Annotated in this window: 42 protein-coding genes, 1 tRNA gene and 1 rRNA gene (1 of these 44 running past the window's edge); 19 read left to right on the plus strand and 25 right to left on the minus strand. The window is 37.7% G+C overall.

Annotation, left to right across the window (positions count from 1 at the left end):
- Both B3D94_RS12280 and B3D94_RS12285 read right to left on the minus strand, forming a co-directional pair.
- Positions 1 to 1,671, minus strand: partial view of a YcdB/YcdC domain-containing protein gene (locus B3D94_RS12280; RefSeq protein ID WP_291757432.1) — the 5' portion only. 543 nt of this gene lie to the left of the window's left edge; 1,671 of the gene's 2,214 nt are visible here — the first part of the coding sequence; its start codon is at positions 1,669 to 1,671; its stop codon lies beyond the left edge, outside the window.
- A 126-nt stretch (positions 1,672 to 1,797) separates the two neighbouring features.
- Complete coding sequence (locus B3D94_RS12285) at positions 1,798 to 2,970, minus strand: glycosyl hydrolase family 18 protein (RefSeq protein ID WP_414673988.1); 1,173 nt, start codon at positions 2,968 to 2,970, stop codon at positions 1,798 to 1,800.
- 652 nt (positions 2,971 to 3,622) lie between these two features.
- Between B3D94_RS12285 and B3D94_RS12290 the strand changes: the two genes are divergently transcribed.
- A complete protein-coding gene (locus B3D94_RS12290; protein WP_291757434.1) occupies positions 3,623 to 4,042 on the plus strand; it encodes a hypothetical protein in 420 nt (139 codons plus the stop codon).
- Positions 4,043 to 4,055: 13 nt separating this feature from the next.
- Complete coding sequence (locus B3D94_RS12295; RefSeq protein WP_069482786.1) at positions 4,056 to 9,140, plus strand: DUF4132 domain-containing protein; 5,085 nt, start codon at positions 4,056 to 4,058, stop codon at positions 9,138 to 9,140.
- A gap of 47 nt (positions 9,141 to 9,187) precedes the next feature.
- On the opposite strand, the gene B3D94_RS12300 is transcribed toward B3D94_RS12295, so the two are convergent.
- Positions 9,188 to 9,919 carry a hypothetical protein gene (locus tag B3D94_RS12300; RefSeq protein WP_291757436.1) on the minus strand — a complete coding sequence of 244 codons (732 nt, stop codon included), beginning with the start codon at positions 9,917 to 9,919 and terminating at the stop codon, positions 9,188 to 9,190.
- Positions 9,912 to 11,249, minus strand: a complete 1,338-nt coding sequence (locus B3D94_RS12305) for an AAA family ATPase (protein WP_069482788.1) — start codon at positions 11,247 to 11,249, stop codon at positions 9,912 to 9,914. Before B3D94_RS12305 ends, B3D94_RS12300 begins: the two co-directional genes overlap by 8 nt.
- Positions 11,250 to 11,368: 119 nt before the next feature.
- Between B3D94_RS12305 and B3D94_RS12310 the strand changes: the two genes are divergently transcribed.
- The 4 genes from B3D94_RS12310 to B3D94_RS12325 all read left to right on the plus strand — a co-directional run bounded on the left by B3D94_RS12310 (position 11,369) and on the right by B3D94_RS12325 (position 18,137).
- Positions 11,369 to 11,881 (plus strand): hypothetical protein, encoded by a 513-nt coding sequence (locus B3D94_RS12310; protein ID WP_291757439.1) that lies wholly within the window; start codon positions 11,369 to 11,371, stop codon positions 11,879 to 11,881.
- 555 nt (positions 11,882 to 12,436) lie between these two features.
- Complete coding sequence (locus B3D94_RS12315) at positions 12,437 to 14,185, plus strand: methyl-accepting chemotaxis protein (RefSeq protein WP_069482790.1); 1,749 nt, start codon at positions 12,437 to 12,439, stop codon at positions 14,183 to 14,185.
- Positions 14,186 to 14,316: 131 nt separating this feature from the next.
- Positions 14,317 to 17,484, plus strand: a complete 3,168-nt coding sequence (locus B3D94_RS12320) for a non-ribosomal peptide synthetase (protein ID WP_291757441.1) — start codon at positions 14,317 to 14,319, stop codon at positions 17,482 to 17,484.
- A 77-nt stretch (positions 17,485 to 17,561) separates the two neighbouring features.
- Positions 17,562 to 18,137 (plus strand): 4'-phosphopantetheinyl transferase family protein, encoded by a 576-nt coding sequence (locus B3D94_RS12325; protein WP_414673989.1) that lies wholly within the window; start codon positions 17,562 to 17,564, stop codon positions 18,135 to 18,137.
- A 99-nt stretch (positions 18,138 to 18,236) separates the two neighbouring features.
- Here the strand turns inward: B3D94_RS12325 and B3D94_RS12330 are convergent, their stop codons facing one another.
- The 5 genes from B3D94_RS12330 to groES form a co-directional block, all read right to left on the minus strand.
- Entirely contained in the window at positions 18,237 to 19,247 is a 1,011-nt protein-coding gene (locus B3D94_RS12330) for an ABC transporter substrate-binding protein (protein WP_291757445.1), read from the minus strand.
- 13 nt (positions 19,248 to 19,260) lie between these two features.
- The gene (locus B3D94_RS12335) at positions 19,261 to 20,022 is read right to left on the minus strand and encodes an ABC transporter ATP-binding protein (RefSeq protein WP_069482794.1); all 762 of its coding nucleotides are present in this window, start codon (positions 20,020 to 20,022) and stop codon (positions 19,261 to 19,263) included.
- Between the two features lie 4 nt (positions 20,023 to 20,026).
- Positions 20,027 to 21,106, minus strand: coding sequence for a FecCD family ABC transporter permease (locus B3D94_RS12340; protein WP_414673990.1), 1,080 nt, complete (start codon positions 21,104 to 21,106; stop codon positions 20,027 to 20,029).
- A gap of 207 nt (positions 21,107 to 21,313) precedes the next feature.
- Positions 21,314 to 22,948 (minus strand): chaperonin GroEL, encoded by a 1,635-nt coding sequence (gene groL / locus B3D94_RS12345; RefSeq protein WP_008176984.1) that lies wholly within the window; start codon positions 22,946 to 22,948, stop codon positions 21,314 to 21,316.
- 128 nt (positions 22,949 to 23,076) lie between these two features.
- Positions 23,077 to 23,361, minus strand: a complete 285-nt coding sequence (gene groES / locus B3D94_RS12350; RefSeq protein ID WP_069482796.1) for a co-chaperone GroES — start codon at positions 23,359 to 23,361, stop codon at positions 23,077 to 23,079.
- A 168-nt stretch (positions 23,362 to 23,529) separates the two neighbouring features.
- Between groES and B3D94_RS12355 the strand changes: the two genes are divergently transcribed.
- Positions 23,530 to 24,294, plus strand: a complete 765-nt coding sequence (locus B3D94_RS12355) for a CPBP family intramembrane glutamic endopeptidase (RefSeq protein WP_069482797.1) — start codon at positions 23,530 to 23,532, stop codon at positions 24,292 to 24,294.
- Between the two features lie 75 nt (positions 24,295 to 24,369).
- Here B3D94_RS12355 and tatC read toward each other — a convergent pair whose 3' ends face one another.
- The 3 genes from tatC to B3D94_RS12370 all read right to left on the minus strand — a co-directional run bounded on the left by tatC (position 24,370) and on the right by B3D94_RS12370 (position 26,196).
- Positions 24,370 to 25,194: a twin-arginine translocase subunit TatC gene (gene tatC / locus B3D94_RS12360; protein WP_069482798.1), complete on the minus strand. Its 825-nt coding sequence runs from the start codon at positions 25,192 to 25,194 to the stop codon at positions 24,370 to 24,372.
- 16 nt (positions 25,195 to 25,210) lie between these two features.
- Positions 25,211 to 25,396 carry a twin-arginine translocase TatA/TatE family subunit gene (locus B3D94_RS12365; protein WP_008176991.1) on the minus strand — a complete coding sequence of 62 codons (186 nt, stop codon included), beginning with the start codon at positions 25,394 to 25,396 and terminating at the stop codon, positions 25,211 to 25,213.
- 164 nt (positions 25,397 to 25,560) lie between these two features.
- Positions 25,561 to 26,196, minus strand: a complete 636-nt coding sequence (locus B3D94_RS12370) for a redox-sensing transcriptional repressor Rex (protein WP_012291935.1) — start codon at positions 26,194 to 26,196, stop codon at positions 25,561 to 25,563.
- A gap of 244 nt (positions 26,197 to 26,440) precedes the next feature.
- On the opposite strand from B3D94_RS12370, the gene B3D94_RS12375 reads away from it, so the two are divergent.
- Positions 26,441 to 28,384, plus strand: coding sequence for an ABC-F family ATP-binding cassette domain-containing protein (locus tag B3D94_RS12375; protein WP_291757450.1), 1,944 nt, complete (start codon positions 26,441 to 26,443; stop codon positions 28,382 to 28,384).
- A 436-nt stretch (positions 28,385 to 28,820) separates the two neighbouring features.
- On the opposite strand, the gene tsaD is transcribed toward B3D94_RS12375, so the two are convergent.
- The 6 genes from tsaD to B3D94_RS12405 all read right to left on the minus strand — a co-directional run bounded on the left by tsaD (position 28,821) and on the right by B3D94_RS12405 (position 32,639).
- A complete protein-coding gene (gene tsaD, locus B3D94_RS12380) occupies positions 28,821 to 29,837 on the minus strand; it encodes a tRNA (adenosine(37)-N6)-threonylcarbamoyltransferase complex transferase subunit TsaD (RefSeq protein ID WP_069483431.1) in 1,017 nt (338 codons plus the stop codon).
- Entirely contained in the window at positions 29,837 to 30,289 is a 453-nt protein-coding gene (gene rimI, locus B3D94_RS12385) for a ribosomal protein S18-alanine N-acetyltransferase (protein ID WP_069482800.1), read from the minus strand. The genes tsaD and rimI overlap by 1 nt, the downstream gene beginning before the upstream one ends.
- Positions 30,282 to 30,989 (minus strand): tRNA (adenosine(37)-N6)-threonylcarbamoyltransferase complex dimerization subunit type 1 TsaB, encoded by a 708-nt coding sequence (gene tsaB / locus B3D94_RS12390; protein WP_291757454.1) that lies wholly within the window; start codon positions 30,987 to 30,989, stop codon positions 30,282 to 30,284. The genes rimI and tsaB overlap by 8 nt, the downstream gene beginning before the upstream one ends.
- Positions 30,986 to 31,435 (minus strand): tRNA (adenosine(37)-N6)-threonylcarbamoyltransferase complex ATPase subunit type 1 TsaE, encoded by a 450-nt coding sequence (gene tsaE, locus B3D94_RS12395; protein WP_291757456.1) that lies wholly within the window; start codon positions 31,433 to 31,435, stop codon positions 30,986 to 30,988. The genes tsaB and tsaE overlap by 4 nt, the downstream gene beginning before the upstream one ends.
- Positions 31,436 to 31,766: 331 nt before the next feature.
- Positions 31,767 to 32,105: a hypothetical protein gene (locus B3D94_RS12400; RefSeq protein WP_025117515.1), complete on the minus strand. Its 339-nt coding sequence runs from the start codon at positions 32,103 to 32,105 to the stop codon at positions 31,767 to 31,769.
- A gap of 458 nt (positions 32,106 to 32,563) precedes the next feature.
- Positions 32,564 to 32,639 (minus strand) — tRNA-Asp (locus B3D94_RS12405).
- A 150-nt stretch (positions 32,640 to 32,789) separates the two neighbouring features.
- On the opposite strand from B3D94_RS12405, the gene opp3b reads away from it, so the two are divergent.
- The 4 genes from opp3b to B3D94_RS12425 are packed head-to-tail and all read left to right on the plus strand — an operon-like array spanning position 32,790 to position 37,114.
- Complete coding sequence (opp3b, locus tag B3D94_RS12410; protein WP_069482802.1) at positions 32,790 to 33,719, plus strand: oligopeptide ABC transporter permease; 930 nt, start codon at positions 32,790 to 32,792, stop codon at positions 33,717 to 33,719.
- Positions 33,716 to 34,747, plus strand: coding sequence for an oligopeptide ABC transporter permease (gene opp3C / locus B3D94_RS12415; protein ID WP_291757460.1), 1,032 nt, complete (start codon positions 33,716 to 33,718; stop codon positions 34,745 to 34,747). The genes opp3b and opp3C overlap by 4 nt, the downstream gene beginning before the upstream one ends.
- Before the next feature lie 13 nt (positions 34,748 to 34,760).
- Positions 34,761 to 36,752 carry an ABC transporter ATP-binding protein gene (locus B3D94_RS12420; RefSeq protein WP_069482804.1) on the plus strand — a complete coding sequence of 664 codons (1,992 nt, stop codon included), beginning with the start codon at positions 34,761 to 34,763 and terminating at the stop codon, positions 36,750 to 36,752.
- On the plus strand, positions 36,749 to 37,114 hold the full coding sequence (locus B3D94_RS12425; RefSeq protein ID WP_254664333.1) for a DUF3899 domain-containing protein: 366 nt from the start codon (positions 36,749 to 36,751) through the stop codon (positions 37,112 to 37,114). The genes B3D94_RS12420 and B3D94_RS12425 overlap by 4 nt, the downstream gene beginning before the upstream one ends.
- Before the next feature lie 41 nt (positions 37,115 to 37,155).
- Here B3D94_RS12425 and B3D94_RS12430 read toward each other — a convergent pair whose 3' ends face one another.
- Positions 37,156 to 38,838 carry a peptide ABC transporter substrate-binding protein gene (locus tag B3D94_RS12430; RefSeq protein ID WP_193833212.1) on the minus strand — a complete coding sequence of 561 codons (1,683 nt, stop codon included), beginning with the start codon at positions 38,836 to 38,838 and terminating at the stop codon, positions 37,156 to 37,158.
- 136 nt (positions 38,839 to 38,974) lie between these two features.
- Here B3D94_RS12430 and B3D94_RS12435 point away from each other — a divergent pair, with 136 nt between their 5' ends.
- Both B3D94_RS12435 and rpoN read left to right on the plus strand, forming a co-directional pair.
- Positions 38,975 to 40,039: a M24 family metallopeptidase gene (locus tag B3D94_RS12435; RefSeq protein ID WP_069482806.1), complete on the plus strand. Its 1,065-nt coding sequence runs from the start codon at positions 38,975 to 38,977 to the stop codon at positions 40,037 to 40,039.
- A 179-nt stretch (positions 40,040 to 40,218) separates the two neighbouring features.
- Complete coding sequence (rpoN, locus tag B3D94_RS12440; RefSeq protein ID WP_291757464.1) at positions 40,219 to 41,505, plus strand: RNA polymerase factor sigma-54; 1,287 nt, start codon at positions 40,219 to 40,221, stop codon at positions 41,503 to 41,505.
- 60 nt (positions 41,506 to 41,565) lie between these two features.
- On the opposite strand, the gene B3D94_RS12445 is transcribed toward rpoN, so the two are convergent.
- Genes B3D94_RS12445 through B3D94_RS12465 form a run of 5 tightly spaced genes read right to left on the minus strand, consistent with a single transcriptional unit; the run spans position 41,566 to position 47,074 of the window.
- Complete coding sequence (locus B3D94_RS12445) at positions 41,566 to 43,047, minus strand: aldehyde dehydrogenase family protein (RefSeq protein WP_069482808.1); 1,482 nt, start codon at positions 43,045 to 43,047, stop codon at positions 41,566 to 41,568.
- Between the two features lie 15 nt (positions 43,048 to 43,062).
- The gene (gene dapA / locus B3D94_RS12450) at positions 43,063 to 43,965 is read right to left on the minus strand and encodes a 4-hydroxy-tetrahydrodipicolinate synthase (protein ID WP_069482809.1); all 903 of its coding nucleotides are present in this window, start codon (positions 43,963 to 43,965) and stop codon (positions 43,063 to 43,065) included.
- Between the two features lie 26 nt (positions 43,966 to 43,991).
- Positions 43,992 to 44,864 (minus strand): proline racemase family protein, encoded by an 873-nt coding sequence (locus B3D94_RS12455; protein WP_291757468.1) that lies wholly within the window; start codon positions 44,862 to 44,864, stop codon positions 43,992 to 43,994.
- Positions 44,865 to 44,876: 12 nt separating this feature from the next.
- Complete coding sequence (locus tag B3D94_RS12460; protein ID WP_069482811.1) at positions 44,877 to 45,896, minus strand: proline racemase family protein; 1,020 nt, start codon at positions 45,894 to 45,896, stop codon at positions 44,877 to 44,879.
- A complete protein-coding gene (locus tag B3D94_RS12465; RefSeq protein WP_258270384.1) occupies positions 45,893 to 47,074 on the minus strand; it encodes an NAD(P)/FAD-dependent oxidoreductase in 1,182 nt (393 codons plus the stop codon). The genes B3D94_RS12460 and B3D94_RS12465 overlap by 4 nt, the downstream gene beginning before the upstream one ends.
- Positions 47,075 to 47,227: 153 nt before the next feature.
- Between B3D94_RS12465 and B3D94_RS12470 the strand changes: the two genes are divergently transcribed.
- From B3D94_RS12470 to B3D94_RS12490, 5 genes are all read left to right on the plus strand, one after another.
- Positions 47,228 to 48,934 (plus strand): sigma-54 interaction domain-containing protein, encoded by a 1,707-nt coding sequence (locus B3D94_RS12470; protein WP_291757474.1) that lies wholly within the window; start codon positions 47,228 to 47,230, stop codon positions 48,932 to 48,934.
- Between the two features lie 139 nt (positions 48,935 to 49,073).
- Positions 49,074 to 49,340 (plus strand): (2Fe-2S)-binding protein, encoded by a 267-nt coding sequence (locus tag B3D94_RS12475; protein WP_069482813.1) that lies wholly within the window; start codon positions 49,074 to 49,076, stop codon positions 49,338 to 49,340.
- Positions 49,340 to 49,681 carry a (2Fe-2S)-binding protein gene (locus B3D94_RS12480; protein ID WP_069482814.1) on the plus strand — a complete coding sequence of 114 codons (342 nt, stop codon included), beginning with the start codon at positions 49,340 to 49,342 and terminating at the stop codon, positions 49,679 to 49,681. Before B3D94_RS12475 ends, B3D94_RS12480 begins: the two co-directional genes overlap by 1 nt.
- Positions 49,671 to 50,891 carry an NAD(P)/FAD-dependent oxidoreductase gene (locus B3D94_RS12485; protein WP_069482815.1) on the plus strand — a complete coding sequence of 407 codons (1,221 nt, stop codon included), beginning with the start codon at positions 49,671 to 49,673 and terminating at the stop codon, positions 50,889 to 50,891. The genes B3D94_RS12480 and B3D94_RS12485 overlap by 11 nt, the downstream gene beginning before the upstream one ends.
- Before the next feature lie 269 nt (positions 50,892 to 51,160).
- Positions 51,161 to 52,615 (plus strand): alanine/glycine:cation symporter family protein, encoded by a 1,455-nt coding sequence (locus B3D94_RS12490; RefSeq protein ID WP_069482816.1) that lies wholly within the window; start codon positions 51,161 to 51,163, stop codon positions 52,613 to 52,615.
- A 41-nt stretch (positions 52,616 to 52,656) separates the two neighbouring features.
- Here the strand turns inward: B3D94_RS12490 and rrf are convergent.
- A 5S ribosomal RNA gene (rrf, locus tag B3D94_RS12495) occupies positions 52,657 to 52,744 on the minus strand; the annotation flags it as partial.

The raw sequence follows: 52,744 nt of genomic DNA on the forward strand, positions 1-52,744 counted from the left end.
GGCAGCTGTTGGATGAGAAATAACTGGTTTCTCCTTGGATTCATCTGCGTTATATAACCATTCACCAGAAATAGCATCGATCTGGTTATATAAACTACCACTGTAAGTAGGTGCGTATACTAAATCGTAATGTAGTTTACTCTCCGTATCTTGTTTTGAATATTGGAGTTGCAATGTAAGTGCTTTGCTATAAGCTTCTTTTGCTTTGTCCGCTGATATGACATTATTAATTGGCTGCCAGTTATCTATCTTTTGCTTATATACACTTAGTGAGCGTAAAGATCCATCAGAGCCAATCCCTACATATAATCCATCTCCTACAACTGCAATTCCATTCATAATGCGTGGGAAGGTGAAGTAATATTCCTTACTATATTGATCATATACAGCTTCCTCAATTGGCATTGAATATTCATGTAAATACGATGGGGCCCATTCCTTCAAGTAATTAGTTGCCCTCTTCAATGCAGCATCCTTAGAAATAGCGTTTACTTGGTTATCTGTTAAAAAATCTCTCGATAGGTCATGATACTGAACTAGTTCACCTGTCGCCTTATTAATTTCTAAAGAGCTACCAGATCCATTATTGCCAAACATATACGTATAGTTTACAAAGTATATCGTCTCACCATTGTCATTTTCTCTTTCATCTACTAAATCGATAGTAAGCTTTGCTTTACTCTCATCAACTTTTAAGAAATCTTTCGCGAATTCTTCAGCTTCAGTTACCGTCATACTGTTCTTTCTTGGTGGTAACGGTTGTGCTGAAATTTTTTCAACACTCTTTGTCTTCGGTAATTGTTCAGTGAAACCATTTGCTGTCTGCCATTGCCCATTTAGAGCATGTACACCGTTGAACCCTATGGCAGGCGCATAAACCAGTTTCACATTACGTTGATCAGATCTGTAATCGTAATCAATATAATAACGAAGTTCGACAGCTAGATTATCACGAACTTGAGCCAGCATATCATCTTCTTTCTTTTTTTGATCTAAACGATCAAAAGAAGCTTTACTAATAGACTCTGCATTGTTAGACATTCCCGTAATTTCACCATTTGCCAGAACATTAATAGTAATACTTTGATCACCTATCAGAACCCCATTATAAATTGGTGAATAGACAAAGTAGTAAGTAATTGGTTCTGATAATGGCCTAGTAATATTAAAACCATATTCGTTATGATCATCACGAAGTTTGTAATTATCTGAATTCACAAATTTACCCATGAACTTTCGTGCAATTTCTTGGGCTTCACTCTCTGTATATTTTGCTGGATAAATTGCTTCTTCCATATTTGCAGGTTGATAATAAAAGTTTTCTAATTCTAAATTGTCGCCCTTAAATACAAAACTACCATGTACATCTTTATCTTTAATTGTTTTATAGAAATTTAATTCATATCGAACCGTTTTATCATCTCTATAGAAATGTATAGGTCCAGAATTGAAGTCTTGATCCGCTACAAATTTGAACTCTTCCGGGAATAGGGAACGTAGCTTTTTTATCAGTATATCTTTTGTAATTTTTGTCTCAGTTGAAGCAACCTGAATTTCAATACGCTCCGTTGCTTCTTTTACATTTGCTGATGCCTGCGATATGGGTGCAAAAATACCAACAGAAAATGCCGTTGATGTTAATATGATTCCTAACTTTTTAAATTTATACAAAATATACCTCCTATAATATATTTCACTATAATCATAATGTATTTTCCAATACTTAGAAGCCACTTGACAGATAATTACCAAATTAGAAGAAAATACATTGGATAAACCCTATTCTTTTGCCTTGTGTCATTTCTTCACCACATCAAAATTAGCACCAATTAATACCCAATTTTGAGGGAACGGTAATCCTAATTTCCAATAGCCAATGCCACGAAGATTATATTGTTTGACTAGATTAAATTTAGCTTGAATGGATCTTGCATCTTCAAACCATACAATATGCGCTCTACCCTGTTCATCATAGTATTCAAAAAAAGGAGCTTGTGCTCTCCAATCATATTGAATTGCCGCATTATAACGTTTGGCAATCTCAATAGCTCGTTGAGGACTCAATGCTTCAGCAAATGGACCCCCTTGTACAAATGGTAATGTCCAATCATAACCATATAAATTTTGTCCTAGCATAATTTTGCTGGCAGGTATTTCACTCACCGCATACTTGACAACGGCCTCCACTTCAGGAAGTGGGGAAACGGCCATTGGTGGTCCCGCAGAATAACCCCATTCATAGGTCATTAATAAAACAAAGTCCACTATCTCACCATGTGCCCTATAATCATGCCCCGCAGTCCAGGGACCTCGATCACTTGCACTTGTTTTTGGAGCCAAAGCAGTAGATACCGTGTATCCTTGAGCATGGAATTTCTCCACCGCTCTTCTTAAAAAATTGTTATAGGCTTCTCGTTGATCACCTGGTAAATTTTCGAAATCAAAATGGATATCCTTAACGTCCTCTAGCTTTCTAGCCTCCGCAAGAATATTATCAAAGAGCAAGTCCTGAACAGCTGTACTTTGAAAAATATCTCTCGCCAGATCTCCACTAAAACTGAAATTCTCCAGATTCGTAACGACCATTGCCAAAGAAGCCCCAGTATCATCCGCAATTTGAGTTACACCTTGACTAGGCGGTATCCGTAAGGTGCCATCCCGTCTGGCTTCATAACTAAATAAAGCTAAATATGTTAAATAGGGACCCGCTTCCCTAGCTTGATTTAAAAGTACCTCACTAACCGAAGTACCTCTTGGCTCTAAGTATGCTAATGTTTCTGCTCTTGTTCTTGGTGGTTGCGGAATATATAATCTCATCCCAACAGCTAATGGTTGATTTGGGTTAATACCGTTGACTTGCGCAAGTGTTACATAGTTAATACCGAAGCGTTGTCCAATTGACCATAAACTATCTCCTGGCTGTACATAATAAAAGCTACCAACAATAGGGATCACAAGAGCTTGCCCCACAACTAAACGATTTGGGTCTGGAATTTGATTGGCATCTACAATACTTTGAACCGTAGTCCCATACGCCTGCGCAATACCCCATAAAGACTCGCCAGCCCGTACAACATGTATTTGAATGATCTTGCCTCCTTCTAGCTTGATAAATCATACCTATAAAGTCTATGAGATAAGAAAAGAAATAATGTCTTTCTAGAAACCACATAAAAATCCATTCATCAAAGTAGCAAAGGATGTTACCGTGGTTTATTTTCTAATCTTCTAGCTTTATAGATTTGGCGAATAAAAGATCCTTTATAATAGTTTTAGCATCATCATTTCGTTATATTTTCCACACAAGCGTTCACTTTCTATTACTCTCTAATAGTAGAAGTAGCCTGAAAAATTTTCTTGTGTAATATCCTCTGCTTTCCATAGTATTTATATTATAGAGCGCAAATTGATACATACCCCTATAAAAATAATCGTACAAACGTTCTATTTTCAACAGATCTTTAAGCAAGCCTACCCCCTCTTTCTACCTTACTAATAATCCGTAACATGCTATTTTTTGTTACACATTTCCCAAAAATAATTATGCAACTAGCGTCGGATGCCTTATTCTTTTCATAGTTATCACTCTTGTATAATGAAATTATTGTAAGGAGGTGTTAGATTGCGTTTATTTTACCAACAAAAAGTAATCGGTAAGAAATCACGTAAGCTTCAACAGATTCCATTTTTCATCGAAGAACCTGTCATAAATTTACAAGATATACTTATTAAACTTGTCTCACAACAGGTACAACAATATAACGAGAAAATGGTTGATACGCCACTCCATCTCTATTTAACCGATCAGCAATTAGCTGATGCGGCTCAGCATGGCAAAATCCATTTTGGAGAGAAAAAAAGTGATTCATTCCAGCCAGTAGACCAAGCTGTCTCTACAATGCTTCAGGCTTTTCAAGATGAGCTTTTCTTAGTACTTCACAATGAGGAGTCTCTAGATTCGCTTAACTCGCCACTAACTGTACAGGAAGACGATGTTTTTACATTTATTAGATTAACCATGCTTGCAGGACGAATTTGGTAAGGAGGAATGTCTCATGACACTATCACATAAACAAAAAACACATTTTCAAAGTATAGTTGACACCGCACCGTCAACAATACAGCCATTAGCAGCCGCATTATTAAAGTATATGGACAATCGTGATTACGATATTGAAAAGCTTATTACAGAACAGCAGGTTCAATCACTAGAGGAGCTATTTAGCGGACCATTATTAGAAGTGCTTATATTATTTTCTTCACAGGAACGCGCGCTCCACATTAAAAAACTAGCTTTACGTTTTGATGCTACGATGTTCCAAACTAATATGTTACGTCGATCATTTCGTTCAGCACAGCCCGTACAAGACCATCTTTTTCAATGTCTACAATTAATAGAAGAAATGCTGACATTTGAGGAAATAAGTCTGGAGGATTTACTAGCTCACCATAGCCAATATGAGCATGGTACCTACCCGAACTATAGCTCCTATGTATTGAAAAACGAAAATGAAAAAGTAATGGGCTTTCATGTATTTGAGCAATTGCTTGCTGAAGAATTATCCATAGAAAATCCACTCATTGAAGATAAAGTAGAGAGTATTTTATTTGATGAGCACCGCAGTAGCTTTTTCGGTCATCCACTCATTCGTGGCATTTTTAAATCAAGCAATAGTCGGATGCACGAAGCGCTTGGAAAATTATTAGTAGCGGCTGCACGTCAAGAAGGGCTTCGACAAGCAATTGTAGAAAATATTGACCACGGGAATCTAGATGCACAGCTTTTCATGATGAAACTTATTCAGGAGCACCAACTAACAAGGTTCTCCTCTGTTATACGAGCGGTCGATACATGGATGGGGCTTGGCTATAGTAGCTTCGAAAACCAAAAAATAACGGAGGAAGTTTTGTCCTTAGCCATCCAAGCGATGGAAGATGACCATTTCACCGAACAACTGCTAAAAAGTGAACGTACCATTGATATTTATGTCGCATTATGGGCGACTTCGACAAAAGATTATACGAAGCTAGATGTACTGTTGGATGATCTCTTACAGCGAGACAAGCATATTCAGCTTACAACACTAGCTTTTTTGAAAAACCTATCAAAAATACCTTTTACAGCACCTTTTGTAAAAGAATTAATTTTAACAACGAAGGATATCGAAATATTTGCATTTGCATGGGATAATTTCCTTCATGCCAACCACTATATCAATAGTGAATATGCCAGAGATAACGAATGGGATAAAACACTTCAAAGCTTCATGAAAGAAAATTCACAGCTGCAGGGCATAGAATATCCTTTATTTGAACAGCTTGAATGGGCAAAAAATGAAATGACCAAAGATGGGCTATCCATTACAGGCAAGCCTCTATCCTTTGTCTTTGTACACTTGTCATTCGAAGACTTAATTTCAACACAAATTATTCTTGCGCATCATCTACAGGATGAAGAGTTATTCCAACGAATCATCGCGCATGCAGATGCTTATCCACCATCAAGTAGGATCGGCCTATTGAATATTTATTGTCTTGATCCAATCACTCAAGGACAGCGTGAGTTTCTATTCAATTCATTACGCGATCGAAGCTCCATCAATCGTTCCCTTGCATTAAAGAAAATACATGCATTGACACCAACCAAAGAAGAAATAGCAAAAATCGAGGATCTTTTAGCCAATAAATCTGGGGCTCTCCGGAAAGAAGCTATTTCACTCTTGAAAATTCAACCACAAGATCATGTATTGCAAAGTGCTGAACGATTAATAAAAGACAGTAAGCAGCTAAAGAGGCTTGGTGGTCTTGAATTATTGTTAGAAGCCTCTAAGGACTACAATTTAGCGAGCGAGCAAATTACGACATTGTGCTCCCTATTACCAAAGATAACAAAAAATGAACAAGTACTATTAGAACAATTAGTAGCAAGAGATGTACCCGAATATAACGAAAACAATGGCTTTGGTTTATATACACCACATGCTCCTATTCCATACGATCGCATTGCCAATAGCGCGATTAAAATGAATGGTGAAGAACCTTGGCAACAGCTTGTACCTTTATATGTACAAACGCCTACACCTATTGAAAAATTCTTTCAATATGATTTAGATAAGCTTCTCTCCAAGATAGAACAACTTATTCAAATACTTGATGAATATGCTAATTTTGAATATGAAACTTATCAATGGAATGACACTAAAATGACTACTACTTTAGGGCAAAAATACAGTATCTTGGCCTCTAAAACAGACAGTCAGCGAAATGCCAGTCTAGATGTTTATCCTATTCCAGAAGCCATTGTTCAGTGGATTAAATCATCATCCTTTAGCGGTGAAGACTTAGCTTATTTCAACTTTTATAATCAACTATCAGAATACCCTGCTGCTCATGACCTTTCTGAAGCAGCCCATATTCTTATAAAACCATTCTTTCAGTATGAAGGAATGAAAAAATATGTTGCCCAATTTAACTCCTTGAAATATCACTATACGCTTCAGCAAATCTTTTCCGTTTTGTCGCAAGATATCAAAAATATTTCAGGAGAGACACTATTGCATAAAGAAGCAGTTTCATTACTAGAACGACATGCACCAGCATTTAATAGCTTTGAACAGGCAACCGGTATTGTGCTTCAGCTATTACATCAAATCCCAGCTGATCAGTGGCGAGTGGAAGTAAGAGATAAAGGCTATTACTACTATCAATCTACCTCTACAATTGTCGACTTAGATATTATTGATGCATTTGTCGATCGACTATCTAATTATGCAACTTATGAAGGCTATGTTAAAATGCTTGCCATCAATGAAGAACTAACAAAGCGTATGCAAAAAGAAAATTATAGCCCAAGTCTCTACGATCTATCATTATTCCAATATTTAGATGCATTTAAAGTGGGCTTATTGACGCAAGACCATTTATATGAAGCTATTTTTACGAATACTCTTGCCTCAGAAATATTTACTGAACCAAGTAAACTGTTGGATCGCTATCAATCATTTGAAGACTTAGCTGATTTCCTTGCCATTCGTAATCAAGCGATCGATCGCATCTTAGCTATCGAGCTAAAGCGTGGTGATACTCCTACAGCTGTTACCAAGCTTGCTAGTAGCATTTCTTACTTTGAAGGAATCGATTATTTCCTGCAAATTTTACAGGCACTTGATGGTGAAAAGCTTTCACGAGGCTATATATGGCAGGCAGAAACGAAGAAAGATGTCTTCTCTCGCCTTTTAACTAGCTGCTATCCTCAAAAAGAAGAAACCGCACAGCAGTTAAAAGAAGCATGGCAAAAAACAGAGATTTCTAAAGAGCGTTTAATTGAAGCTATGATGTATAACCAGCATTGGATTGATCTTGTCAGCGAGGTGATTGGCTGGGAAGGACTAAAGGAATCTGCTTGGTATTTTATCGCCCACACTACAGATTCTTTATCAGACTTTGCCAAAGATCAAATTGCCCTCTTCTCCAGCATAACGGCAGAAGATTTTCGGGATGGCGCCTTTGATCTAGCATGGTTCCAAAGTGCTTATCAAACACTAGGCTCGAAGAAGTTTAAACTTGTATATGATGCAGCCAAATACGCTTCAGAAGGAGCCAACCACCGCCGTGCTCAGCTTTATGCAGATACAGCCATTGGCACACTTAGTTCAAAGCCATTAATGAAAGAAATTCAGGAAAAGCGCAATAAAGATAAACTGCGAGCACTTGGACTTATTCCATTAAAAACAACAGATGACAAAGATGCTCTGCATCGTTACCAATTTATTCAACAGTTTTTAAAGGAAAGTAAACAATTTGGGGCTCAACGTAGGGCAAGTGAGTCACGAGCAGCTAGTATTGCACTAGAAAATTTAGCCCGCAACGCTGGGGACGGAGAAGCTACTCGCTTCATATGGAGAATGGAACTATCAGCCTTTAACGATATTCAGCATTTATTTAAAGCACAGTCTATCGAACAAATAACAGCGCATTTACAAATTGAAGAGGATGCTGCTATTACAATAATCGTTGAAAAAGATGGTAAACGTTTAAAAAACATACCTGCTGCTTTAAAAAAGCATGCTGATGTTGTTACTCTTCAAGAAGCTCGTAAAGATTTACAAGAACAATATAAACGTGCACGTCCAGCACTAGAGCAGGCAATGGCATTAGAGACCATATTTTCAGCGGAAGAGCTAATTAACTTGTTAGCTCACCCGATTCTTGCTCCTCTTTTACAAAAGCTTGTCTTTATTAGCGGCGAGCATGTTGGGATGATGACACCAGAGGGCTTACAGGTACTATCAGGTAATGTCGTGAAGCTTGCTCCGACAACACCCTTAATGATTGCACACCCTTACCATCTTCTTGAAAGTGGTCAATGGAGACAATGGCAAGCCTATATGTTTGAACACAAAATACAACAGCCATTTAAACAAGTGTTCCGTGAGCTATATCTTATAAATGCAGACGAAAAGGGTTTAAAACAATCATTGCGTTATGCGGGGCATCAAGTTAATCCATCTCAAACAGTAGCCTTGCTAAAAACACGAGGCTGGCAAATTAGTTATGAAACTGGACCTCGTAAGGTGTATTACAAAGAAAATATAGTGGCATCCTTGTATGCGCAGGCAGACTGGTTTACTCCAGCAGAAATTGAAGCACCTGCAGTCGAAGGTGTTTATTTCTACGATCGTTTAACAGGAAAAGATATCGTCTTAGATGATATTCCAGTTGCAATCTTCTCTGAGGTTATGCGGGATATGGACCTCGTGGTCAGCGTTGCCCATGTTGGTGGTGTCGACCCTGAGGCCAGTCATTCTACCGTTGAAATGCGGACTATTATCGTTGAAGAATTGGCAAAATTACTAAAACTTCTCAACGTAGAAGTGAAGAAACACCATGTCCTTATTGAAGGTAAATTAGCAAACTATTCCTTGCATTTAGGCAGTGGTGTGGTCCATCAAGTCGGTGGTTCAATGATACCGATTGTCGCTGTCCCATCTCAGCATCGTGGACGCATATTCTTACCTATGGTGGATGATGATCCACGAACAGCTGAAATTATGTCAAAGCTATTAATGCTAAGTGAAGATACTAAAATTAAGGACCCAGCCATTTTAGCTCATATTCGTAGTTATGAACAAACGCATTAAGAGGTACAAAACAAAAACAGGTGACGAAACTACATACGTCACCTGTTTTATTGTACATCTGTTTTTATCATTTCAAATAAAAGAGGTACATTCGTTCCTCGCTGTAATGAATGGCCTCCTTCCATTAAAAACGACCAGCTTTTTTTCATTTTTTCCCTATAGGGTAGTTCAGCATCGACTGGCAAATAAGCTTTTAAATATTCTTCGATCGTACCAGACAAGTTTTCTATAAACTTATCCGCCTTGTGGATTTTCTCCGTTGGGATTTCATTGCGCTCATCCCATAGTACATGTTCTAAGTTTGTAGAGAAATAAAATAATTGATAAGGCACTTTCAAGCGATTAATATTAAAATAGTCATTCGCAATTAAAATTCGGGCGTTCCTAGCCTTCATCTCATTGCGCTGTTCAATTTGCTCTTTACGCTTATCGGACTTCACTAAAATGGCATCCTCTGTATAAAATAATTTTTGCTCGATATTCTCATCGACCCTGACGCATTCTGGTGCGATAAAACAACCGTCTGCATCTGTTATATGAACAACAGCAGTTAAATCCTTCGCTAAAAATTTATATTTATCTAAATAACTCTGGATTACTCGTATAACACTGTTTTTAATATTCGGGATGCGTTTATGGGCATCCCATTTTGTCAATACATCCTCACGCTGGACATCAAAACGTATAGTTGTATCCGCGAAGTGAGCATCCAAATAATCCTCTAAAATAATTTGCTCCGTCTGTCCCTCAACAATGATTAAAAGTACCTTTTTAGTCATGTTGCACACCTGCTTTACGAAAAGCACGCTTAATTTTAAATGTTTTGGTCTCCTTATAAACCTCTTCATCCTGTCCACCAAGCTGAATAGCTCGCAAGTAGACATCTCTAGCATTATTTATTTCTTTAATGCCCTTTAACTGCATATAACGTTTATTTTCATTTGTTGTCGTGAACCATAAACTTTTAATAGCTAGCACCTCTAACACTCGTAGATTATGGGATGTGAAAACAAGCTGTCCTTTTCCATCCTCATCTATCACTGTTAACAACTCACCTAGCAAATATTCAAAAACGCCTGAATCTAATTCATCAATAACGACACAAGCATTTGGATTGTTATATACGGCAATCAATACACTAAGAATCGAAATAATCTTTAATATCCCTTCTGACTCTGTTCGCAAAGGTAATTCCTGCTCTCCACGCTGCGATAAAAATTCAAAACGGATGCCTTGTCCCCCATCATCCATTGTCTGCTTTGTAATGATATTAATCTTAATAGTCAGACCTGGAATAATAGCAGCTAGCACTCGGTTACTCTGTTCAATCACTTCACATAAAGCATAGAATTCATCCTCTGGCAATAAGGCAGGACCCTTTAAATCATATGGAATTTGCCCTCTTGTTTTCTCTAAATGGATACTAAATGGCATGATCCGTTCTTCAAATAACGGGGCAATATTTTGGTTATTCACTACATGTAAATCTCGATTAAAATCAACAGCTATGTTTTTGATTAACTGAATCTCTTGTTCGGTCAACCGTTCCTGTAATAATGGCTTCAAATCCTTATGGAAAAGAAAAGATCTATATTCCTTTCTTGCTAATTGCTGAATAACAAGCAATTGAATACGTGCTTGTTCACTCAGATCAGGCAAATTTAAGTTACGTATTTGGATACCTTTCTCTGTCATAGCCATTAACACCTTTGACCGTTTTCCTTTGTCATTTTCTCTATACGTCAGTCGTTCCAGTGTTGTATAGAGCCGATGTTGATCCTCCTGCAGCTCCACATAATAATGGACAAAGAATGTGCCAAATTGATTCTCAACTAAAAATTCAAAATCGAGACTGGCTGTATCCTCACCCGCTAAAATTAACCGCTTTTCTTGCGGGGGTAGCTTCACTTCAGCAAGCCAACCTGAAATAAGGGTCTTCAATAAACCAAATGCATCGACAATGGTTGTCTTCCCAGAGCCATTTTGTCCGTAAAGTCCAACAACATTTGCTTGTAAAAAGCTCTCGAAGCTAACTGCTAAAGTTACCTCACCATGTCGTACATTCCGTAAATTTTTTAGTTTGATTTTTTTTATTTTTATGATTGCCATCTGCTAAACATCCTTTAGCTCTTTTCCCCTATTATAATGAAAATTGTTATATTTTATAACAAAATCACATTTAATTATTAATTAGCCTATTGCCTACAACACTCACAGTAGGTAGGCATATGTTAAAGAAAAGTGAAGAAAGGTGTGTTTCATTGGTTTATCCTAGATTGGCTCCTGAAGATTTTAACAGTCAATTCCGTCCAGGTATGAAAATATGGGTGACACTTCCTACAGGGACTTATTCAGGTACATTGATTCGAACATTTGGCACAGGAGGCAGAACAGCCGAAATCCAATTAGATAACGGTCAGTTGGTGACTGTTGATGTTAGCCAAATAACAGCTGCTGGTACAGGAATACCTCCTGGTAACTCCTATCCACCACCTTATCCGCCACCTTATCCGCCACCTTATCCGCCGCAGCCTTACCCACCACAACCACCAAGACCATATCCACCACAGCCTTATCCACCACAACCACCAAGACCATATCCACCGCAGCCTTATCCACCACAACCACCAAGGCCATATCCGCCGTTTCCAGGAGGACAATTCCCCGGCTTCCCACCTCCATTATTGCCGGGACTCCCAAACATATTGCCAGGTATCATCGGCAATCCCAGACAGCCATAAAAATAAAAGGCTTTCTCTTTGTTCTTTTACGAATAAAGAAAAGCCTTTTTTTACATATTTATATTTTATTTCCATAATAAAAACTAAGTAAGACAATAATATTTTCTAGAAGAAATGACATTCCTTAATAGGCAAAAAGACTTAAAGAGAAATAAAAAAATAAGATTTTAGCCAAATTTTAATTAAACTAAAATTGACTCAGTTTTGAGCATACTTGTTTTTTATATTATTTCCCCTTTGAATTTTCATAAAAATATCGTCTAAACTTCAAAATACATAGACTATAACACTAAATATCTTCGTTTACCTATTAAAATCTACACTGCAAATAGTAAGTTTTCTGGGTTGTGAATCATTTTTTTTGGCAGTATAGTAGTTTATTGTTAGGGATAATTAGATTATTTTTAACTGGTACATATTTATTGAGAATGCATCTGGAATTCTATGAATGGCATCTAGACTTTACATTGAATTAGCTTTTATTTCATCGATAACAATACCCATTTCTCATCCTTAACATGAAATAATCGGTATATTATAATTAGGAGGAAAAGCATGAAAAAACGTAAGAAGCAGCATATGTCCATTAGTAAAAAAATAACCGCTATAATGGTAAGTATTTTATTACTGTTTGGGTTAGTTACTTTAGGTCTTTCTTATTATATAGTAAGAAATAGTAATTTAACAGATATGAATCAATCGCTTGATGACAAAGGTATGATCTTAGCCAAAACAATTGATGTGAACACATTGAAATCGATCTTAGATAATCCTTCAGATAGTAACTCTGATGCAATTCGACTAACGAAGGAAATGGATGCTATTAATGATTATTCAGATAGCATTACCAATCTTTTTTTAATTACAGTTGATGGTGAAAATATTAATGCACCTGTCCTATCTTCTAGTATACTTGAACTAGGAGCTGAGTATAATCAGGACATGATTGCTATGGGTTTATCACCTGATTTTCTAGCTAGAATTAAAGAAGTTTTTGAGACAAAAGAAGCTACAGCTACAGATATCTATAGCGATGAATTTGGTAGCTATAAAACTGGCCTTACACCAATTTTAGATGATGATGGAACTATGTTAGCTGCATATGCTATTGATTATGACGTTTCAATGGTGACTGGCAAGGCTATGTCTGAGGCACTTTGGACATTGGTAGTAACGGTTATTTTCTTAATTGGTTCATCCATTGCTGTGTACACACTTTTAAGAAAAAAATTAACACCTATTCAACAGCTTTCCCTACAGTCTAAAAAAATAGCAGAAGGTAATTTAGAGCTTGATCCTCTACCAGTTACTTCAACGGATGAAGTAGGAACGCTTACTCAAAACTTTAATTCGATGATTGAAAACTTAAAAACTGTTATTAAGAGCACAACAAATGTATCTGCACGTGTTTCAAACACAGCCAATATTTTGTCTTCGAACATGCAGGAAACTTCTGATTCCTATAATAATGTAGCATCTTCCATGCAAGAAATTGCGAGTGCAGCTGATCTTCAAGTTCAAAGAGCCAATGAAAGTACCATTACAATAGAAGAAATGAGTATTGGAATTCAACGTATTGCTATGACATCCAATCAAATTTCGGAATCTTCTATCTTAGCATCAGAGGAAGCTGAAAGAGGGAATGAATCGACTAATAAGTCTGTCGCTCAAATGAATGCGATTAGTCAGGCAGTCAATCAATCAGCAGCATCTGTTAAATTGCTTGGCGATCATTCTAATAAAATTGAAGAAATAGTCGGCATTATTACCGGAATTGCCTCTCAAACAAATCTCCTAGCCTTAAATGCAGCCATTGAAGCTGCTCGTGCAGGAGAAGCTGGTAGTGGCTTTGCCGTTGTAGCTGATGAAGTACGTAAGCTAGCTGAACAGTCTGAGGCCTCAGCCCGAGAAATTTCCACGCTTATTTCTCATATTCAGCACGATACGAATGAATCTGTGAATATCATGGTTCGCGCGGTAGAGGAAGTCGATCATGGTATCGTCATGATAAACGATTCAGAACAATCATTTAGTCAAATATTAACATCGATTCATCATGTAACAGGGCAAATACAAGAGCTGTCCGCAACTATTGAAGAAATGGCGGCTGGCATGGAACAAGTTACTTCCGCGGTTAAAGATATGGAGGACTTCTCCATCAACTCTAAAGATAGTACAAGGGCAGTAGCTGCAACTTCTGCCTCTCAGCTAAATACAGTACAGCGAGTGTCTGAAGAAGCTCAAGTACTATCCGAGTTATCTGAAGAATTATTGAATGTTGTCAATACCTTTGTAGTGAAATAAAAAGAGAAAGGGCTGCCCTTATACGGTGTTTTTGGTCCCTTAGCTTCTACAGAATACTTTCTGCCGGGGCTAAAGGACTTAAAATTCCCTACATAAGTGACTGCCCTTTTCTAAAATAGGAGTTGTAATGATTGAATAATAAACGAAAATTTAATTGTCCTACATCACAGTTTAAAAAGCATTTTTCTAAACAAGATACGCTACTATCCAATCATACACATCTATTAAATGAAGAGGATACTTTAGCCTATCAAACATTAAATTGTACAATGGCTGACTATGATAAAAATATCACGATACCGCAAGTATTTTATCAAGTAGCACAGCAGTTTGCAGACCGTATCGCTCTATCCTATGAAGATGGCAAGATGACCTATCGTCAGTTAAATCAAAAATCTAATCAAGTTGCACATATGCTAATGGCCAATGGTCTACAAAAAGGTGACTATGTGGCAATTATCATGGACCGTAGTAAGGAAACTATCATCAGTTTGTTAGGTGTGCTAAAAGCTGGTGGTGTTTATGTTCCTATTGACCCTAGTTATCCAAAAGAACGTTGCCAATATCTCTTACATGATACTGGCGCACCATTTATCATAACGAAAAACGAATATAATGACTTACTGAATGACCTAATACATAATGAGTTCCAATCACGCACAGTGCTTACAATCAATCAAATGGAAAGTGGCCTTTCACAAGACGATTTACCATGTAACCTACTTCCATCCGATTTAGCCTATATTATTTATACATCTGGTTCTACTGGTAAACCTAAAGGTGTTTTGCTTAAACATACAGCCGTTATTAATCTAATAACCGATAATCAAAGAATTTACCATTCGACTGAAGAAGATGTATTTTCTCAGTTTATTTCTTACAGTTTTGATCCCTCTGTAACAGAGACTTTTACCGCTTTCTTTTCTGGTGCAAGACTCCATATGCTCACAAGTATTGAGCGTCTTTCAATAGAAGCATTTGCCGAAATGATTGCACGAGAGCAAGTAACAACTGCAACTGTACCGAACGCTTTCTTTACACAACTAGCCACACATTTACCTATAGATTATCGGGACAAGTTGATGACGCTACAATATCTATCAGTTGGCGGCGAAGCCCTGTTGCCTGCCATTGTCCAAAAATGGCAAGAAAAGTTCGGATATTCTACAGAAATTATTAATGTCTATGGACCAACTGAATGTACAGTTTTAACCTCCTACTTCAAGATAAAAAGTCAGTTAACAGACATGCAATCAAGTATTCCTATTGGCAGACCAATTGCCAATTATGAGATGTATGTGGTGAATAAGGATGAACAGCTTTGCCCGGTTCAGGTAACAGGCGAATTGTGTATTGCTGGGGCCGGCCTAGCAGCAGGATATTTACATCAACCTGAGAAAACATCAGAGGTCTTTGTCCCTCATCTATTTAAACCAGATCAAAAAATGTATCGCACAGGTGATTTAGTCCGCTTATTACCTAGTGGTGTCATTGAATTTGTAGGACGGAAAGATTCACAAATTAAAGTAAGAGGCTTCCGTATTGAACTTGGAGAAATTGAGACCGTTTTAAGCAATCATCCTATCATTCAGGAATCTGTGGTCGTAGCTAAGAAAATGTCTGACGGCCAAAACCATTTATTTGCTTACTACACAGCGGCAAATGGTGTACAGCTAGAGGAACAAGTTTTAAGAGACTACTTAAACAATCTTTTACCAGATTATATGGTACCTGAGCGATTCATCGAATTGCTAGAAATGCCATTATCCCCTACTGGCAAAATCGATCGCAAGCAGTTGGTCACAATGGATGTATCATTATCACGGAGTCATCTATACGTTGCCCCTGAAAATGATACGCAGCTTTTACTAGCGAATGCATGGGAGTATGTACTTGGCAACAGTCCAATAGGCATTCACGATAACTTCTTTCACATTGGCGGACATTCATTAAAAGTACTTGAAATTCTTGTACAAGTGAAGAAGCATATACCATTCCTAAAGATTCAGGATTTTTTCCAATATCAAACGATTGCTGAATTAGACCAATATATTCGCAACTATCAGCCTGAAGATTTGGGCGTGCAAATGCAGCCTAAAAACCTTGTCTATAAGGATTTGATGGAACCTAGTAAGCTACCAGTTTCACAAATGGTGAAGCCATTACCGATGACTACGGTTTTATTAACAGGTGCGACAGGTTATTTGGGAAGTCATGTGTTATACGAGCTGCTAGTCACAACAAAAGCGCAAATCTATTGTCTTATTCGACCAAGTGAAAAGGCCACTTTAGAGGATAAGTTAAAGGAAAGTATGCAATTTTACTTTGGCCATAACATTACTAGACATATGGAGGATCGAATAACCGTCATTCAAGGCGATTTAGGAAAGAAGGACCTTCATTTAACTAGCGAAGATGAACAGGTTCTAATAGAAAAAATCGATGCCATCATCCACTGTGGAGCTGATGTACGTCACTTCGGAGCGACGGATCATTTTAATAATGTTAATGTAAATGGGACACGTTATTTACTTGAATTGGCAAAGCGTAAACCTGGTATTCATTTTCATTATGTATCAACAATCGGCATTCCAGAGGAGCTCGCTGCCATTCAATGGGGCCCTGATGAGGCTAAAGGTGATTTCAACTACGATATGCAGCTTCATAGTGTCTATACACAAAGTAAGCTGGAAGCAGAAAATCTCGTAAGAAATGCTGTGCATGACGCGATTCCTATTTCCATCTATCGTGTAGGTAATTTAAGTTGTCATTCTGAAACAGGAAAATTCCAACGAAATATCGATGATAACGCCTTTTACCGTATGATTAAAGCCATGCTTTATTTAGGTAAAACACCTTCCGTACAATGGCATGTAGACTTCACACCGATTAATTATGCTAGCCAAGCATTAGTATGTCTAGCTAATCAGCCAGCAGTAAATGGACATATATTCCATATATGTAATCCTGTATCACTTACTTATTTAGAATTAGTCGATATGATAAAGGAATTTGGCTATGATTTACAAGTCATGACCAAGCAAGAGTATACAAATTGGCTATTACATGATGACCATTCTATAGACGTACAGGAATTTTTAGCTTTAGCTATTGCACAGCTAGAAGGTGATGGAGCTAGTGACTCACCATTTATCTTTAACTGCAAAAAAACGATTGAATTTCTAGCAAACGCAAGAATTGAATGTGCTGTACCAAATACAGCATTTATTCATCAAATGATTGAATACGGGATAGAAACAGGCTACTTTCCTGAGCCCAGACAAGTCAATATACGATGAACACAAATGATATACAGATTTTTGCACTCCCATTAGGGGGACAGTTAACTTCGGAAGAATGGAATGCGTTTAACATAATGCTCCCTTCTCATGTCCAAAGTAATATCAGGCAGTACAAACAGTGGCAGGACCGTCAAAGAACCTTGCTAGGTAACATGCTTATCAGGTGGGCGCTCCTCCCATTCATGGATAAGGCAGTATTCCATATTACTCAAGACATATATGGTCGTCCGAATGTAGCGAGTCATCAACATTGGGAAGGCGATTTTAATCTCTCTCACTCTGGTGATTGGATTGTCCTGGCCCTAACATCTAACGGACGAGTTGGAATTGATGTTGAAGAAATAAAGCCAGTGAATAAAGATATTATGCACTATGCATTATCTAATCAAGAGTTCCAGATGACCCTTCATCAGCCTTTACATGTTTTTTATGAACTTTGGACATTAAAAGAGGCTCTTTTTAAAACAGGTTTATTTCCTAACTTATCGCCTCACTTACTTGATACTACTGTTATTAAAAGGACAAGAACTGATCTTTCAACGCAATTACTTTATCTCGATCAACGTCATCCAGTCACCATATGCTGGAACAATAGCTCTACCAATGTAAAAATAACAACATTAAATAGACACCAGCTTCTAGAAGAATAAAACGAGGAGGAGAAAACTATCATTTCTCCTCCCTTTTTTATGAACAGAAAAGCTGCCCAATGTGTCTGTTTTATAGACCATTGGGCAGCTCCATACAGTTTATTTAAATAAATCTGGATACATTTCTTTCGCTAAGGCTTCCATACCATCTATTGTATTATAGCCATAACCAAACATATAATTGTAATCTACAATATAAATTTGTTTGTCTTTAATAGCCTTCATGCTTGAAAGCTTAGGGTTAGCATAAATTTCTTCACGAACTTTTGTCAGATCAGAGCCATCCCAGTTTGGAAGAATTAATACATCTGGATCAGATGCAATCAATGTTTCCACACTAACATCTCCTGTTTCATCTTTGAAAATATTATCTAGCTTAACCATTTTGAATGCGTCGTTAAAGAATGTTTCATCATGCGCTGGGTAGACAAAAAGTTCCTTTGGATCATTTGTATGCAAATAAGCAAATGTTTTTTCTTCTTTAATACTTTCTAATTTTGAAGTAATGTCTTGTTGTCGATCTTTTAATTCTTTAATAAAGCTAGTTGCCTTGTCTTGAACATTGAAAATTTCACCGATATTTTCGATGTCTTTATAAATAGAATCATACGTGCCACCTGTGATTGATGATTCTAATACAAATGTTTTAATACCCATTGTATTTAGTGAGTCTACTGTGCCTACTCCCCATTCAGCATTATCAAATAAGCCACCACGACCAAATACTAAATCTGGATTAGTTCCTAATGTAACCTCTTTCCCTACATATTCATCACTTAATATATTTAATTTTGAGTATTCCTCTTCCACAGATTTATCGACAGCACCAAAGTTTGCACCAACACCGACGATTTTATCGCCTAGTCCTAAATGCAATAATAATTCCGCTGCTGGGCGTGTGTTTGCCATAATTTTTTCAGGTGCCTTATCGAATACTTGATCTTTCTTTTCCCAAGTCGAACCACCTTCAGCCTTTGTAAAGTTTTCGATAGTTAATGGATAATGCTCTTTTGTTTGTGCTTCTTCTGAAGTATTTTTGGTAGTATTACCGCAAGCTGTTAACGTTAATAAAGCGGTCAAAGCCATTCCTAGTAATAATTTCTTCTTCATGTTGTCGCTCCTCCTATAGTCCATATGCAAAGCCTAATCCATTCGTCACTGGATTAGTAAACGTTTGACACTTGATATGATATAAAGCTTCTATTATTTCGGGTGTTAAAACTTCCTCGGGCGTACCATGCGCATAAACCTCACCATCTTTTACTGCGTAAAGATAATCACAGTAATGTGCAGCCATTTCTAAATCATGAAGTGCTGCTAACACACCAATATTTAAGCTTCTCACACAGGATAGTATTTCAATTTGATAACGAATATCTAAATGGTTCGTTGGTTCATCTAAGATCATAAATTTAGGCTGCTGGGCGATTGTTCTCGCTAAAATAACCCGTTGCTTTTCGCCACCAGATAATGATAGGAAACTACGTCCCTTGTAAGCTTGTAAATTCGTGCGTGCTAATGCCTCTTCGACAATATCAAAATCCTTTTGATTATCAGACTCTAACATTTTTTTATGAGGTGTTCTGCCTAACATCACCATTTGCTGTACGGTTAAATCAAAGTGCATTTCATTGAATTGCCCTACCACCCCTAAATGCTGCGAGATTTTCTTTTCTGGGCTTTTCAAGACGTCTAAATTATCTAAAAAAACCATCCCTTTTTGTGGCACTAAGCTTTTATAAATACTTTTCAATAAAGTTGATTTTCCGCATCCATTTGGTCCGATTAAGCCCACAAATTGCTGCTTGTTTACTTGAATAGATATGTTTTTTACAATTTCCTTCTTTCCAATCTTTACTTCTATTTCCTTTGCTACTAATTCCATTGTTCTACCCTCCGAAGTTGTAACCTTTTTTTACAATCATATAGATAAATAATGGTGATCCAATGACAGAAGTAATGATGCCAATCGGTAGTTCAACATTCTCGATTAATGTTCGAGACAAAATATCTGCCCATATCATGAAAAGTCCTCCTAAGAGTAACGTTCCTAGCATTAATCGTTTATGATCCGCTCCAAAAATCCCTCTCGTAATATGCGGGATAATTAAGCCGACAAAACCAATCATACCTGCATAAGCAACCATCGTTCCTGTTATTAGCGATGTTAGAATCATATACAATTTACGGTAAACACTTAAATTGATACCTAATGTGATAGCAGATTCATCTCCGAGTAACATCGTATTCAGCACACGATGTTGAAAAAGAAATAACGCAGCTCCTAATACAATGACGATTGCTAAAATCGGTGTTTTATCCCAGCTCGCAGAGGCTAAACTTCCCATAGACCAAAAAGTAACAGTTTTTATGCCCTCAGCATTATTGGCAAAAAAGATAATAAGACTTGAAAATGAGCTACATAATGCACCTATAACTACACCAGATAAAACGAGCTTTACCGATGTTGCTTTACCGCCAATACTGGATAAAATTAGCACGGCCATAGAAGTAAGCATGGCTCCTGTAAATGCGCCAAAGGCAACCCCAAATTGTGCCAGCAATGCACTGCTGCCAAAGCCAACTAAAATGGCAAAGGTTGCACCCAATGATGCCCCTGAAGAAATACCAAGTATGTATGGATCAGCAAGGGGGTTTTGTACAACTGCTTGCATTACAGCCCCACATAATGCAAGTCCAATACCGATGAGCAATGCAAAAATAACACGTGGCATTCTGACCTGTAAAATAATATTCAAATAGGACTCACTATCCACACTATCGAGTGTGCCAAACTTTCCATTAGATACAGCATGCAACAAGATATCCATTGATTGCTTGAAGGGTATACTGACCTGACCAATTGATACAGAAAAAACGGCAGATATTATAATGGAGCCGATTAATAGCAAGATTATGACATAATATATATTGCCCATCCCTATTCTGTTAGCTTCCTGATTATCCAAAATGTCACCTCTATCTATCAAAATTAACTATTAATGATAACGATTATCATTATCATTTTGTATTGTAAGTGATATCTTATAGAAAAACAACAGGAAAAAATTTTTTATTTAATTTTCTCATCAATAAAAAAACCAGCTCTCAATTTTTTAACTGAGAACTGGTTTTATTTTTATACGTATGTTACTCAAATAGCATTTTGCGTTCGACTACATCATTCCTGGCATGCCGCCCATTCCGCTCATATCTGGCATACCTGCGCCAGCTGGTTCTGGAATGTCTGCAACTACTGCTTCTGTTGTTAAGAACAGTGCAGCTACAGAGGCAGCGTTTTGTAGAGCTGAACGAGTTACTTTCGCTGGGTCTACTACGCCTGCTTCCATCATGTTTACCCATTCGCCTGTTGCTGCATTGAAACCAATGCCAATTTCTTCACGTTTAAGGCGATCCACGATGATAGAGCCTTCAAGACCAGCGTTGTTAGCAATTTGGCGAACTGGCTCTTCTAAAGCACGAAGAACAATCTTCACTCCTGTTGCTACATCGCCTGCTTCAGATTCAGCCACTTTTTCAACTGCTGCATATACGTTAAGAAGTGCAGTACCACCACCTGATACGATACCTTCTTCAACAGCCGCACGTGTTGAGTTTAAAGCATCTTCAATACGAAGTTTACGCTCTTTAAGCTCTGTTTCTGTTGCAGCCCCTACTTTAATAACTGCTACACCACCTGCTAATTTCGCAAGACGTTCTTGAAGTTTTTCTTTATCGAATTCTGAAGTTGTTTCAGCAAGTTGTGCTCGGATTTGGCCAATACGTGCTTCGATTGCATCTGCACCGCCTACACCTTCAACAATTGTAGTATTGTCTTTTGTCACAACTACTTTTGCAGCACGACCAAGTGAAGAAATATCAGCTGATTTTAAGTCTAACCCTAATTCCTCTGTAATCACTTGTCCACCAGTTAAGATAGCGATATCTTCTAGCATTGCTTTACGACGATCACCAAAACCTGGTGCTTTTACTGCTACAGCATTGAATGTACCACGAAGCTTATTCACAACAAGTGTTGCAAGTGCTTCTCCTTCAACGTCTTCAGCAATCATTAAAAGTGGACGACCTTGTTGTACCACTTGTTCTAATAACGGTAATACTTCTTGGATATTTGTAATTTTTTTATCTGTAATTAAGATATATGGGTTATCTAGAACTGCTTCCATTTTATCTGTATCTGTTACCATGTAGTGTGACGCATAGCCACGGTCAAATTGCATACCTTCTACTACATCAAGCTCTGTTGTGAAGCCTTTAGATTCTTCAATTGTAATAACACCATCATTACCTACACGCTCCATCGCTTCAGCAATAAGTTGTCCAACTTCATCATCAGCAGCCGAAATAGCAGCAACTTGTGCGATTTCATCTTTATTGCTTACAGGTCGAGAAATTGAGTGTAATTCCGTTAATGCCGCAGCAACAGCTTTATCAATACCTTTACGGATACCTACTGGGTTTGCGCCAGCTGTCACGTTTTTCAAGCCTTCACGAATAATTGCTTGGGCTAGAACTGTTGCAGTAGTTGTACCATCACCAGCGATTTCGTTTGTCTTAGAAGCAACCTCAGCTACTAATTTTGCTCCCATGTTTTCGTATGGATTTTCTAGCTCGATTTCTTTTGCGATTGTCACACCATCATTTGTAATCAGTGGTGAGCCGAATTTTTTTTCTAATACTACATTACGTCCTTTAGGACCTAATGTTATTTTTACTGCATTTGCTAATTTATCTACACCTTGTAACATTAATGAACGAGCGTCTTCTGAGAATTTAATATCTTTTGCCATGAGAATTTACCCTCCTGAAATGGAATATTCGTTAAGCTTCTTCAATATATTTATATCAATTTCATCTTATTGTCACTTTTTGTTCAAGTAACAATAAGCATTCACCTTAATTTAAGGTGCATCAAATATTATCCAATAATTGCAAGGATATCACTTTCGCGTAAAATTAGGTATTCATTTCCTTCAAATTTAACCTCTGTACCAGCGTATTTAGAGAAAATAATGTGGTCGTCAACTTTAACGTCAAGCTCTACACGTTGTCCGTTCTCTAAAACACGACCTGTCCCAACTGCTACAACTTTACCTTCTTGTGGTTTTTCTTTTGCAGAGTCAGGTAGTACAATACCGAATGCAGATTTTTCTTCTACCTCGATTAGTTCAATTACAATACGATCTCCTAGTGGTCTTAACAAGTGAAACAACCTCCTAATAATAATAATTGTTGAATTTATTAGCACTCTATATCATCGAGTGCTAATACAATTATTATGATAATCAATCACACTTTTTTTTGCAAGTCAGAACTTCGAAAAATTTTGTTTTCTTTCCATATTCATCTACAATAGAAAGGAAGCCTATGAATGGAAAGGATTTTGACTGTGACTAATTCTCCAAAAGTAACAAAACATAAAAAAACAGCTCTATATGTTTTACTGATTTATATCCTCATGCAAATCTCGAGCAGATGGTTGCTCTTACCGTTTCACAAGCTCGTTATGAAGATGACTGGCCTTGCTTCTGAGCAAGCAGCACCGATAACTCAAGGATGGTATATTGCACTTAGCTTTGCCGTGGCGCTCATTTTAAGTTTAATCTTAACATCCCGTGATAAAGCCTTTTGGAACGTTTATCAAGGGAAAAAAGAAACGATACCACTCACAATTGTTTGGGGTATTCTTGGTTTCTTCCTTGTATTTTTTGGTCAAATGATTGGAGCAGCTATTGAAACGGCAGTTTTTGGTATAGAAGGAGGTTCCCAAAATACCGCTGATATTGTCGCTATAGCTAAAGGAGCTCCTATTGCCATATTAGCGATCGTTGTATTTGGTCCCATTTTAGAAGAGTTCGTCTTCCGTAGAGTTATATTTGGATCACTTGTCCAAACAACAAACTTCTGGGTGGCGGCAATAGTAAGTGCTATATTCTTTGCGATTATCCACTTCGACTTCTCTCATATTTTACTTTATACAATTTGTGGTTTAATCTTCGCCTTTTTATATCACAAAACAAAACGTATTTGGACTTCAATTATTGCACACGTCATGCTGAATGGATTTGTGACACTTGTACAATTCTATGCAGAACCATTGCAAAAGTTTCTTCAAGAACTAGAAAAAATGCAATAATTTTTTGTAAAGCTCTATAAAGTTGTCAAAAATACAAAAGCTCGGTGCCTTTATGTAGGCAACGAGCTTTATCTTTTACGGTTTATTTAATTCTTCTATTTGTCGTCGTTGCTGCTCAAGTGCCTCTTCAATCTGGCGCTTTTGCTCAGCTTCCTGCTCTTCTTTTAATCGAATTTCCTCTGATTTCAAATATTTCCTGTAACCAACTCGAGATATCATAATACTAATTTCATACAGGATAAATAGTGGCACTGATACCATTAAGTGAGACGCCAATTCAGGCGGTGCAATGAGAGCCGCACATACAAATAGACCAAAGTATGAATATTTACGAATACGGATTAGTAGATCTGGACTCAATATTCCTATCCGTGAAAAGAACAATACTACAATTGGTAATTGGAATAGAAAACCGAATGGTATTGTGAGTTTAAATAAAAATGTAAAATACTCATGTATTCCAATTGTTTGCTTAATATCTAAATCATTTGATAAATTCATCATGAATTTGATGACATACGGGAATAATAAAAAGTATGAAAAAGATAACCCTGCGATAAACAATAAAAATGAATATGGTATATAGCTTAAGGTTGCTCTTCGCTCTACTTCCCTTAATCCTGGACTAATAAACGACCATAATTGATACATTAATACTGGCGATGAAAGAATAAATGCAATTAAAAAAACAACTTGAATATAAATTGCTAGTGGTGTTACTACGTCAAATGCATGGAGCTCAATATTATATTTTGCTCCTGTGGTTTGAAGGTATTTAACAAGTGGCTTTGCGACAAAAAAGGCGCCGGCCATAGCGAGAACAAAGAAAACGGCAACAATGAACAGCCGTTTTCTTAATTCTTCTATATGCTCAATGACAGTTAGATCTTTTGGATTCATTCCTCAACATCCTAACTTACTTATCTAGTTCTTTCTTTTTCTTGTCATCATCATCTTCGTCGGCTAAACCTTTAGTAGCATTTTTGAATTCACGTAGTGTTGAACCAAATGCTTTACCAAGCTCTGGTAACTTTTTAGGACCAAAAATTAGTAACGCGACAACTCCAATAATAATGAGGCTCATAGGACCAATACCGCCCATTACAGCCACCTCCTCTTATATCCATCATTTTAACGCATATTTCGCCATTTTGCTAACTAATTATATGTGAAAGTTTTTCGTCACTCTTACTGATTTTACTTTGTTTTATTGAAAATTACTATTTGACAGAAACAGTGAACTCCACTATAAAATATGTAAAATTTTCACACTTCTTGATTCCGAATTAAATAAATAAGCGCTTGCAATTCTACCGATAAATCAATGGTTAATAGCTGCATGCTATCTGGGACCGTTAAGCGCTCGGGCGTAAAGTTTAAAATTCCCTTTGCATTCATAGCCGCTAAACGATCTGCCATTTTTTGCGCAGAGCGTGGTGATACTGTCAATATAGCTAGCTCTGCCCCGTATTCTGCATACTTTTCTTCCAGCAAATCAGGATGAAAAACAGGAATGTTACTAATCATTTTGCCATCCTTCGGAGCTTTCGAATCAAATGCTACAACAATATGAGTGTTGTGGTTTTTTTGAAAATTATATTTTAATAATGCACTGCCTAAATTCCCTACGCCAATTAACGCTACTTTTGTTGTTTCATGTTGATCAAGCGTCTGGCTAAAAAATTGTAATAGATGCTGTACATCGTAGCCATAGCCTTTCTTTCCAAGAGCACCAAAATAAGAAAAGTCACGGCGAATGGTTGCAGAATCTATTTTCATCGCTTCACTCAGTTCCTTCGACGAAATACGTTCCATACCTTCTTGTGCAAAGTTTTGAATAAATCGATAGTAAAGAGGAAGTCTTTTTGTAGTGGCTTGTGGAATTTTTAATTCTTGTTTCAAACTTTCTCCTCCTTATGATGAAACTCAATCAATTTTACTGTACCAATTTTAATACATTTATCCTTAACTATATACAACATTTTGCAATCCACTAGCGTATTTCTCTTTAGTTAATGGCGCTTTGTACGCAGCTAACTAAAAAGAAATCGTTTCAATCTTACATGACTGCTTGGAATAAGTAAAGCACCGACATTGCATGCTAATCGTTCATCCATTACACTAAGGTAGAATTGAGGTGTCAAGAATGATTGTTTTACAGGTCAATCAACTAACTAAATCCTTTCTTGCAGATGAAATTTTAAGTGGTGTGAAATTAGAAGTTCAACACCGTGATCGCATTGCCTTAGTGGGGCGTAACGGTGCAGGTAAATCTACTTTATTAAAAATAATCGCTGGTCAAATGTCCTATGACTCAGGGGATATTATTATTCCAAAGGGCATCCAGGTTGGCTATTTAGAGCAACATGCCGGATTAAATTCTACATTAACTATTTGGGATGAAATGATGACCATTTTCGAACCCCTTTTAGCTCAAGAACGAACGCTCCGCTCGCTCGAACAGCAAATGGCAGATCCTACCGTTTATGAAAATCCTACTCTGTATGCGAAAGTTATGTCGGAATACGATCAACTGCAGCATACTTTTAAGGATGCTGGCGGCTATCAATATGAATCGGACATACGCTCAGTGCTTCATGGAATGCAATTCTATCCGGAAGACTATGATAAACCTATTAGCTCACTATCTGGTGGACAACGAACACGTTTAGCACTAGCTAAGCTTTTACTGAGTAAACCAGACCTATTAATTCTCGATGAGCCTACGAACCATTTAGATATTGAAACATTGTCTTGGTTAGAATCTTATTTAAAGAGCTATGAGGGCGCTATTTTAATTGTTTCCCATGACCGCTACTTCTTAGACCAAGTTGTTTCCATTGTCTACGAAGTTTCACGCCATCGTGTCACAAAATATACAGGTAACTACAGTGCTTATTTAGATGAGAAAGCTAAAAACTATGAACGTGATGTCAAACTTTTTGAGCGTCAACAAGACGAAAAGACCAAGCTAGAGGATTTTATCCAAAAGAATATTGCACGTGCCTCTACAACAAAAATGGCACAAAGTCGACGGAAGATGCTTGAACGAACAGAGTGGATGGAATCGCCGGATGGTGATGAGAAATCCGCTAGTTTTGGTTTTACGATTGAACGTCAAAGTGGAAATGATGTCTTATCCGTTGATGATTTAACAATAGGCTATAACGATCAGCGCATATCAAGTGGTATTAAGCTACGTGCTTTTCGCGAGGATCGAATCGCTCTTGTTGGACCAAACGGGGTTGGCAAATCGACATTATTAAAAACAATTGTAAAAGATTTAACACCTTTAGCAGGTGATATCCGTTATGGTACGAATGTACAAATTGGCTATTATGATCAAGAGCAAGCTAAACTTTCGAGCAATAAAAGTGTCTTAAAAGAGCTATGGGATGAATGGCCGCTTATGAATGAAAAAGATATTCGCACCGTATTGGGACGTTTCCTATTTAGTGGAGAAGATGTGGATAAAACCGTCTCTTCTTTATCAGGCGGTGAAAAAGCACGACTGGCACTTTCCAAATTAATGATGCAAAAGGCCAATTTTTTAATTCTCGATGAGCCTACAAACCATCTAGATTTAGATAGTAAAGAGGTGCTGGAAAATGCTTTGATCGATTATCCTGGAACGCTTCTATTCGTCTCCCATGACCGATACTTCATTAATCGTATCGCTACGAAAGTAGTGGAGTTGTCTGGAACTGGGTCGTTTGAATATTTAGGGGACTATGATTATTATGTAGAGAAAAAACAGGAGCTGTTGGAGCTAGCACAAATGAAAAGTACCTCCCAACCGCAACTACAGCAGGACCTACCTGATAAGATCTCTACCTCCAAAATTGATAAAGAGGCAAAAAAACGCGAACGGCAAATAAGACGTACTATCGAAGAATTAGAAGGCAGGATGCAAGAAACGACAGCCTCCATTGATAGATTAGAGGAAGCTCTCTGTGACCCTGCAATTTTTACAGATCATGAAAAAATTGCCCTACTGCAAGACGAATTGACTACCGAAAAGGAACAGCATGAGCTTTTAGAATTAGAATGGCTAGAGTTAAATGAAGAATTAGAAAATATAAATATGTAATTTTATTTAAGCCGTGTGCATTGTCACATGGCTTTTTTCTTTACTCCCCTTCATTTTTCATATATATTGGTCAAGTGCTATTTTTCGACAAAAAATGCCCACAGTTTTATTCACACCATAAATATAGTAATACCAACATATCAACAGAGTTTTCCACACTGTCCACAATTAAAAATTATTTTATCCACATCATCCCGTGTAAAACGTGCTACTATATATTGAATAATCACAAGTTATGCACAAGTTATCAACATTTTGTGCATAAGTACGCGTGTTCGGTATTTAGTTCGCTCTATTACCTGTGGATAATTTTCTGAAAAATTTGTCAATTAAAGCATTTCATTTTATAATTCTCTTCGCTACTTTTATTTTTTATCAACAAATTTTCGACAATAAAAAAGAGATATCTTTAATAAGATACCTCCTTCATTTACCACTACACCCAGGATTTTAACTCCATGCCTGGACGACCGTTCATCATTAAGTTTCCTCGGACTCCCGCTTCATACATTGGCATCGCTACTGCTCCAATCATTGCTGCATTATCTGTACACAATTTGAGTGGTGGTACAAAAAACGGAATCCCTTCCTCAGTGAACACTGCCTCTAATGAAGCACGTAAGCCTTTATTGGCTGCTACACCACCAGCTGCAATGACCTGCTTCACCTGATATTCGCGAGCGGCACGCAATGTTTTCGCTGTCAGTACTTCGACAACACTTTCCTGAAAGCCCTTTGCTACGGCTGCTGGTGAAATAGCTTCGCCACGTTGATCCATATTGTGTTTATAATTGATGACCGCTGATTTTAGGCCACTAAAGCTAAAATCATAGGATCCTTCCTCTAACCACACTCTTGGAAAAGGAACAGCCTCTTCCCCCTCATGAGCAAGCTGATCAATGCGTGGGCCACCTGGATAAGGTAAATTTAAAACTCGTGCCACTTTATCATATGCCTCACCGGCTGCATCATCTCTTGTTTCACCGATAACCTCAAAGGAGCCATGTTCCTTCATATAAACAAGCTCCGTATGCCCACCTGATACAACAAGTGCCAACAACGGAAACTCCATTGGCTGGACTAGAGCATTGGCATAAATATGACCTGCAATATGATGAACACCGATAATCGGTAAATTGTTGGCAAATGCAAACGCCTTAGCCGCGTTTATGCCAATTAGCAGCGCACCGACTAAACCTGGCCCCTCCGTAACTGCAACAGCATCCAAATCGGCTGGCTTTATATTCGCTTGTGCTAATGCTTCCTCAATAACCACTGTAATTTGTTCAACATGATGACGTGAAGCGATTTCAGGAACTACTCCACCAAATCGCTTGTGGCTTTCTATTTGTGAAGCAACAACATTCGAAACAATTTCATGACCATTTCGAATAATTGCTGCAGCTGTTTCATCACAGCTCGATTCTATTGCTAATATCAATCCATTATTCATTATAAATTCACCCACATGACAAGGGCATCCTCCCCGTTATCAGTATAATAGCCTTTCCTTATACCACCATCTTGGAAATGAAGCTTGCGATAGAGATTTTGTGCAACCGCATTTGTTACACGTACCTCAAGCGTCATGACCTCCATTCCATTAATACGCGCTATATGCATCGCCTCACGCATTAATCCTTCACCTATCCCTCTGCCACGCGCCTGCTCAATCACAGCTACATTTGTTATTTGAGCTGCATCTATGACCATCCACATGCCACAAAAACCAATAATACTACCATCTTCATCTATAGCCAGCACATAATGCGCATACTGATTTTCATGCACTTCGTAGTAAAAGGAATCTAACGTCCATGGTACTGGAAATGAAGCCAATTCAATTTCATAAACTGCTGGCACATCGTCAGAAACCATTTTTCGATAAGTTACATTCCTACTCATGTTCCTTCTCCTTCTGTTCTTTCAGCCAGTTTGCCTCAGCCTCGGCTATCCGTTTATATTGTGGAACGAGGTAATGGGTAGCTTCGACACTCGGTAACTCCATTTTCGTCGCTATATGAATGACTTCTGTTGCGCGTGGCAAATCAATACTAAATGGTGTACGTACTGCATGATCACCAAGCATTTGCACAATAGTCTCCCAAAATATATCAACATCTGTTCCTACAAATAGAATAGGTTGCTCTAATGCCTTTAAACGCACTAATAAATCATCAATATGTGCATGATGATCCTCCATAAGTGCCTCTAATGTCACTCCTTGATAAACTGCCGTATAGACATTGCCTCTTCTAGCATCAAAAATTGGACAAATCAACCCGTTATAAAGGGCAGCGTTGGCAGCCAATATTTTTAAACTAGATACGCCCACTAAAGGTTTCTGCAGTGTCCATGCTAATGTTTTTGCTAATGTCACACCTATACGGACACCAGTATAAGAACCTGGTCCTTCGGATACTGCAATCGCATCCAAGTCATTTGGTTTTACATCTATTCGTGCCAGGATTTCTTCAATCGCTGGCATCGCACCTGCAGAATGCGTTAATTTTATATTTTGTACCATCTCGGCGACTACTTTGCCGTCCTTTACAACTGCAATGGAAAGTGGTGTATTTGCTGTTTCTATTCCTAACCAAATCATTTCATTAGCTCCTCACATAGTGCCTCATAGCGTTCTCCACGAGGTATTAACACAAAGCGTCGTTCATTTTCTCCGATTCGGTAAATCTCTATCGCTAGGCGATCCTGTGGCAAATCCTGTTCAATTAAATGCGCCCATTCAACCACTGATACCGCATCTCCATAAAACAGCTCGTCCCAACCAAGGTCTTCATCACTTTCTTCTAACCTATATACATCTAAATGATTAAACGGTAATCTTCCTTCATACTGCTTAATAATCGTAAATGTTGGACTGTTGACTGTTCGTTTGACCCCAAGCCCCTTCGCCAAGGCTTTCGTAAATGTCGTCTTGCCCGCGCCTAGATCACCTTCTAATGTAATCGTATCTTGAGCTTCTAGCTTATTCGCAAGTTTGCTGGCAAAACGTTCTGTATCATCAACTGAATTCATGATTATTTCATACATATTCTTTTTTCCTCTCATCACTACATTACCTCTAGTTTACCTAAACTAGTGGAAATGTTCAAAGCATCCAATACCATTATAGTTTCTTTGATTGTGCTCGTTAAAAAGCTCTTTTAATAACAGCAGTTAGGTGACACGATATAAACAAAAACACGACTTCTTATGAAGACGTGTCAGACTGTACAATGAAATAAAGTAAAGCCGCTGATTTCCACTACGGGCGGACGCTTTCCAGTGAAGGTGATAAGAAGGACAAAAACCATCGAGAATGAATTTCCCGATGGCTTTTGTCTACATGTTGAGATACCTTCTTTTACAAAACATTTCATAATTATCGATTGGAATGGCCTTTTACAGCTATAATCTCTTTAGCAATTAATTTATCATCCTTAAATTTCACTATATAAGCCTGAGTCAACAAAGTTTCATCATTCCAACGGTATTCATTATTTTTCACCTTTTTACCTGCGCCGCCTGCTGTCTCTACTACCTCAATATATGACATATCATTTTTTAATTTCTCAAATTCTACTTCGTTCATATTTTTTTGCCAGTGATACGTATTTGCTTCTTCAATCTCTATAATAGGATCTCCACAGCCTACCATCATGATCATGGAACCAATAAGCAAAGGTAAATAAAAATGTTTTAAGAAATGGTCTTTGCTCATGTAAACACCTCCGTAGCCAATCCAATTACTTCTAATTTTTACCCGTAGTTTTAATTTTAGAAACATATCTCATTTTACCTTATAAGATCGCCATCATTTATCGGTAATTTTTACTATCTTTAGATAATGTTAAATATATACAATTCATTAGCTTCATTTCAATAATACAATTGAATTCATTGGGATTTGGCATTTTTCTAGTGACAGTAGTGGGGCCATTTAGGGCAATGGATGTTATTTTGTTAAAATCAATAGGAGGTAGGTCATAAAGCCTTCACCAAATGTAAAGCTTTTCACCTCTATGTTTCTACCCTGTGAACTGGGTCTTCATAAAGTGACATTTTCACAATTGAAATAAAGTTTATGGTTGACGGATAACCAGCAAGAAAAATATTATTAAATGCAAAAAAGCTCTTATGACTGTAACAGTACATAAGAGCGAACATATCAAATTTAAATGGCGGTCCCGACCGGGATCGAACCGGCGATCTCCTGCGTGACAGGCAGGCATGTTAACCGCTACACCACGGGACCTCTTTAAGACATTTATAAATATATCATATAAGAAAAAGGTATGCAATATATATTTTCATATTTTTTCTTCTCCTATTTTTCTAACAATTGGCATCAATCTTGCAAATAAATTAATAGTTTCAACACACTATTTAGTAGGAGGTTGGTGCCATGGTTCGGTACATATTTACACGAATTGGATATATGATCCTTACGCTTTTTATTATTATACTGCTGTCATTTTTATTAATGAAGGCTTTGCCAGGTTCACCATTTAATGATGAACGCCTTCCAGAGACGCAAAAAGAGCTACTTTACAAAAAATATGGATTAGACAAGCCGGTTCCTGTGCAATTTGGTATTTATTTAACGAATCTTGTACAAGGAGATTTAGGTGTTTCTTTTGTCTTTGATAATCGACCAGTGACTAAGATTATTCAAGAACGTATTGGTGCATCGGCTATTTTAGGTTTTCAAGCCATTCTAGTAGGTACAATTATTGGACTTTTTTTAGGCATTATAGCTGCTCTAAGACACAACACTATTATTGACTATGGCGCTACAATACTAGCCGTACTAGGCATATCAATTCCATCCTTTGTTTTTGCAGGTTTTTTACAGTATTGGGTTGGCGTTAAATTGGGCTGGTTACCCATTGCCTTTTGGAATGGCTTTGAGTACTCCATTTTACCAACAATTGCTTTAGCAGTTGGAGTAATTGCTACAATTGCTCGTTTCACCCGCATTGAAATGCTAGAAGTCCTTAGTCAGGAATACATTTTAACCTCAAAAGCAAAAGGATTATCAAAGCCTATTATCATTACAAAGCATGGTATTCGAAATGCCATGATCCCAATCGTCACTATTATTGGTCCGTTAACCGTTAACACTATTACTGGTTCACTTGTTATTGAAAAGATATTCAGTATACCAGGTTTAGGTGAGCAATTTGTTAATTCAATTATTACGAATGATTATCAGCTCATTATGGGTACGACTATTTTTTACGCGGTGTTATTTGTAACCGTCATTTTAATCATCGATATTTTATATGGATTGATTGACCCCCGAATTCGTGTGGCAGGAGGCGCTGAGGCATGACCCTAAAACTGACAGATGGTACAACTAAGAGCCCTCCAAAGGAGCTATTTGAATATGCATCGCAATCTAATATTATGGATGATTTCACCTATCGTCCTGAGAAATCATTTTGGCAGGATGCATGGCGTGGCTTGCGAAAAAATAAAGCAGCTATTGTTGGGTTATGTACTATTATCGTTGTTCTATTACTTGCCGTCTTCGGGCCTTTTATGAATAGCCACGGCTATGACGAACAAAATATTGCGCGTACCAATTTGCCTCCAAAAATTCCTGTCCTTGAGAATATTCCTTTTTTAGGTTTGAATGGTGTCGATAGCCGAGGCATAAACCAATATGAAGCGAAAGGTATTGAAGAATATTTTTGGTTCGGTACAGATGAATTAGGGCGAGATCTTTGGACACGTGTATGGGAAGGAACAAGAATTTCTCTTTATATTGCTTTTTTAGCAGCAACCATCGATCTAATTATAGGAGTTGCTTATGGGGCTGTTTCAGCATTTTATGGTGGTCGAACAGATACTATCATGCAACGTATTATTGAAGTGTTAGTTGGTATCCCTGGACTAATTGTGAACATACTCCTGATTCTTATTTTAAAGCCAGGGATTATTTCAATTACGATTGCAATGGTGATCGTAGGATGGATTAGTATGGCTCGAATTGTTCGAGCACAAATACTGAAGTTGAAAACATATGAATATGTGCTTGCTTCACGAACACTTGGTGCTAGTAACCAGCGTCTCATATGGAAACATTTAATTCCCAATACGCTTGGGCCAATTATTGTTGCGACTACATTTACAATTCCAGGTGCTATTTTCACGGAGGCTTTATTAAGCTTTATTGGATTAGGGCTACAACCTCCAACAGCTTCTTTGGGGACAATTGTTAATGATTCATATAAATTACTAAGAATTTATCCACATGGCATGATTGTCTCATCTATTGTCATTAGTTTAATTATGATTAGTTTTAATTTACTCGGTGATGGACTGCGTGATGCATTCGATCCAAAAACTCGTAAATAGGAAGGTGCTCTAAATGAAAAAAATAGTAGAGGTGAAAAATTTAAGTGTTTCCTTCAACACGTACAATGGTGAGGTACAAGCCGTTCGCAATATATCATTTGATTTATTTGAAGGTGAAACCTTAGCCATTGTAGGCGAGTCTGGCTCTGGAAAATCAGTTACTTCGAAAAGCCTTCTTCGCCTCAATCCAACCGAATCAACAATGATAAAAAGCGGACATATTTTTTATAACGGACATGATATTTTATCTTCCAGTGAGCAAGAAATTCGAGCAATACGCGGAGCAGAAATAGCTATGATTTTTCAAGATCCAATGACTGCCTTAAACCCTACGATGACGATTGGTCACCAAATTGCAGAAAGTATAAAAAAACATACGACTTTACGTGGCCGACAAATAACTAACCGTGTTATAGAGTTATTGCAGCTTGTCGGTATAAAAGAAGCTGATAAAAGATATAAACAGTACCCACACCAATTTTCTGGAGGTATGCGCCAGCGAATAGTCATTGCCATGGCTCTTGCTTGTGAGCCACGTATCATCATTGCTGATGAGCCTACCACAGCACTAGATGTTTCGATCCAAGCACAGATTTTAGAATTATTAAAAAATCTACAACAAAAAATGAATTTATCTATTATCTTTATTACCCACGATTTAGGCGTTGTCGCTAAAATGGCCGATCGTGTTGCCGTGATGTATGCTGGAAAAATCATTGAAATTGGCTTAGTTGATGAAATATTTTATCATTGTCAGCACCCTTATACACAAGGGCTACTCGCAGCCATGCCTAATCCAGATATTCATACAAACTCATTGTATGCCATTCCTGGAACGCCACCAAACCTGCTTCATCCCCCTACTGGTGACGCCTTTGCAGCTCGTAATAAACATGCCTTGAAAATTGACTTTATAGAGGAACCACCTATGTTTCAGGTCAGCGACACTCATTTCGCTGCTACTTGGTTATTGCATGAACACGCACCGAAAATAGTACCGGTTAACCAACAGCTTGCTCAAGTACAGCAAGAGAAGCGTCAGGCACCAGCTATCTTTGATAAAGAACATCCCTATTTATCATTAAAAGAGGTTAAGCAGCACTTTTCTTTAAGTAAAAACACGGTTAATAAAGCGGTAGATGGCATTTCTTTCGATATTTATAAAGGAGAAATTTTTGGTCTTGTAGGAGAATCCGGATGTGGTAAATCGACAACGGGACGTTCCATTATTGGACTCCATGCGATTACTAGTGGTGACATTCATGTTGATGGCCGTAATATCAATGACCATCAAACAAAAAAAGACAAGCTTGCCTTCAATAGCAAGGTGCAAATGATTTTTCAAGATCCCTATTCTTCTCTCAATCCACGTATGAAGATAATGGATATTATTGCAGAAGGATTGGCCATCCATGAAGTACCTAAAAGTGAATGGAAGTCAAAAATATATGAGCTATTAAACATAGTCGGATTAACAAAAGAGTATGCAAACCGTTATCCACACGAACTTAGTGGTGGCCAGCGTCAACGTATTGGTATTGCACGAGCTCTAGCTGTAGAGCCTGAACTCATCATTGCAGACGAGCCTATCTCTGCATTGGACGTTTCCATTCAGGCGCAAATAGTGAATCTGCTAAAAAAGTTACAGCAAGAACGTGGGTTGACCTATCTTTTTATTGCACATGACTTGTCGATGGTGAAGTATATTAGTGATCGTATTGGTGTGATGTATCGAGGGAAAATCGTTGAGCTAGCGGACAGTCAAGAGCTCTATGATCACCCTGTACACCCTTATACAAAATCATTATTATCGGCGATCCCATTACCAGATCCTAAGCTAGAGCGAGAACGCAAACGCATTATTTTTAATGAAGCTACCTATCAAGCTAACCGAAATATTGAAAGTGAAAGCTTTGTTGAGATACGGCCTGGTCACTTTGTTATGCTGACAGAGGAGGAGCTTGTCCAATACCGTTCAGCACAAGAAGGAGGTATATTACTTTGAAATTAAAGACCTTCCTCTTACTTGCTAGCTGTATAATCATAGTTTCCCTCAGCTATACCTGGCTCCTCCACCAACCAATCACTTTTTTAACACTAATTAACAATATTTTCCTTGTTTCACTTACTTCTACAATTGTAGGTGCTTCATTGGTTGTTGTACAAGGTGGGCTTTTTAATGGTATCGCCTATAGTTTCAAACGTTTTTTTGCACGTGTTACTAAAAATGGTGTCTATGCCTTTGAATTAGATGGAGATTTAGAATATGTTTATGCTCCGACCTACACCTTCACTTATCCGCTCCTGCTGGTAGGTATACTTGGCTGCTCCGTAACAGCCATTTTATCTATAGTTTTCTATCTATAAATGCAAAATGCTGTCCTCTCGAGAAAAGAGGACAGCACTTTTTATTTTACAATTTCTACCCATTTATAGCTTATGTCAGCTGAGAATGGATGCTCATATAAGTTTTTCACATATGGTTTTGTCAAACGACTTAACCCTTTTTGGAATGTTGGGGCAAATGCTACATCTTCCATCATTAATTTTTCGGCTTGCTGCATAAGTTCCCAACGCTCGGTAACATTAGAGGTAGTTTTTGCTTGTTTAATAAGTGCATCAACTTTTTCATTTTTATAGTTAGACTGATTATAATAAGCCGTTGACTCAAATAATTCAATATAAGTCATAGGGTCTTGATAGTCAGGGCCCCAGCCACCATAGTCTAAATCAAAATCAACAGCCCCTTCTAATGCAAGCTTTTGCTTATTTGGCTGCATATTAATTGTTAGCTCTAAGCCTTCTAAATTCGTCTCCAATTGGTTTTTAATAAATTCAGCGGCTTTTTTAGATTCTGCACGGTCATATGTTAAAAACTCCAGCTTTACTTGGTCTACACCAAGTTCCTTTAAGCCCGTAGCCCACGCTTCCTTCGCTAGCTCGATATTTGTTTTATTCATATCGCCATTGCCATCACGGAAATCATTCCCCTTGTCATCTGTTGATAATCCCTGAGGTACTAAATAGTAAGCAGGAATGGAACCATCCTGTAATATCACTTCAGCGAATCCTTGTTTGTCCCATGCCATATCAATCGCTTTACGAATGTTTAGATTAGATAAATATTTATTGTCATGATTCATACGAATAAAATACGTATTTGGCTTTAAAAACGTTGAATACTCTTGACTGTCTTTATATTGAGCAACATATTCACTAGATAACTCGGCAGTGTCTATTTCACCAGCTTCATAGAGATTGACAGCCGTTGCCGTATCTTTCACTATTTTCTGCGTGATTTTAGTAAGCTTTACAGTGTCCTTATCCCAATAACTTTCATTTTTGACGAACGTCCATCCTTGCCCATGTTGCCAAGACTCCATCATGAAAGGACCATTATAGATCATATTATCCGCTTCTAGCGCATATTGATCACCTTGGGACTCTGTAAATTCTTTATTTAATGGGAAGAACGGTGCATACGTTGTTAAGCTAATAAAGTATGGGATCGGCGCATTTAGCTGCACTTCTAATGTTTCATCATTTAATGCTTTAATACCGATTTCCTCCACCTTCCCATAAAGGGGATCTTCTTCTGTTTGCACATTGGCAGCATTTTTTATATCTAACATTAAGTATGAATAAATTGCTTGAGTTTCAGGATTTATAGCTCTTTTCCATGCATACTCAAAATCATGTGCTGTCACTGGAGTCCCATTACTCCACACAGCATCTTTACGTATTTTAAATGTATACACTGTACCATCCTCAGAAACTTCATGTGACTCTGCCATACCTGGAATTGGTGTATTTTCCGGACCTATACGATATAATCCCTCAAATACTGAGTTCATTGCCGTCACAGCAAGTGCATCTACACTCCCCAAAGAGCTCATCGTCGTTAAATCTCCTGTTGCCACTAAATGAAGTTCCTGTGCAGTAATATTGTCATCCCCATCAGAAGATGCATTATCTGTTTCATTACTATTTGTAGTATTTCCAGAAGTGGTTTTATCTTTGCCGTAACAACCGACCAATACAACGAGCACTAATGCTAACAATACGAAAAGCCATTTTGTTTTTTTAGCCATCCTCAAAACCCCTTTAATTTTATTGCACGAAAAGAAATCGCACTATAAAAATCTATGCAATTTCCATGCCGATTCTAATTTTTTAAAAATTGGCACAGATTTTGCATTATAATTTCATTAAAGGGGGAATGACAACATGTCAAAACTAGAACAATTACGAAATGCTCTACAAGCACAAGGTACAAGCGCAATGATTATTACAAATGCTCAAAACCGTCGTTATTTAACAGGATTTACAGGAAGTGCAGGAACGGTTGTAGTAACTAACACACGGGCACTTTTATTGGTGGACTTCCGCTATACACAGCAAGCAACAGAGCAAAGTAAAACATTTGAGGTACATGAGATTGATCGCAGCCGTTTATATGAAACGATTCAAGAAATTTTAGAACAGGAATCCATTCAAACTGTTGGCTTTGAACAACATCACGTCACTTACTACACTTATCAATTAATGGCTAATAAATTAATAGCAACATTAAAGCCTTTATCTACTATTGTGGAAGATTTACGTATGATTAAGACACCAGAGGAAATTGAAATCATTAAGAAAGCAGCTTGGATTTCAGATGAAGCATTTAAGCATATTTTGACATTCATTAAACCTGGTGTTACAGAAATTGAAATTGCCAATGAGCTGGAATCCCATATGCGTAAAAATGGTGCTACTGGTGCTGCATTTGATATGATTGTCGCTTCTGGTCATCGCTCTGCTCTACCACATGGCGTGGCGTCTTCGAAAATTATTGAACAAGGTGATATGCTTACACTTGATTTTGGCGCTTATTATGAAGGCTATCGTTCTGACATGACAAGAACTATTGCTGTCGGTGAGCCTCCTGAACAATTAAAAGAAATATATCAAATTGTTTATGACTCCTTGCAACATGCTCTTTCTAATATGAAGGCTGGTATAACAGGACAAAATGCAGATAGCTATACACGTGACTATATTACAGCTAAAGGCTATGGGGAAAATTACGGACATGGAGCAGGTCATGGCATCGGACTAGATATTCACGAAAATATTTTCATGTCGACAGTTTGTGAAGACGTTTTAGAGGAGAATATGGTACTTACAGTTGAGCCAGGCATTTACGTCCCACAAGTTGGCGGTGTTCGTATAGAGGATGATGTCATCATTACAAAAGATGGTGTTGAAGTAATCACACACTCGCCAAAAGAACTCATTATTTTATAATTTCTTTACACTCACCCTATAGATGTTTACTTTTTTTACACTTTTTAAAACCATTAAGTTCAACATTTTGAGCTTATTATTGAAAGCTAATGATTCATTTCGTTGCACATGTCAAAGTTTCTTGTCACTATATTTTTCTAAGTTAGTTAGATAGATTGATAGAGAATCGAGGTTTAAGTATGCAACTTTCTATTAAACACACACAAGAATTACAAATCGTTATGTCTACCCAACTTCGTCAGGCGATCGAGCTACTCCAATATTCAACTCAGGAGTTAGAACAATATATACGTGAACAAGAGCTCGTTAATCCGTTAATCGAACTAAGTGAACCTACACTTAAAGAGCATTTACAGATTCCAAAAACGAGTAGCAAACACTATAACCATTTGCATCTTTCTACAAAATGCGAAAAAAATATTCGAGATGAGCTGTTTCAGCAGGTCAGGTTAACATTTGATAATGAAAAGGACATTCAGCTCTTAAAACATATTATTTATCATTTAGATGACAATGGTTATTATGAGCAACCTATACGAACTTCTTATAATGACTCAGAAATAGAAAAGGGCATTCATTTATTACAAACGATTGGTCCTTTAGGAATGGGTGCACGCAATTTAAAGGAATGTTTACTATTACAAACTATTTATTGTCCTAACAGCCCTATTCATGCCGATACCATTATTTCTAATTATCTAGAAGAGCTCGCTCATAATAATTGGAAGAAAATATCAAAAGAGCTAGATATATCATTAAATGACTTACAAATGATTTATCTTTTTATACAATCATTACAACCAAAGCTAAGCTCATTATTTTATCAGGAATTGGTACATACGACGATACCAGATATTATTGTAGATATTGTTGACGGTGGGATTACCTTTTCGTTGAACGATTATTATTTACCAAAGATTAGTATTCACGCTGACTACTTTCCTTATATAAAAACTCATTCCTCAGAAAAGAGTTATTTTAAAAAACACTTAGCTGACTACCACTGGCTAGTGAACAGCATTGAACAACGTCGAAATACAATGATCAACATTATGAAGGCCCTTATTGAAAAGCAAAAAAGATTCTTTCTAGATGGCTTCGACGCCATGCAACCACTTACGTTGCGTGAAATTGCTGACCAAATAGATGTTCATGAATCAACGGTAAGTCGTATTACAACAAATAAGTATGTACAAACTGCTTTGGGCACATTTGAATTAAAGGAATTATTCAGCTCTAAATTGTCGACAGCCAATGGTCAGAGCGTGTCACAAATAAAGGTGAAGTCTTTATTGTCCGACTATATCAAATCAGAAAATAAGGCTAAGCCCTTCTCTGATCAAAAAATAGCTGAATATTTTAACGCTGCTTTAGGCATTGAAATATCTCGGCGTACCATAGCCAAATACCGCGAGGATATGAGTATCCCGTCCTCTGCACGGCGTAAAATAATACCCTTTCAATAACGAGAAAAGGAGCTACCTATTGAAGATAGCTCCTTTTATTTCTTTAATGCAAATTCACTTTTATTGCTTCATATTAACAAATACACTTTTCACCTCAGTGTAATTGGACAGTCCATATTCACCGCCCATTTCACGACCAATACCTGACTGTTTGTAACCTCCAAATGGCATCGTTTCCCATTCTAACCCAAAATCATTAATCCATACTGTCCCTGCTTGTAGTTTACTAGCAATATAATGTGCCTTCTTTACATTTTCAGTCCAAATACTTGCAGCAAGTCCATATTTACTATTATTAGCGCGTGCAATTACTTCATCTACTGTTTCAAACGATAGAATGGACATAACAGGTCCGAAAATCTCTTCTTGGGCAATTGTCATCGTGTCCTGAACATCAGCAAAGATAGTTGGTTGGACAAAATATCCCTTTGGCAGTGCTCGATCACCACCAGCTACTAAGCGAGCACCTTCCTCTTTTCCTTTTTCGATAAAATGAAGAACAGTGTTTAATTGCTTTTGTGACACTAATGGACCCATGTCTGTTTCTGGGTCTAAACCGGGCCCTACCTTTAATGCTTTAGCCTTTTCAGCGAGTCGTTCAATAAATTGATTGTATAAACTACTATGCACAAATACCCGTGTACATGCGCTACAGTTTTGGCCATGATTGTACATCGTCCCAGCAAATGTTCCTTCTATCGCTTCCTCGACATCTGCATCTGGTAACACAATAGCAGGAGATTTTCCCCCAAGCTCTAATGTTATACTTTTCACATCATCAGCAGCTTTTTTCATCACGTGTATTCCTGTCTTTGTTGATCCAGTGAAGGCTACTTTTGCTACACCTTTATGAGTAACAACCGCTTCGCCCGCCTCTCCCGTACCTGGTACAATATTTACTACACCGTCTGGAAAACCAGCTTGTTTCATTAATTGCCCCACATATAATAATGACAATGGCGTTTCAGCCGCTGGTTTGATAACAACCGTACATCCTACTGCTAACGCTGAACCTAGCTTCCATGCCGCCATGGCAAGAGGAAAATTCCAAGGAATAATTTGGCCTACAACTCCGACGGGCTCATGTACAATGTAATTTAAGTAATCCTTTGACACTTGTACAGTCTGGCCTGTAATTTTTGTTGCCCAGCCCGCATAATAACGGAAATGTTGAACTGTACCATCCACATCATCTGCAAGAGCATTTTTATATGGTTTTCCATTGTCTAGTGATTCAAGCTGTGCTAGCTCTTCACGATGTTCTTCTAGTAAATCTGCCAATTTATAAATAATTCGTGAGCGTTCAGCTGCCTCCATCGTTGACCATTCACCATCAAATGCTTTTCGAGCAGCTTCTACTGCAAAATCAATATCTTCTGCCTGTGCTTCGCTTACTACCGCAATGACTTCTTCATTAGCAGGATTTAAAACATTCAATGTTTTACCTGATTGAGCTTGCACATATTCACCGTCGATATACAAGCCAATCGTGGACTGTAGAAATTCCTTTACTTGTGGTTTTAATGTCAACACTGCCTCCATCGTTCATCCCCCTTTTTAATAATGTTCTATAGCCAGTACGTCTAAATTAGTCATAATTGCTTTAAGTTGGGCATCTTCTTCCTCTGTTAGTGGGAGACGTGGTAGACGACAAGGCCCCCCTGCCCATCCTTTTAGTTCCATTGCACGTTTAGTAATTTGTACATATTTACCCGATCCCTCTAAAAATGCACATAAAGGTAATAAGCGATCGTAAATTGCCCAAGCTGCCTCTAAGTTCCCCTCTTTTACTTGACTATATAATTTTGTCACAAGCTCTGGCACAATATTTCCAGATACAGAAATCCACCCAACAGCCCCAATTAAAAATGATTCGATAGCTAAATCCTCTGATCCACAAAATACTTTTATATCATCTTGGCCTTGACGTACGATATCACGCGCTTTTCCAATACTGCCGCTTGATTCTTTAATATGTGTAATATTTGGAACATCTCTACCTACTTTTAAAATCGTTTCTAAGCCAATATCTACCCCCGAAGTAAACGGATTATTATAGATCATGATGGGAAAGTTTACAGATTCGGCTACTGATTTAAAATGAACATATATTTCATCATCTTTTGGATGTGCGTAATAGGAATTAATTAATAATGCTGCATCTGCACCAGCCTGTTCTGCCTGCTGTGTATAGATGATTGCCTCTGCAGTTGTTTCAGCTGCTGTACCAACAATCAATGTAATTCGCCCTTTAATTTGATCTACAGCTACTTCTACTGCATTAAACCGTTCTTCTTTCGTTAAACTCACAAATTCACCTGTACTACCATTAATAGCAATACCTGTGACCCCAGCTTCAATAAAATGTTCAATATTTTGACGGAAACCATCCCAATCAATGTCTGTTTGATTTTTCATCGGCGTTACTAATACGGGAAATACGCCTTCTAGTTTTTTCATCTTTATTCCTCCTCTATCCTCTTTTATTACACAATGATAAATCCATGCTGCAAAGGATCTTCACGGTCCACTACAAATTGATGGATTCCTGTGATATAACCTGTTAATGCAATTTCGTAGCCAGCTTCATGCTTTTGTATAATTTCAATGTTGCTATCAAAAATACTGTCATTTTTTTTAACAGCTTCTTCCCCTAAAACCGCTATTAACGCCAGTGTACTATCTACTCCAGGTGAACGTAATATATAGCCATCTCGTTCAAAGGTAACTGACCTGACAGAGCCATCTAATTGTTCATACATAATGATCCCATCTGCCGTACTATATTTCTCACTTTCTAGTAATCCCCACGTGCTGATTTCTGCTAATTCTTCTAAAACAATGGCTTTAATTTGCCGTGGTTTTTCAACCACCATGTAGCGTCGCTCATTATCAATAATGACTTGCTCACCTTCTAAATATGCTGGCTTCAATATTAAATGAACGGATAATACTGCATCTCTCTTTTCAGAAAGTTTGGCATTAGCTTCATAGACACCTTTGACTGTTTCAATAGAGTAAGTATTATTTTTTGAAAGTTCTACTGTTCCTTGCTCAATCAATGCTGTCAATGTGGCTACAAGTGCCTCATACTTAAAACTTGTAGAAGCTGCATGCTGGAAAAATAATAATCGATAGGAAGCAATAGCGGATGGTAAAACAAGGCAGCCATTCATTCCACGATGTCCCCTAGGCTCATTCAAAAGCTGTTGCTTTGTATCTTCAAATTGTGTATTTAACTGATGATCCGCTTCCAAAATATCTTCATGCATAAGCATGATTGGGGATTGCACAATGATGCGAAAGGCTTCTCCCACTACTTGTGTATCTATTGTTTGAAAAGACTTATGAAAATTCATGTTTATCCTCCCTTAGTGATCCATTGGCGGAATCATCAAATAGCCCTCTTTTAGTGGGTCCTGATCATTGTAAAAGAATCGATGCATTCCCATTACCCATGCTGATCCTGTTACTTCTGGAATAACAGCTGTTAAACCACTTATAGTTACTTCTTCTAGTACACGTGCTTTAAACATCGTTCCCACAATACTTTCATAAACGAAGGACTCATTGATAGCGAGCTTATTTTTTGAGTAGAGTGTAGCGATTTTGGCAGACGTACCAGTGCCACAAGGAGAACGATCAATTCCTCCTGGCGGAACAACAACAGTATTTTTTAAATCAGCAGATGGATTGACTGGATCTGTATAAAACTCAATATGTGTAAGCCCATGGATAAAGGAGAATTCAGGATGGACAATATCCTCCTCAGCATTCACAGCATTGCGGAGTCGAATAGCTGTGTTAATAATCTTCGTCGAATTGTCTACAGCTAAGTCTAGATTGATTTTTCTAGCATCAATAATGCCGTAAAAATTCCCTCCGTAAGCTATTTCACATTCCACTACACCTAGTTCAGTATCATCGATTTCAATCGTTTTTAATAAAAAAGATGGTACGTTTTTAAAGGTCACTTCCTTCGCTACTCCATCCTCTACTTTTATTTGTACATCAATTAAACCTGCAGGTGTGTCCAATTTTATGTTTGTATATGGTATAGTGACCTCTATTAAATTTGCTTCAATAAGTGCTGTACAAACACCTATTGTGTCATGTCCACACATTGGTAAGTAACCACCTGTTTCTATATAAATCACCCCAATATCGGCTTCGGGATGGCAAGGATCTGTAATGATAACGCCTGACATTACGCTATGTCCTCGTGGTTCATTCATAAGAAATCTTCGAATCCAATCATAGTTCTCTTGCATAAATAACATTTTTTCTGACATAGTTTTGCCTTCAAGCTTGGGCATACCACTTATTAATGAACGTGTTGGATTTCCTCCCGTGTGGGTATCAATCGTCATAAATAGTTTTTGAAAATTCATTTATGAAGGACTCCTTTCTGAAAACGACTAAGATGAACCGGTTCAGTAGGAATGCATGCATCTTTGTGCTGGAGTAATTCTTGGATAAGCTTCCCAGTAACTGCAGCTAAGCTAATGCCATCTCCTTCATGACCCGCTGCAATATAGAAGCCAGGTACTTCTTCTACTTCACAAATAATAGGTAAATGATCTTCTGTCCATGGTCTTAATCCTGCATATGTACGAATAATCGACATATCAGCAATTTTTGGATAGAAACGTACTGCCCGTCTAGCGATCATTTTTGCCACATCATGATTCACCTTCGTGTCAAATCCTACAAATTCACGACTACTTCCTATTAAAAAATTCTGTGCCTCTGTCGGTTCAAACACTAAGGCTACTCCATACTTTTCAATATCCGCATCCACCTTACGCTCTCCACCAAACTTTGAAATTAAATAACCAAATTCCATAACTTTTCTTAGCCCTACTGGTTGCTGACGTGATGCGACCAGTATATGACCTTTGCGAGGTTTAATGGGAATATCAACACCAAGCATTTGTCCAATATACGGCGCCCATATTCCGCAAGCATTAATGACTCTATTGGCGGTTATCCATCCGTCATTCGTTTCAAGCAAAAATGTATGATCTGGCTGTTTCTTAATATGTTTGACCTCTGTCTGTTTTTTTATCTTTGCCCCTATCTTCTCAGCTGAATGAAACATAGAAAATGTCAGCATGTATGGGTTCACTGTTGAATCAGTTTTACATTCCAACCCACCGTATAAGTCATCTGCGAAGTATTTTGATTCATTCCGCAAATCCTCACGATCTAACATCGTAAAATCTAACCCCGCCTCTTGTTGGCGATTAACCCATTGCTGAGCAGCCTCCATCTCTAGTTCACTTTCACAAACAAGGATGCTACCCGGATTTCGGTATTCAAAGCTCATATCTAACTCTCTATTTAGCTCATGAACCAATCTTTGACTGACTAAAGACATTTGACTGTCAAAGCCAGGATCTTTATCAATAGCTAAAATATTGCCATCACAACGAGAAGAAGTCCCACTCGCAAGTTCATTTTTTTCAAGTATTGTGATATCTAGGCCGGCCTTTGTGCAATAATAAGCTATTGCTCCACCAATAATGCCACCACCAATAATTACGATATCGTGATGGGATTTCTTCATATCTCCCTCCTCCTTTCTATTCATGACTGTATGATGCAAAAAACATGCCAATCTATCAAACTGGAATTTGTTTGATAAACTAGTCACTATGTGTCAAAATTATTTATATTATTCAAAATAATTGGACAAATTAACAATAAGGGGGGACTTATCTTGCATCCATATCATTTAATAATGAATAAAATAGTAAAACGTAACTTTGCTATTACAACTACTGAAGACATTGTGTCCAAAATAAACGATGCTAGCAAACAATTTTTTGTGATTGAAAATAATAAACCCTATGGAGCAGTTCGCGGTAAAAGAAAAAATGATGTTCACTATGTTGCCTGTCTTACCATCCAGTCAAATTGCCCGCTCAAAATTGCCATTGAATATATGAAGGACTACGAATTTTTACTAGTTTGTAATGAAGAGAAACAATATTTAGGATATTTATGGAGAGAGTCCTTAGCATACGATCTTGCCTATGAATTAGAATGTGGAAATGCTTATTTACAAACCATTTTAAATACAATTAATGAATCCTGTACGGTCATTGATGCTGAACAAAATGTTGTTTATTGGACGAAAGGAGCCGAAAGTATTTTTTCAGTATCCGGAGAAAATATTATCGGTAAGCCAATCACTCATTTTTTCAAAGAAGATCAACTAGAAATTTTACATACATTACAGCATAGAAAATCTGTCTATCAGCAACAGCATTTTCCACGGGAAGATCTCGTCGTTATGATTAACTCTAATCCTGTTATGCTGCACGATAAGACAATTGGGGCAGTCGTTGCTGAAACAGACATTACCCATGTCAAAAAATTAAACGAAGAGCTTCATATTACATCTGAGAAATTATTAAATTTAGAGAAACAGATGAATACTAATGGTTTAGCCTTTGACCCATTCACCCTAATTCGTGGTAATAGTCCAAAGCTTAGAGAAGTATTAGAAAAAGTAAAAAAGGTCGCAGAAACCGAGGCTAATATTTTAATTTACGGAGAGAGTGGCGTTGGTAAAGAACTGTTTGCACGTGCAGTTCATGCTATTCGAGAAAAGTCTGAGGCACCCTTTGTTGCTATCAATTGTGGTGCCATTCCAAGCGGTCTGTTTGAAAGTGAGATTTTTGGCTATGAAAAAGGAGCTTTTTCTGGTGCCCATCAAAAAGGAAAAAAAGGTAAAGTAGAGCTTGCACGTGGAGGTACTTTATTTTTAGATGAAATCGGTGAGATGCCGCTAGAAATGCAAGTCAAGATTTTAAGATTGCTACAGGAAAAAACTTTTTACACAGTTGGCGGTACAAAGGAAATGGACGTCGAATTTAATCTAGTAGCAGCAACTAATAGAGATTTGAAGCAATTAGTGGCAGAAGGCAAATTTAGAGAAGATTTATATTATCGACTGAATGTGGTGAATTTCACAGTCCCTCCTCTTAGAGAACGGGCATCAGATATATTAGAAATTAGCAATTACTTCTTATATGAAAAGTCGATTAAATATAATCGACCTATTCAAGGAATCCCAACTGAAATAGCAAATGTACTTTTAAAATACCAATGGCCAGGCAATGTGCGTGAATTATCTAATGTTATTGAGCGACTCGTAGTTTTTTCTGATGAGGGGGCCATTCATATGGAAGACCTCCCTACTGATATTTTAGCGATAATGCCAAAAGATGAAGCATTGGACATTAAGAGTGAGTTTCCTCAAGGGACAGAGCTTCACAATCAGCTTGAACATTATGAACGAGAAATAATATTAGATCAGCTTGCTAAAGTAAATGGTAATAAAAAAACATGCGCAAAAATTTTAGGTATTACTCGTGCCACTTTATACAACCGATTAAAAAAATTAAACATAGATGTCTAATTTTTTTAAATACATGTCAATATTTTTATACACACATTTCAAATCAACCTAGATTTTCATTTCGTAGCTATTTCTTTTCTTTGGCATAGTTTTTGCATTATGTACTATGTTAAGTATTTTTTATAGTAGAGGTGGAACTATGCAAAATAAATCTATGATTGTATGCCGTTGTGAAGAAATTAGTTACGATGAATTAGTTGAAAGTGCATCAAAATATAAGTGTTCTGCACGAGAACTGAAATTAAGAACGCGTGCAGGTATGGGCTATTGTGGCGGTCGTACATGCCGTACTATGGTAGATACTATTGCCAATCTTCATTATCCTCGTAAAAATAATGAGGTTTCATTAAAACATCAAGCCCCTATTCGACCAGTACGATTCTCCGATTTAGGGGAGGTTAAATGATGACAGAACGTATATTAAACCATCCCATTTTAGGGGACTTAATACAAAGAGCAAAAGTGACCTTTACTTTTGACGATCATGAGTTTGAAGGTTACAAAGGTGAGTCCCTAGCTGCTGCCTTGCTAGCACAAGGAATACGCACTTTACGTTTGCACGAAGAAACTGGGCAGCCTCGAGGCATTTATTGTAATATTGGACATTGTTATGAATGCCGGGTCAATGTAAATGGCTTAGAGGGGGAACGAGCATGCTTAACCCCACTCTCAGATGGGATGGTTGTAAAAAGTGGACAGATACTTCCTACGACAGTAAGAGACTGGAGGAAGAATTATGAACAATAAAGTAGTTATTATTGGAGCTGGTCCTGCTGGGCTTGCGGCGGCTATTACATTAGCGGAAAAAAATATTGAAGTCCTTGTTATCGATGAATATTTATATGCGGGAGGGCGATTACTGGGACAACTATATGAAGAGAAGCCAGGAACATGGTGGAATGGTATTGTAGAATCTGAACGTTTATTAGAACGAGCTAAAGCAGTCCATGTTGAATTTTTATTACAAACAAGTGTATCAGACTTAGAAAAAATAGATCGAACGTGGATCATCCATACAACCAAAGGTGTATTTCGTACCCAACATCTGCTATTAGCTACTGGAGCTGCCGAATCTCCTTTCCCAATTCCAGGTTGGACTCTACCAGGGGTAATGTCTGTTGGAGCAGCACAAGTTATGACAAATGTGCATCGTGTGAAGCCAGGTAAACGTGGCGTCATTGTCGGAGTTAATGTACTTTCTTCAGCGATTGCAATGGAATTACAATTAGCAGGTGTTCAAGTAGCCGCGATTACATTACCCCCTGCTACTTTGTTAACAGAAGGTAATAGCCATCCTTTAGAAGTTATGAACTCATTATTGCATGTAGCTCATATGGCTCCCTCGCCTTTTGTAAAAATGGGTAGCAAATTCATGAAAAATGACTTTATGAAAAAGCTCGGTATTACCTTTTATCCCAAAAATGGTGTGAAAATGTGGGATATCCCTATTATGTTGAGGAAAGCGGTTATTGAAATCGTAGGTAAAAATCAGGTAGAAGGGGTCGTTTTAGCAACAGTGAATACAGACGGCTCTATTGTGAAAGGTAGCGAACAACGTATTAAAGCAGATTTTATTTGTATCGCTGGTGGCCTTTACCCTCTAGCAGAGCTTGCTTCTTTAGCAGGTTGTCCATTTCATTATATCGAACAATTAGGTGGGTTCATTCCTTTACATAATGAACAAATGGAAACTAATTTAGAGGGATTGTATGTAGCTGGAAATATTACAGGTATTGAAGGAGCCAAGGTAGCATTAGCGCAGGGAGAGGTTGCTGCCCTTACGATTGCTCAACGCCTCAATGGAGGAGCATCCAATCATGATATTAAGCTTTCCATCCAAGCTGTTGAAAAAACAAGAGCCATTGCACATATTCAATTTCATCCAGAAATTTTAGCTGGCCGTCAGCAGATGAAACAAATTTGGAATGAATCTGTTGGGTCTTTTACTATTCATTAAAAAAAAACATCTGAAAGTGTAAAAGTCTTTTTCTCGTCTTCATGAGTAAAAGGCTTTTTTTGCTTTATGGCATAAAACATGCAATACATATGATGAGCTTAACATGCATGAAGGGAGGTTTTAGCTATTTAAACATTCATCTAAACTAAAGCTGTATCCACACTGCGATTATATTGCAGTGACAGGATGAGTGCTGATGATGTATAGTACACAATTTTTAAAGTGGTAATTATGGGGTTTTGATTTAAGAAAACAAGGGGGAAACATCTATGGAGACAATCGTTAATACAATGGTCGATTATATTTGGGGAAATACACTTGTATACTTAGCATTAGGTGTAGGTCTTTATTTTACCGTCCTAACAAAAGCTGTTCAATTTCGTTATATTCCTGAGATGATTCGATTATTACGTGAACGTAAAGAGTCAAAAGAAGGAATTTCATCGTTCCAAGCTTTTTGTATGGCATTGTCTGGACGGGTTGGTGTTGGTAATATCGCAGGAGTGGCTACGGCAATTGCTGCTGGTGGACCAGGTGCAGTATTTTGGATGGGTTTTATGGCATTTCTAGGGGGTGCAAGTGCATTTATTGAATCAACACTTGCCCAATTATATAAAGAAAAGGCTGATGATCAGTATCGCGGTGGTTCGCCATACTATATCGAAAAGGGTTTGAGACTAAAGGGTTTTGCTATATTTGTTGCGTCTGTTATCTGTCTTTCATATGGTGTTCTAGTGCCAGGAATACAGGCGAACACAATTGCCACCTCATTTAATACAGCTTTTCATATTCCGCCCTTTATAACAGGTGCCCTAATTGTTATTCTTTTGGGATTAATCATATTCGGTGGTGTAAAACGTATAGCACGTGTTGCAGATAAAGTTGTTCCTATTATGGCACTTGCCTACGTAATTTTAACACTCATCATATTAGGAGCGAATGTAAGTGAAATTCCAGGTATGGTTAAACTTATACTTACAAGTGCCTTTGGTACGAATGCAATTTTTGGAGGTATAGTGGGGACAGCAATCGCCTGGGGTGTAAGACGCTCGGTATTTTCAAACGTAGCTGGAGCAGGAGAAGCAACATTTAGTTCTGCTGCTGCTGAAGTATCTCATCCGGCTAAACAAGGTTTAGTTCAAGGGTTTTCCATCTATATTGATACAATCATTGTCTGTACGGCTACAGCTTTAATGATTCTCATAACAGGTATGTATAATGTAACCCCTCCTGGAACAACGACACCGTTAGTTGAAAATATCCCGGGCGTTGTAGCAGGTACTGCATATACTCAAGCAGCAGTATCTACAGTATTCAATGATTTTGGAAGTGGATTCGTAGCTATAGCGATATTCCTCTTCGCATTCACTACTTTAATGGCATATTACTATATTGCAGAGACAACTATTGTTTATTTAGATAAAAAGCTTCGCTTCCCGTTTTTAAAATTAGTATTAAAAGTGATTTTCTTACTAGTTGTTTATGTTGGAAGTGTTCAATCTGTTAGTCTTATGTGGGGACTTGGAGATATTGGATTTGGGAGTATGAGTTATTTGAACTTTATTGCTATTGTTTTATTAACCAAACCAGCCATTCGAGTTTTACAAGATTATGATCGTCAAAAAAAAGCTGGCCTCGATCCTATTTTTGATCCAAGAGAAGCTGGAATTAAAAATGCCGAGTTCTGGATAGATTATAGCAATATGCATAAAAGGAATGAATAGAAATAAAAAAACAGTCAGCTATTTGCTGACTGTTTTTATGTGCCTAGCGACGTCCTACTCTCACAGGGGGAAGCCCCCAACTACCATCGGCGCTAAAGAGCTTAACTTCCGTGCTCGGCATGGGAACGG

The organism is Lysinibacillus sp. UBA5990, assembly GCF_002429815.1.
Lineage (GTDB): Bacteria > Bacillota > Bacilli > Bacillales_A > Planococcaceae > Lysinibacillus > Lysinibacillus fusiformis.

Coding starts and splice junctions, on each gene's coding strand:
- B3D94_RS12295 (WP_069482786.1), top strand. CDS start 4,056: ATGACACTATCACATAAACAAAAAACACATTTTCAAAGTATAGTTGAC.
- B3D94_RS12300 (WP_291757436.1), bottom strand. CDS start 9,919: ATGACTAAAAAGGTACTTTTAATCATTGTTGAGGGACAGACGGAGCAA.
- B3D94_RS12305 (WP_069482788.1), bottom strand. CDS start 11,249: ATGGCAATCATAAAAATAAAAAAAATCAAACTAAAAAATTTACGGAAT.
- B3D94_RS12310 (WP_291757439.1), top strand. CDS start 11,369: ATGTTAAAGAAAAGTGAAGAAAGGTGTGTTTCATTGGTTTATCCTAGA.
- B3D94_RS12315 (WP_069482790.1), top strand. CDS start 12,437: ATGAAAAAACGTAAGAAGCAGCATATGTCCATTAGTAAAAAAATAACC.
- B3D94_RS12325 (WP_414673989.1), top strand. CDS start 17,562: ATGCTCCCTTCTCATGTCCAAAGTAATATCAGGCAGTACAAACAGTGG.
- B3D94_RS12330 (WP_291757445.1), bottom strand. CDS start 19,247: ATGAAGAAGAAATTATTACTAGGAATGGCTTTGACCGCTTTATTAACG.
- B3D94_RS12335 (WP_069482794.1), bottom strand. CDS start 20,022: ATGGAATTAGTAGCAAAGGAAATAGAAGTAAAGATTGGAAAGAAGGAA.
- groL (WP_008176984.1), bottom strand. CDS start 22,948: ATGGCAAAAGATATTAAATTCTCAGAAGACGCTCGTTCATTAATGTTA.
- B3D94_RS12355 (WP_069482797.1), top strand. CDS start 23,530: ATGGAAAGGATTTTGACTGTGACTAATTCTCCAAAAGTAACAAAACAT.
- tatC (WP_069482798.1), bottom strand. CDS start 25,194: ATGAATCCAAAAGATCTAACTGTCATTGAGCATATAGAAGAATTAAGA.
- B3D94_RS12365 (WP_008176991.1), bottom strand. CDS start 25,396: ATGGGCGGTATTGGTCCTATGAGCCTCATTATTATTGGAGTTGTCGCG.
- B3D94_RS12375 (WP_291757450.1), top strand. CDS start 26,441: ATGATTGTTTTACAGGTCAATCAACTAACTAAATCCTTTCTTGCAGAT.
- tsaD (WP_069483431.1), bottom strand. CDS start 29,837: ATGAATAATGGATTGATATTAGCAATAGAATCGAGCTGTGATGAAACA.
- rimI (WP_069482800.1), bottom strand. CDS start 30,289: ATGAGTAGGAATGTAACTTATCGAAAAATGGTTTCTGACGATGTGCCA.
- tsaB (WP_291757454.1), bottom strand. CDS start 30,989: ATGATTTGGTTAGGAATAGAAACAGCAAATACACCACTTTCCATTGCA.
- tsaE (WP_291757456.1), bottom strand. CDS start 31,435: ATGTATGAAATAATCATGAATTCAGTTGATGATACAGAACGTTTTGCC.
- B3D94_RS12400 (WP_025117515.1), bottom strand. CDS start 32,105: ATGAGCAAAGACCATTTCTTAAAACATTTTTATTTACCTTTGCTTATT.
- opp3b (WP_069482802.1), top strand. CDS start 32,790: ATGGTTCGGTACATATTTACACGAATTGGATATATGATCCTTACGCTT.
- opp3C (WP_291757460.1), top strand. CDS start 33,716: ATGACCCTAAAACTGACAGATGGTACAACTAAGAGCCCTCCAAAGGAG.
- B3D94_RS12420 (WP_069482804.1), top strand. CDS start 34,761: ATGAAAAAAATAGTAGAGGTGAAAAATTTAAGTGTTTCCTTCAACACG.
- B3D94_RS12430 (WP_193833212.1), bottom strand. CDS start 38,838: ATGGCTAAAAAAACAAAATGGCTTTTCGTATTGTTAGCATTAGTGCTC.
- B3D94_RS12435 (WP_069482806.1), top strand. CDS start 38,975: ATGTCAAAACTAGAACAATTACGAAATGCTCTACAAGCACAAGGTACA.
- rpoN (WP_291757464.1), top strand. CDS start 40,219: ATGCAACTTTCTATTAAACACACACAAGAATTACAAATCGTTATGTCT.
- B3D94_RS12445 (WP_069482808.1), bottom strand. CDS start 43,047: ATGGAGGCAGTGTTGACATTAAAACCACAAGTAAAGGAATTTCTACAG.
- dapA (WP_069482809.1), bottom strand. CDS start 43,965: ATGAAAAAACTAGAAGGCGTATTTCCCGTATTAGTAACGCCGATGAAA.
- B3D94_RS12455 (WP_291757468.1), bottom strand. CDS start 44,864: ATGAATTTTCATAAGTCTTTTCAAACAATAGATACACAAGTAGTGGGA.
- B3D94_RS12460 (WP_069482811.1), bottom strand. CDS start 45,896: ATGAATTTTCAAAAACTATTTATGACGATTGATACCCACACGGGAGGA.
- B3D94_RS12465 (WP_258270384.1), bottom strand. CDS start 47,074: ATGAAGAAATCCCATCACGATATCGTAATTATTGGTGGTGGCATTATT.
- B3D94_RS12475 (WP_069482813.1), top strand. CDS start 49,074: ATGCAAAATAAATCTATGATTGTATGCCGTTGTGAAGAAATTAGTTAC.
- B3D94_RS12480 (WP_069482814.1), top strand. CDS start 49,340: ATGACAGAACGTATATTAAACCATCCCATTTTAGGGGACTTAATACAA.
- B3D94_RS12485 (WP_069482815.1), top strand. CDS start 49,671: ATGAACAATAAAGTAGTTATTATTGGAGCTGGTCCTGCTGGGCTTGCG.
- B3D94_RS12490 (WP_069482816.1), top strand. CDS start 51,161: ATGGAGACAATCGTTAATACAATGGTCGATTATATTTGGGGAAATACA.